Here is a 57671-nt window from a genome sequence, read left to right as displayed (position 1 = left end):
CCCGGTGACCGCCGTTCCGGGGCTCACTCCGATATCACCGTCGAACGACGAGTTCCCGGTGTTGGCGACCGAGTGGGTGGGCCGGCGCGCGAGCGCATCGTTACTGGCGGACTGCAGGTCGAGCTGAGCCTGGGCGCTCTCGGCCGTGCCGAGGTGAGTGCTGCCGGTGACCAGACCAGGCGGAAAACCGGTCAGGCCGGTGCCCGGACTCACCCCGAGAAAGCCGCTCAGGATGGTACCGCCCGAATTCACAACGGATGTCCCGGCCAGCACCGAATAATTGCCGGCGGTTCGCAGGTTGAGCGGCGGCTCGGTCATGAAAATGTTGCTGGCCATGGCGATGGCACCGCTGGAGGTCAGCGCGCGGCCGGTGAAGCTGGCACCGGCCCCGATCGAGATCGCGGCACGGCCGAGAATCGTTCCGGTGAAAGCCGAATTGGCGCCAAGGGAGACCGCACCGACCACCTGCCAGAACACGTTCGAGGCCTGGGCGCCGTTGGCAAGCACTATACTGCTGGCCGCTGCGGTGTCGAACGCCGCGTCGATCTGAAAGATGAACACTGCGGTGGGGTCGTTCTGCGCGTCGAGGGTCAGCGTTGTGCTCACGGCGAGCGCCGCAGTGGATTTGTAGACGCCGGCCGTGAGTGTGCGCCCGGCCAGGTCGCCGGCTACGGTACCGGTCGGCACCCGTCCGGCCGCATCGGTGTAGGCGGCGACGAGGTCGGCCTGAGCGACCGTGGCGTGGCTGTCGCCGCCGTGGATGCTGCCGGTGAGAATTCCAGGGGGGAATCCGGTGATCGCCGTTCCCGGGCTGGTTCCGGCGTTGCCGCTCAGGGCGCTGTTGCCGGTGCTCGCGATGGCGTCCGTGGCCAGCACGGAGTAGCTGCCGGCCGTTTTGAGATCAACCGTGGCGGTGGCTGCCTCGGCCGCCGGCTGCGGCACGAACAAGCCGGCCAGCAGCAGAAGAATCGTCAATGCCGGCAACGCAATGAGGTGTGTTCGGCGGCCCCCCGACCGCCGTGCGCGGCGTCGGGGCAGGTGCGTCGTCGTCATCGCACTGGTCGACGCTGGGAAGCGTCGGTCTCCGAATCGCTCACCGGAAGCTCCGTCTGGGCGACCTGCGCGAAGGCCAGGCGGCGCGCCGCACGAACAGCGTGGCGCGCCAGGCACCGAAGGCGATCACGGCCACCACCAGCAGCAGGATCAGAACGATCCACCACGGCACGTCGTTGAACGTCGTGCTGACCCGCTCAGTTCCGGCAGCGGAGACCAGTTGGGCGTCGGCGTCGCCAAGCTAAATGAATGCAGCCTGCGGCAATGTTGCCTCGAGGTTGAGAGTGGCCCCCGGCAGGATGCTCTCCGGCGTCGCGAATTGCAGCTCGGTGGTGGCCCCGATCACACTGTTCAGGTCCAGGCTGGCGGTCGGATACAGGATTGTGTTTCCCGTGTTCTGAATCGGCAGGGTGAACGTGACCTCGTCACCCACGCGTTCCCAGCTCAGGTCGCCGTGGCCCAGCCGAGTTATCGCCGTGCCGGCAACGTTCAGGTAGATGCGCACGCCCTGCCGCTGGATGACGTCCAGGCGCAGCGCCGCATCACCGTCAGATGTGGTCGTCTCACCCTGTATGGGCGGACTCTGAATGATGATTCCGCCGGCATAGTCGCCCGGTGTCGCCGTGAGGGGAACGCTCAGTCGAAACGGCACGGTGAGGTCGGAGTTGGCCGGAATGGTGATTGATTCTGCACCGAGAGTGACCCAGCTGCCCACACTCGTTTGCACGTCGTTCTGGGCGGCAAGGGCGAAGGCGCCCTGCTGGGTGCTCTGTCCGTCGACCGCGTAACTCAGAAGCGTGACCGGGGCATCCGTGTGGTTACTGACGATGGCGTTGGCTTCGATCGCGGCGCCGGGAGCAAGATTGATGTGAAAAAAGTCAGATTCCAGTTCGGGGCGGATGCTGAGGGTTCCGTCGTCGATCGCGGCTGCCGGTGAGACGACGGCGAGGGTAGCGAACACCGGGCCCAGAACGGCGACAGCCACCAGGAGGGCGAGCCTGCGGATCGGACGTGCCCGAACCGGTTTCCGGGTCGAATCTGGTGTGGCCTGCGGCGTGCAGATTAGGCGACGGATGGTGGAACGGTGTGACATGGGGTGGATCTTTTTTGGTATCCGGTATGACCCCCGAATGAGGCAATAACGCTATTCTCACACGGGGGCCTCAGATCGGGGCCAGTGTTCCAGTCAGTATTGGATCAAGGTTCGCGCGAGATGCGCGTCAGACGATCGTGAACGTGAGTACAGAGACGAACGGGTTCACGGGGGATTCGTCGATCGCGCCCGAGAAATTCGACCGGTAGGCGTTCGGGGGAACGCTGAGACTGAATTTGGGGGTCAGCGTGAAGGTCCCTTTGCCCAGTGTGTTGGTCCAGACCAGCGCCTGCGGTTGGCCGGAGACGGAAACGGGCTTGGTCGTCGGGGCGGCATCGGTACCTGCGCTGGTGCGGGCCGTGACGATTCCGGGCGTGATGGTCAGGTTTTCCACGGCGACGGTGCGTTCCTGGGCGTCGAGAGTTCCGGCAGCGCTCACGAAGTCCGTGGCGCTCACCGACAGACTCCACGCTGCACTGGAACCGCGAGCATTCGTGATGGTCCACTCGGTGGGGCTGCCGACCGACGTGTGGCTGGTACGTCCGTCGAGAACGACGGGGGTCATCTGAGTTGGTGCGGAGACCACGGCGGAGAGCGCTCCGCCGAGAATCGCCAGATTGACCGTGTCGGTGGAGGTGTCGGCGCTCGCCGCCGGCGAGAGCACGGCGACCAACCCAATGGCCAGGGCGAGACTCGTGAATCCAATCAGACCTCGCTCGGTGCCACCTGCCACGAACATCCCCCATGAGTTGGAGGTTTGTTGTACAAGCTCACCCCTCACTTTTAGTACAAATACCCTAATACCCAAACGTGCCGGTCTGGAGTGCAAAAAGCAGGCCGCCTCCCACGGGAAACGGCCTGCTCGTATCGGGTGGTTCTAGTGCGTGCGGAAGCGCTGCACCATCGGGCAGTCGAACGGATCACGCGCAGCCAGGCCCACCTTGTTGAGGTAGGCGATGACGATGCCGTAGCTCTCGAAGACGCCGGTTTCCGTGTACTTCACGTCGTGGGAGAGACAGTATTCCTTGGCGATCTCCTGGGCCTTACGCAGGTGCGGACGGGCCATGTTCGGAAACAGGTGGTGCTCGATCTGGTAGTTGAGACCGCCCATGTAGTGGTCGATAAAGGTGCCGCCGCGAATGTTGCGACTGGTGAGCACCTGGCGACGAAGAAAATCGACCCGGCTTTCGGCCGGAAGCTGCGGCATGCCCTTGTGGTTGGGCGCGAAGGTTGCGCCCATATAGACCCCGAAGACGGCCATTTGCACGCCCACAAATGCAAACGCCATGCCGAGCGGCAGAAAGTAAAAGATCACCGCGAGGTAGAGCGCCAGGCGTGTGACGAGCATCGTGATCTCGACCCAGCGTTCGCTGACCTTGTTCTTGCCGAACACGGTCTTGAAGCCCTGGATGTGCAGGTTGATGCCTTCGAACATGAGCAGGGGGAAGAACAGATAACCCTGCTTGCGGGTGACGAACGAGCTGAGCCAGCTGACCTGCTTGGCATCGTTTTCGGTGAAGACGATGAAGTCGGGCTCGATGTCCGGGTCCTTGCCAATGACGTTCGGCTGGGCGTGGTGACGGCTGTGCTTGGTCATCCACCAGGCGTAGCTGATGCCGACGAAGAGATTGGCGAGGATACGACCGGCCCGGTCATTTGCCTTACCGGAGGTGAACACGGCACGGTGTGAGGCTTCGTGGGCCAGAAAGGCGAACTGGGTGAAGATGAGGCCGAGCGCGCCGGCGATGATCAGCTGGTACCAGGTGTCGCCGAGCAAAACGAACCCGGCAGCAGCGCCGAGCGTAGCGACGACGAGAATGGAGAAGACCATCCAGTAGAAGCCGGTGCGACGGCCGAGAAGGCCGAGATTGCGCACGGTATGCAGGAGCGCCGAATATTCTGTTGTGGGATTCTTTGTATCTCCACCCGGCCGGGTCCTGATAATACGGACCGAGGGTGCGGTTAGTGCTTCCGACATGAGGCCTTAGTGGATCGGGACTTCTCAGCCGGGACGTGAGTAATTACTCGTGGAGCAGATAGCCGTCAGTCTACGTTCGCGAACCCCTCCATCGTGGCTAATTCACACGCGTTTCCCAGTGAGTATATGCCAAAAATGGAATGTATTCGACCGATCTATCGCCAACTTGGCATCCAAATGTGGAGCTGCCAAAACGTGAACGAAGTCTGCATTCCGGTCCATTCAGGGAAGAAGAACGCGGTCAGCAGCAGCGCCACCCCGAGGCCGACGATCACGGCGCTAAGGGCTCCGGCCCGCGGGTGGGGGTCATGTTCGTACACCTGCGAATGTGCTGAATGCCGGTGTTCTGGCCCCGCCAGGTCGGGAATTTGCTTGAGGGACATGCCGATGACGAACACGAGGCCGAGCAGCAGATAGGGTTCGAAGGCGATGGTGTAAAACTGAAAAACCGTGCGGTTCAGGTACATCAGCCAGGGCAGGTAGCCGGCGACCATGCCCATGAGAATGAGGCCGACGCGCCATTCCCGGTAACGGGCCAGTCGATACACCAGGTAGAACAGCGCGGCGGTCGCCGCCCACCAGATCAGCGGGTTGCCGACCGACGTGATGGCCTCGGAGCAGTTCTGAAACTGGCATCCGAATTCGCCCTGACTGGAACCGCGGTAGTACATGCTGGTCGGGCGAATCATGAACAGCCAGGTCAGCGGATTGGCCTGGTACGGATGCGGCGTGGCGAGGCCCACATGGTAGGTGTACGCGGCCGCCTGGTAGTGCCAGAAACTTTGCAGGGTGTGCGGAACCCAGGCCAGCGGTCCGGTCCAGGCCGCTCCCACCCCGTCGGCCCACTCTCGGTAATAGCCGCCGCGGGTAACGAACCATCCCGTCCAGGACACCAGAAAGGTAATGACGGCCACGGGGACCAGGAGCAGGAACGTGACCGGGGCCTGCTTCAGGATGGCGGCACTGGCCCAGAACGTCACGCCGTTACGGCGCCGGGCGAGCGCGTCGACGACGACGAGGTAGACGCCGAAAGCGGCCAGAAAGTACAGCCCCGACCACTTCACCGAACTGGTCAGCCCGAACGCGAGACCGGCGGCGAGCAACCAGGGCCGCCACCACAGGGTCGGGCCCCAGCCGACGTCGATCAGCCCGACCAGCCGGGCGGCCAGGCGCGTCGCGTGCCACTGCCGATCCATCAGGATCGCTCCGAAGCCGAGAAGCGCGAAGAACATCACGAAGTTGTCGAGCAGGGCAACCCGACTCATGACGATGGCGTGACCGTCGATGGCGAGCAGAAAACCGGCGATCAAGGCCAGCAGACGGGACTGAAACAGCTTTCGAGCGATGAGCATGATGAGCACGACCGCGAGCACCCCGACCACAACGGTGGCCAGGCGCCAGCCCCACGGGTTGCCGGGGCCGAGCAGGTTCATGCCGAGGGCGATGAGCCATTTGCCGAGCGGCGGGTGCACCACGAACGACGGATCCGTCGTGAAGATGTCGGTCTGCCCCGCCTCGAACAGGGGATTGGTGTCGGCCGGCCAGGTGGACTCGTACCCGTTGTTGAAGAGAGTCCAGGCATCCTTCACATAGAAGGTCTCGTCGAACACGAGCGCGTGCGGCACGCCGAGGTTCCATAGACGTAAGCCGGCGGCCAACAGGACCACGAGGAGGGGCGCGCCCCAGTGCATCCAGCGAATCCAGTGAACCCATCGACTAGTTGCCAGCACCTGACCATCGTACTGAGCGGCGACTGCGAGACTGGACCCATGATCATCCTTGCTGCCACCCCGATCGGAAACCTCGGCGACGCCTCCCGGCGCCTGATCGAGACCCTGAGTACCATCACCATCGTGGCGGCCGAGGACACCCGCGTCACCGTACACCTGCTCAAAGCCCTCGGAATCGAAAACCGGCCCAAGCTCATCGCCCTGCACGACCACAACGAACGCGGCAAGGCCGCTGAGCTGGTCGAGCTGGCCCGCGAGGTCGACATCCTGGTGTTGAGCGACGCCGGCATGCCCACCGTGTCTGACCCGGGTTTTCACCTGGTGGATGCCGCGGTGGCTGCCGGCGTGCAGGTCACCGCCCTGCCCGGCCCGTCCGCCGTGCTCACCGCTCTCGCCGTCTCGGGGCTTCCGACCGACCGGTTCACCTTCGAAGGGTTCCTGCCGCGGAAGCACGGTGAGCGGGTCAAGCAGCTGCGCGACCTCGCTGCGGAACGCCGCACCATGGTTTTCTTCGAATCGCCCAACCGCCTCGCTGACTCCCTCCTCGACCTCGCCGCCACACTCGGCGACGACCGCCGCGTCGTGGTCTGCCGGGAACTGACCAAATTCTTCGAAGAGGTCAAGCGCGGCACAGCGGCCGAGCTGGCCGAATGGGCGGCAGCCGGCGTGCGCGGCGAGATCTGCATCGTGGTGGCCGGTGCCGAGGTGCGGGTAATTGACCTGGCCATGGGTGTGGCTGAGGTGCTCGACCTGGTGGCTGGCGGCATCCGCTTGAAGGATGCCGCGGCCGACGTGTCGGCGGCGAGCGGCCTCGGCAAGCGTGAGCTGTATGAGCACGCGCTACAGGCCAAGGCAGGCCCCGGTTTGGGCGGTTCTTCCGCGAAAAAACCGGAATATCCGAGTCTTCCTCAGCGTTGACGTCACTAAGCGCGAGTCGTGCAGTCGCGCTAGCGAGGTTCTGTCGGGAGGTACCTATGTGGCATGCGGTGCAATTCTCTCGCTATGGGGGTCCGGAAGTTCTCGATTTCGTCGAGATGACGACCCCCGTTCCGGGTATTGGTGAGGTGGTCGTCGAAGTCATGGCCGCAGGCCTGAACCCGGGCGAGTCCAGCATTCGGGAAGGCCATCTGGATAACGAGTGGCCTGCCCGCTTCCCCGCTGGGCAGGGTAGCGACTTCGCGGGCTTCATCGCACGCATCGGGGTGGACGTCACCGGGTGGAAAATTGGCGACGCGGTGCTCGGCCACACGGTGCGCGGTTCGCAGGCGAATTTCGTCACCGTTCCGGTCGGCAACGTGATCGCCAAGCCCGAGCGTTTGTCCTGGGAGATCGCCGGCAGCCTCTATGTCGCTGCCGCGACCGCCTGGCAGGCAGTCCAAGGCGCAAACCCGGGCCCGGGCCGCACGGTACTTGTCCACGCAGCGCACGGCGGCGTCGGCGTGATCGCAGCGCAGCTGGCCAAACGACGCGGATCTCGAGTAATCGGCACTGCCAGCCCGGACAGTTTCGATTACCTGCGCCAGATCGGCGTGATTCCGGTGGAATACGGCCCAGGATTCGAGGAGAGATTGCGGCGCATTGCACCCGAGGGCATCGATGCCGAGCTGAACCGTCTCGGTGACAACGTTCTGCTGAATGTCGACTCGACCGACACCGTCGTGCTTGAGAAGATCGCGAGCCTGATCGCCGACCGCCAGATCGTAATCCCGGTGGCCGCGATTTACGAATTTGAACGGGTACGCGAAGCGTATCGGGAGCTGGAAGCCGGACACGCCCACGGAAAGATCGTGCTGTGCATGATGCCGGTGGAGTATGCGCACCAAAAAGTGCACGGCATCGACCTGCGCCAGACTGAGGCCACTAAGGATGCCCCGAATCGCCCGCCGGTGCCGCCCAACCACGAGGCGCTCCCGCCGGTGTTCGGTCACCGACACCGCCTTCCGGTCGTCGGCCCAGCGGCAGACCTCTCCCGCACCGAGTAGCGAACCGTGGGGGCGATCGCTGCGCATAAGATGAACGCATGTCCGCTGGCTCTTTTTACATCACCACGCCCATTTTCTACGTGAATGATGTGCCGCACATCGGGCACGCCTATACCGAGGTGGCCGCCGACGTGCTCGCGCGCTGGCACCGACAGTCGGGTGACGACGCCTGGTTGCTCACCGGCACCGACGAACACGGCCAGAAAATTCTGCGCACCGCCATCGCCAACGGCGTGACGCCCAAGGAATGGGCCGACCGTCTGGTCGAGACCGCGTGGAAGCCTCTGCTGGAAACCGTCAACATCGCCAATGACGACTTCATTCGCACCACCGATGAACGCCACGAGGTGAACGCGCAGAAGTTTCTGCAGCACCTGCAGACGCAAGGCCACATCTACACCGGCGAGTACGAGGGCTACTACTGCGTGGGCTGCGAGGAATACAAGCAGACCAGCGACCTCGTCGACGGTACCGGTGACTATGCCGGCCAGCCGGTCTGCGCGATCCACTCCAAGCCGGTCGAGCTGCTGCACGAGAAGAATTACTTCTTCAAGATGAGCGCCTTCGCCGATCGTCTGCTGGCTCTCTACGAGGAGAACCCCAACTTCGTGCAGCCGGAAGCGGCCCGCAACGAGGTCATGTCCTTCGTCAAGCGCGGCCTCTCTGACCTGTCGATCTCCCGGTCGAGCTTCGACTGGGGCATCAAGGTGCCCTGGGATGAATCGCACGTCGTCTACGTCTGGTTCGACGCGCTGCTCAACTACATCACCGCGGCCGGCTACGGCCAGAACGATGAGGAGTTCGCCAGCCGCTGGCCGGCCACCCACATCGTCGGCAAGGACATTCTGCGTTTTCACGCCGTCATCTGGCCGGCCATGCTCATGGCCGCCGGCATCGAGGTGCCCAAGCAGGTCTTCGGCCACGGCTGGCTGCTGGTCGGCGGCGAGAAGATGAGCAAATCCAAGCTCACCGGCATCGCCCCGAGCCAGATCACCGACACGTTCGGGTCCGACGCCTTTCGCTACTACTTCATGCGTGCCATCAGCTTCGGCCAGGACGGTTCGTTCAGCTGGGAGGACCTTTCGGCCCGCTACCAGTCCGAGCTCGCCAACGGCTTCGGCAACCTCGCCTCGCGCGTGATCGCCATGGTCGTGCGGTATTGCGACGGCGTCGTGCCCGCCGCCGGTGAGCTTTCGGCCGACGACCTCGCGATTGCGGCGACCGAAAGGCGGGTGACGGATGCCGCCGGCGCCTTCATTGAGACCCTGGCGATCCACGACGCCCTCGCCAGCGTGTGGGAACTGGTCGACGAGCTCAACGGATATATCACCATTCAGGAGCCGTGGGCTCTGGCCAAGAACCCGGACACCCGGGCGCGACTCGAGACCGTGCTGCACACCGCCGTTCGCGGCCTCGGCACCCTTACGGTGCTGCTCTCGCCGGTGATTCCCATCGCGACCGCGAAGCTCTGGACCTCGCTCGGCGGCGACGGTGCCCTCACCGACCAGCGCGTCGACCGGGCCTGGGAATGGACCGGCGGTGCCCGGGTCAGCGCGCTCGAACCGCTCTTTCCGCGCATTGAATCGATCGTGGAGCCAGCTGATGCCTAGTGATTCCCTCACCGGCCTCGACGGAGGCGTCGACGGTTACGGCAGTGCCATTCGCAAGCGCGACAACACCGCGGGCCGCGATCTGAGCTACCCGCCGCTGCCGGAGCCGCTCACAGTGCCCGTCTACGACAACCACACCCATCTCGAAATCGCCGACGGGGAGCATCCGCTCAGCTATCGGGAACAGCTCGACCGCGCCTCGAGCGTCGGCGTTCGTGGGGTGATCCAGGTCGGCGGCGACGTGGAAACGTCACGCTGGTCGGCCGCCGCCGCGCTGATCGAGCCACGCATGCTCGCCGCCGTCGCGATCCACCCCAACGAGGCGCCAGCGCTCGAAGAGGCCGGCACCCTCGACGACGCCCTCGCGGTGATCAACGAACTCGCCGGGCAGCCGCGCGTGGTCGCGGTCGGCGAGACCGGTCTCGACTTCTTTCGCACCCCCGAAGAAGGCCGCGCCGCTCAGTTTCGCTCCTTCGAAGCACACATCCGTATCGCCAAGGAGCATAACCTGGCGCTACAGATTCACGACCGCAACGCTCACGAAGCCGTTATCGACACGTTGCTCAAGGTCGGTGCCCCCGAACGGACCGTCTTTCACTGCTTCTCCGGCGACGCCGACATGGCCCGGCTCTGTGCCGATCACGGCTGGTATATGTCGTTCGCGGGCAACGTCACGTTCAAAAACGCCTCTATGCTGCGCGACGCCCTGTTCGCCGCTCCGCGCAACCTGCTGCTGGTCGAAACGGATGCCCCCTTTCTCACCCCGCTGCCCTACCGCGGCCGGCCCAACGCGCCCTACCTGCTGCCGAACACGCTGCGCGGCATGGCCGCCCACCTCGAAACGGATGTTTCCCTGCTCTCCGCTCAAATCACCGCGAACACCGAGCTGGTTTACGGCCGCTGGGACGCCGAGCCGGTCACGGCCGCTCACGATGATCCGGGCCCGGACCTGACGCCGCGCGGCGGCATCGCATGACCGACGCTCCTGAGCACCCGAAGCCCGTGAAAACCCTCCTCGGTCCGGCCGAGATCCGCGACCTGGCCGAGATGCTCGGCGTCAACCCCACCAAAAAACTTGGCCAGAACTTCGTGATCGACGGCAATACCGTGCGACGTATCGTCAAGGTCGCCCGGGTCGCGCCCGGCGACACCGTCGTCGAGGTCGGCCCTGGCCTCGGCTCGCTGACCCTCGGCATGCTCGAAATTGGCGCGGCCGTCGTCGCCGTCGAAATCGACGACCGCCTGGCCGAACAGCTGCCGCTCACCGTCGAACTGATGCAGCCCGGTGCCCAGCTCACGGTCATCCGCGCCGACGCCCTGAAGATCACCGAACTGCCCGGCGACCCCACCCGACTGGTCGCCAACCTGCCGTACAACGTCTCTGTGCCGGTGCTGCTCTACCTGCTCGAGCACTTCGCGTCGATTCGCGCGGGGGTCGTCATGGTGCAGGCCGAGGTCGGCGAACGCCTTGCCGCACCCCCTGGCAACAAGATCTACGGCAGCCCGAGTGTCAAAGCGGCCTGGTACGGCGATTTCCGTACCGCGGGCAAGGTGAGCCGTCAGGTGTTCTGGCCGGTTCCGAACGTCGACTCGATTTTGATCGCGTTCGAACGTCGAAGTGCGCCGCTGGAATCCGAGGAGCTGCGACTCAAAACGTTCGCGCTCGTCGACGCTGCCTTCCAGCAGCGCCGCAAGATGTTGCGCCAGTCGCTGTCGGTCGTACTCGGAGACTCGGCCGCGGCATCCGCTGTGATGACCGCGGCGGGCATCGACCCGCAGGCGCGGGGCGAGCAGCTCACCGTGCACGATTTTCTCGCCATCGCGCGCGTCTGGTCGCCCGCGTAGGCTCGGCGGCTGTCGGTGTGGGCACGAAGGCTGGGCTAAGTTAAAAGCATGATGACGACCGCCAGCACCGCCGCTGTGCACGTGCGGGCACCGGGCAAAATCAACGTCTTCCTCAAGGTTGGCGCCGTCATGGAAGACGGCTACCACGACCTCGCGACCGCCTACCAGGCCGTCTCTCTGTTCGAAGAGGTGCGCGCCACGCCGGCCAGCGACTTCTCGGTGGAGTTCAGTGGCACCATCGACACCTCCGGTCTGGCTACCGGCGGCAGCAACCTCGCCATCAAAGCAGCCAGGGCACTCGCCCGCAAAACCGGCTATCGCGCCGGCGTTCACCTCGAGATCGAGAAGAACGTGCCGATCGCCGGTGGAATGGGCGGCGGCTCGGCCGACGCCGCAGCTACCCTGCTCGCCTGCGACGCCCTCTGGGGGACCAGCGCCACCAAAGACGAACTTCTCGCCATCGCCGCCACCCTCGGCGCTGATGTACCGTTCTCCTTCACCGGCGGCACCGCCATCGGCACCGGTCGCGGCGACCAGCTGAGCCCGGCACTGGCCAAGGGTAAATTCCAATGGGTACTCGCCCTGGCCGACTTCGGCATGTCGACGCCCGGGGTGTACCAGGAACTCGACCGGCACCGTGATCGCCACGCGCAGGACATTTTTCCGGCCGAGCATCAGCCCAGTGTCGACGCGAACGTGCTGCAGGCGTTGCGGGCGGGCGACGCGCACATGCTCGCCGACGTGCTGCACAACGACTTGCAGGCTCCAGCGCTGCACCTCGCGCCCGGCCTCGGCAAGGTACTGCAGCTCGGCGAAGAGAATGGTGCTCTGGCCGGCATCCTCTCTGGCTCAGGCCCGACCGTGGCGTTTCTGGTAGCGGATGCCGACAGCGCGCTCGAATTGCAGGTCGCGCTCTCCGCCAGTCGGCTCAAGGTCGTGCGGGCCACCGGCCCGGTGCACGGGGCCCGCCTCATCTAACTCATCGGCGTGCCGTAAACTCGGAGGCTATGGCACATCTTCTCGGGGCTGAGTCCCTGCACCTCGAATTTCCTACCCGCGTTATCTTTGACAGCGTCACTGCCGGCCTCAACGAAGGCGACCGCATCGGCGTCGTCGGCAAGAACGGTGACGGCAAGTCCACCCTCATGCGCCTGTTGGCTGGCCGCATGGAACCCGACGAAGGCCGGGTCACCCGTCGTCGCGGCGTCACCATCGGCATGCTCGACCAGTCCGACGACCTCGCCTCCGGCCAGACCGTCGGTCACACCATCGTCGGCGGCATCGAAGAACACGTCTGGGCTGGCGACGCCAAGGTACGCGACGTCATCGGCGGCCTGGTGCGGGATATCCCCTGGGACGCCCTCGTCGACGACCTCTCCGGTGGCCAGCGCCGCCGGGTGGCCCTCGCCGCCGTGCTTATCGGCGACTACGACTGCATCTTCCTCGACGAGCCCACCAACCACCTCGACGTGGAGGGCATCTCCTGGCTCGCCGGTCACCTGAAGACCCGCTGGGCCGCCCAGAGCGGCGGACTCGTGGTCGTCACCCACGACCGGTGGTTCCTCGACGAGGTCTGCAACATCACCTGGGAGGTGCACGATCGTCTGATCGAACCCTTCGAGGGAGGCTACGCCGCCTACATCCTGCAGCGCGTCGAGCGCGACCGGATGAGCTCCGTGGTCGAATCGAAGCGCCAGAACCTCATGAAAAAGGAGCTCGCCTGGCTGCGCCGCGGCGCCCCGGCCCGCACCGCCAAGCCCAAATTCCGCATCGATGCCGCCAACGTGCTGATCGAAAACGAGCCGCCGCCGCGCGACACCGTCACGATGCAGTCGATGGCCATGCAGCGTCTCGGCAAGGACGTCGTCGACCTCATCGACATTGGCGTGAAGTTCGGCGATAAGACCGTGCTGAACGACATAACCTGGCGCATCGCGCCGGGGGAGCGTACCGGAATTATGGGCGTCAACGGTGCGGGCAAGTCCACCCTGCTGAACCTGGTCGCCGGTACCCTGCAGCCGACGACCGGAACGGTCAAGCGCGGCAAGACCATCAAGGTCGCCGTGCTCACCCAGCAGTTGTTCGAACTCGACGAGATTCGCAACGACCGCGTGAGTGATGTCATCGGCCGCCAGAAGACCAGCTACATGGCCGGCGGTAAGGAGATCACGCCCGGCCAGATGCTCGAACGCATGGGCTTTCTGAGCGCGCAGCTCACCACCCAGGTCAAGGACCTCTCCGGTGGTCAGAAGCGCCGGCTGCAGTTGCTGCTGATCGTGCTCAGCGAGCCTAACGTACTCATCCTCGACGAACCCACCAACGACCTCGACACCGACATGCTCGCCGCCATGGAGGACCTGCTCGACTCCTTCCCCGGCACCCTGCTCGTCGTCTCGCACGACCGGTACCTGATTGAACGTGTCACCGACAATCAGTACGCGGTCATGGACGGTGGTTTTCGCCACCTGCCCGGCGGCGTCGACCAGTACCTCGAGGTGCGCCGCAAGGCCGTCGCCGGACCGGCCGCCGGTTCGCCGACGGATGCCTCGGGCGCCAAGAAGAAGATCCCCACCCTCGGCGGGGCGGAACTGAGAAACGCCCAGAAAGAACTCGGTTCGATCGACCGCAAGGTGGTCAAGCTGCAGGAGCGCATCGCTCTCAAACACGAGAAACTCGCCGCGCACGACCAGTCCGACTTTGCCGGTCTCGGTGCACTCGGGGTGAAACTGACCGAACTCGAAGAGACCATCGCCACGCTCGAAACTCGCTGGGTCGAACTTACTGAGCTAATCGAGGGCTGATTCGAAAGAAGCTGTGACGTAGTGTGTCGTTGCCGGCCACGCGTCGCAGCTTCGGCACGTATCGTTAAGGGGTACCTGCGCAGCTGCGGTACCAAGCCCCGCGCGGGCACAGCCTTCTGGTTTGACCGGTCATGGCCGTGTGCCCGGGAGCCCGACCCCAGATCGTCTGAAGGAATCATTGTGAAGAAAATCGTGAAGAAGAAGAGCCTGCTCGCCGCGCTCGCCGTTGCACCCCTCGTCGCCCTGTTGGCCGGCTGCGCCGGAGCCTCAACCGACGGCCCCGCCACCGGTACTGACGGTGACGTCATCAAGATCGGCGTCGTCGGAGCCAGCGACCCCTACTGGGACGTCTACACCGAGGCCGCCGCGGCCGCAGGTATTGAGATCGAGATCGTCAACTTCGCACAGTACCCGCAGGTCAACCCGGCGCTCGCCGCCGGTGAGGTCGACCTCAATCAGTTCCAGCACATCGTCTACCTGGCCGAGTACAACGAAGCCAGCAACGAGAACCTGGCCCCGATCGGTGCAACGGCCATCTACCCGATCGCCCTGTACTCCACCGAGTACAGCGATGTCGATGACATCGTGGCGGGTGACACCGTTGCAGTGCCCGACGACGACAGCAACCAGGCCCGTGCGCTCGTGCTTCTGCAGTCCGAGGGGCTCATCGAGCTGACCGACGGCGGCACGATCTACTCCGGCCTCGATGACATCGATGAAGAGGCCTCAAAGGTCAAGGTCAAGGCCCTCGAGGCGTCGCTCACGTTGGCCTCGCTGCCCGACGTTGCTGCCGCAGTCATTAACAATGACTTCGCCGAGAAGGGCGGGCTCAAGTTTTCCGATGCCATCGCCACCGACGACGCGGCCGACTCGAAGGCGCTGCCCTACGCGAACATCTTCGCCGCGCGCGACGAAGACAAGAACAACGAGACCTTCCTCAAGCTCGTCGAGATCTACCAGAACACCCAGGACGTGCAGGACGGCGTGTTCGCTGTGTCCGGCGACACCGCTGTCATGCTGACCACCCCGGTAGCCGACCTGATTGAATCTCTGGCCGACATTCAGGCCGAGATCAAGGACGCCGAGTAAGCATCCACTGTAAGTAGTAATAACGCAGTCCGGGGGAGCACGCGCCCCGGACTGCGTTATTGTGTTCAGCGGTTTACAAATGAAATGAGCGAGGCAAACGGATGGCTGTAGTCAGTCTGCGAAATGTGGGCAAGGTATACCCGCCTCAGACCAAAGACGGCGCGAGCGTCACGGCGATTGACGATGTCAGCCTCGACGTTGAGGCCGGCGATATCTACGGCATCATCGGCTATTCCGGCGCCGGAAAGAGCACCCTGGTGCGGCTGGTCAACGCCCTGGAGCGTTCCACCTCCGGCGAGATCTGGGTGAACGGGCAGAATATCGCAGCCCTGCGCGAGCGCGAGCTGCGCCAGGTGCGCCTCGGCATCGGCATGATCTTTCAACAGTTCAACCTGCTCGGCTCCCGCACGGTTGCCCGCAACGTGGCCTATCCGCTCGAAGTGGCCGGGTATCCCAAGGAACAGCGCACCGCCCGGGTGGCCGAGCTGCTCGACTTCGTCGGCCTCGCCGACAAGGCCGGGGCTTTTCCCGACCAGCTCTCCGGCGGGCAGAAACAGCGCGTGGGCATCGCCCGTGCCCTCGCCACTCAGCCGAGCATTCTGCTCGCCGATGAGGCCACGAGCGCCCTCGACCCGGAAACCACCCACGAGGTGCTCGCGCTGCTGAAGCGGGTGAACGCGGAATTCGGGGTCACCATCATCGTCATCACCCACGAAATGGATGTCATCCAGACCCTCGCCACCAAGGTCGCCGTGATGGATCAGGGTCGGGTCATCGAGCGTGGACCTGTTTTTGACGTTTTTTCGAACCCGCAGGCAGCGGCATCCGCTCGATTCGTCTCGACGGTGGTTAAGGGGGTACCATCGCCAGACGAACTCGCCGTGCTGCGCGCGCGGCACGCTGGACGCATCGTGACGCTGGCATTTCGCGACAGCGCGGTCGACCAGAAGGCCGTCTTCGGCGAGCTGTCGGGGGCCGGCGTGGCGTTCGAGGTCGTCTACGGCGGAATCAACGAGATTCAGGGACGCCCATTCGGGCACCTGACCCTCGCCCTCACCGGCGCTGACCCGGTGATCGATACGGTGCTCGCCCACATTCGAACGCTCACGACTGTTACCGAGGTGCGCTGATGGATGCCCTGATCGACCTGCTGCCCGAACTCTGGACGGCCACCTACGAAACGCTCTACATCGTTGCCCTTACCCTGTTTTTCGGCGGCCTCGGCGGTCTGCTGGTGGGTCTCGGGCTCTACCTCACCCGGGCCGGCAGCATTCTCGAGAACAAGCCGCTGTTTTTTGTGCTCAATCTGCTGGTGAACTTCATTCGCCCGATTCCGTTCATCATCTTTCTCGCGGCGGCGCAACCGCTCGCCCGAGCGGTCACCGGCAGCGGCATCGGCAATAACGCCATCATCTTCACGATCGCCCTCGCGGCGTCCTTTGCCATGGCCCGCATCGTGGAGCAGAACCTGCTCACCGTGACTCCCGGCGTGATTGACGCGGCCCGCAGTGTCGGCGCTGGCCCGATTCGCATCATCTTCACGGTGCTGCTGCCCGAAGCGCTCGGACCGCTGATTCTCGGCTACACGTTCATTTTCGTCGCGCTCGTGGACATGTCGGCGGTCGCCGGCTACGTCGGCGGCGGCGGCCTCGGAAACTTCGCCCTGTTGTACGGCTACCGGCAGTACGAACCCGTCGTCACCTGGGCGGCCGTGCTGATCATCATCGTGCTGGTGCAGTTCGTGCAGTTCTTCGGCAACTACCTCGCCCGTAGGGCGCTGCGTCGGTAGACCAGGCCCCGCTAATTCTCAGTCGAAGTCCAGGCTGAGCTTGCGCAGCAAACCGGCCAGCCGCTCCTGATCCGTCACTGACAGGGTGTCGAGCAGCTCGGCCTCGGCGTCGACCAGCCGAGTGATGGCGGCATCCACTCGCGTGAGGCCGGGGGGAGTCATGCCCACCAGGATGCCGCGGCCATCGTTGGGTGCTGAGCGGCGTTTCACCAGGCCACGTTCGACGAGTCCGTCGATGCGGTTCGTCATGGTGCCGCTGGAGACGAGGGTCTGTTGCAGCAAGGCTTTCGGGCTGAGCTCGTAGGGGGTGCCGGCGCGGCGCAGGGCGGAGAGCACGTCGAACTCCCACGATGCGAGCTCCGAACGAGAGAAGGCGGTGCGGCGGGCCCGGTCGAGGTGCTTCGACAATCGGGCCACCCGGCTGAGCACCTGCAGCGGCGCAAAATCCAGATCGGGGCGTTCGCGCAGCCACGAATCGACGATTCGGTCGACTTCATCATGGCTAGGCATTGCTCCATTATCCCGCTTACCCGGGGGTTTCTTCGCCCAGAGGCCGCCTGACCGCCATCAGCGGTGCTGCACGACGCTAAGAATCTGGCAGACTTGACTGGTTGCTGGCCTCGGCCGGCATGGTCCGCCATAGTGTAACGGCAGCACGGCAACCTTTGGAGTTGTTCGGTCCAGGTTCGAATCCTGGTGGCGGAGCCCTCAATTTCTCTATGCGTTAGGAATCCTGTGACAGACGCCCGCCTCGCCATTGTTGTTCTGGCCGCCGGCCAGGGTACCCGCATGAAGTCCAGCCTGCCCAAGCTGCTGCATCCGCTCGCCGGGGTGCCGATCGTCAGTCACGTGCTCGCGACCGCACGCGCCCTCGATGCCGCGCACGTCATTACCGTCGTGCGGCACGAACGCGACCTGCTCGCCGCCGTCGTGGCCGAAGACCTGCCGGAGAGCACCATCGTCGACCAGGACGAGATCCCAGGCACCGGCCGCGCCGTCGAGCAGGCTGTCGCCGCGCTTCCCGCCGATTTTGACGGCGACGTGCTTGTCATCAATGGTGACGTGCCGTTGCTGAACGCCGCCACGCTCGCCTCGTTCATCGCCTCCCATCGACAGGGCAACGCGGCAGGAACCGTACTGTCCGCCTACCCCGACGACGCGACCGGCTACGGCCGCATCATCCGCTCGGCCGAGGGCGTGTTCGACCGCATCGTCGAGCAGAAGGATGCGACGGATGCCGAACTGGCCGTCAACGAGATCAACGCTGGTGTCTACCTGTTCGGTCTGGCCGCGCTGCGCGAGCAGCTGGCCGAACTCACCACCGCCAACGCGCAGGGCGAGAAATACCTCACCGATGTGATTGAGCTGCTGCGCGGAGCCGGCTCCGAAGTGAGCGCCGTTCCCGTCGCCGATGCCTGGATCGTCGCCGGCATCAACGATCGCGCCCAGTTGGGCGACACCGCGCAGAAGCTCAACGCCCTAATCGTGCGCGGCTGGCAGCTTGCCGGTGTGACAGTGCAGGACCCGGCCACGACCTGGATCGACCTGAAAGCCGTACTCGCGCCCGACGTCACACTGCTGCCCGGAACTCAGATCGTCGGTGCCACGGTTGTGGCTACTGGCGCGATCATCGGCCCGGACACTACCCTGCGCGACTGCGAGATCGGCGAGAATGCCCGGGTGAATCGCACCGACGCGACCCTCGCCGTCATCGAGGCGGGGGCATCCGTCGGCCCGTTCTCGTACCTGCGCCCGAATACCGTGCTCGGCGCAGACGGCAAGATCGGCGCCTTCGTCGAGACCAAGAACGCCCAGATCGGCGCCGGCAGCAAAGTGCCGCACCTGAGCTACGTGGGTGACGCCACGGTCGGCGTGGGGTCGAACATCGGCGCCGGAACAATCTTCGCCAACTATGACGGCGTGGCAAAGCACCACTCGGCGATCGGGTCGCACGTGCGCACCGGGTCGCACAACGTCTTCGTCGCGCCGATTACAATTGGTGACGGGGCGTACACGGGGGCTGGCACAGTCGTTCGCAAGAGCGTACCGGCCGGTGCACTGGCCATCAACGTGGCCCCGCAACGCAACATGGACGGCTGGGTTCACGTCAACCGTCCCGGTACAGCCGCGGATACGGCGGCGGCAAGCAGCGAAAAGACTGGAGAATAGATGTCGGAAATCAAGACCAGCGGCGACAAACGATTAGTACTGGTTTCGGGGCGAGCGCACCCGCAGCTCGCACTCGATATCGCCACGGAGCTTGGTTCTGAGCTGCTCCACACCGATGCGCGCACCTTCGCCAACGGCGAGCTGTATGCCCGGTTCGACGAGAGTGTGCGCGGCTCGGATGCCTTCGTCATCCAGTCGCACACCGCGCCGATCAATGAATGGCTGATGGAACAGCTCATCATGGTCGACGCGCTCAAGCGGGCCTCCGCCAAGCGCATCACCGTGGTCGCTCCGTTCTACCCCTACGCCCGGCAGGACAAGAAGGGTCGCGGCCGCGAGCCGATCTCGGCGCGCCTCGTCGCCGACCTGTTCAAGGTGGCCGGCGCCGATCGCATTATGTCGATCGACCTGCACGCCGCTCAGATCCAGGGCTTCTTCGACGGCCCGGTCGACCACCTGTTCGCGATGCCGGTGCTGCTCGAGCACTTCCGCGAGAAGCTCGACCCGGCCACCCTCACCATCGTCTCGCCCGACATGGGCCGAGTGCGCGTCGCCGACATCTGGAGCGACCGCCTCGGCGTACCGCTCGCCATCATCCACAAGCGTCGCGACCCGCTCGTACCCAACCGCGTCTCCGTGCACGAGATCGTCGGCCAGGTTGAGGGTCGCGTCTGCCTCCTCGTCGATGACATGATCGACACCGGACGTACCATTGCCCTGGCCGCCGAGGCCCTGCGTGAGGCCGGCGCCATCGGTGTCGTCGTCGCCGCCACCCACGCCGTGTTCAGCGACCCGGCCGTTGACATGTTGCAGAACCCGGCCATTAGCGCCGTCGTCGTCACCGACACGCTGCCGATCCCGCCGGAGAAGCGCTTTCCGACCCTCACGGTACTGCCGATCGCGCCGCTGCTGGCCCGCGCGATTCACGAGGTCTTCGACGAGGGTTCGGTCACCTCGATGTTCGACGGCGCCGCGTAGGGCTGAGAACCATCCAGCCCCGCGAGTGGCTGGTTTCGGGAGGCGGTGGCTGCGGCAGCCGCCTCCCGTTCATTAACTGCGCCAAAAATGGATGCTTCCCGCCCGTTCCAGGCGATTTTCGGGCCGCAACTCACTGCTCGGCGGGGCGAACTCATCGAAACTCACGGGTCGGCGGGACCGGCAGGGGAGAGTTCCGCTAGGTGCGTGTGGCGGGGACGATCTGGCGGGGCGCGGCGGGAATGATGCCGAGCGGGGTGACGAAAGTTTCCCGCTCGTTCTGGTCGATCGCGTAGCATTGCCAGCCGAACCCACCTGGGCCGGAGAGGTCGAAGCGGGCGTCGTAGTCGACGGCGAACGGGTAGTACTGCGCCACGGCGCTCAGGCAGGCGTTGGCGGCGGTGTCCGAGGCGACCCGCATGGTCGTGAGCACACCCGGCACCACCAGGGCGATGAGCCCGAGCACGACAGCGACCCGCAAGATAGCGGTGAAGTGTTTGCCGCGCAGAGGACGGTAGTTGTCGTTCGGCTCGTAGCCCGAGAGCTCGGGGTGTTTGTCAGTCATGGGGAGTCCCAGTATTCCAGACGTGGGTGTGAAGCGACCCGTGTAAACAAACCGGCCGACAGCATCCGTTCAGCCCGGGGGAGGGACGGATGCTGCCGGCCGGCAACGCTGCTGTTGTCAGTGCGTCGACGCCTCGGTGGCGATCTCGGTGCGGTCGCCGGACCACAGGGTGTGGAAGGTGCCGGGCATGTCCACGCGGTGGTAGGTGTGCGCTCCGAAGAAGTCGCGTTGACCCTGCACCAGGGCGGCCGGCAGGCGTTCACTTGCGAGCGAGTCGAAGTAGCTCAGGCTTGAGCCAAAGCCGGGAACCGGGATGCCCGACAGCGCTGCGGTCGAAACCACGCGGCGCCAGGCTGCCTCACCGGAGGCAACGGCCTCGGCGAAGTACGGGTCGACGAGCAGACTCGGGATGGACGGGTCGTTGTTGTAGGCATCCACGATGCGGTTGAGGAACTGAGCGCGAATGATGCAGCCACCGCGCCAGATAGTGGCGATTGCGCCCTTGTCGATGCTCCAGCCGTACTTCTTCGCGCCGGCGATGATCGCGTCGAAACCCTGCGCGTAGGCGACGATCTTCGAGGCGTAGAGCGCCTGGCGCACATCTTCCTGGAAGGTGTCTCCCACAATGGCAATTTCGGGCCGGGCCAAGAGCGTCGCGCGCACGGGACCGCGCTGCTCCGGGTGGCTGGAAACGGCGCGGGCGAAGACGGCCTCGGCGATACCGCCGACGGGAACGCCGAGGTCGAGCGCGTTCTGAACGGTCCAGACGCCCGTTCCCTTGGAGCCGGCCTCGTCGAGCACCACGTCGATGAACGGCTTGCCGGTCTTCGCGTCAACCTGGCGCAGAATCTCCGCGGTGATCTCGATCAGGTAGCTGTTAAGCTCCCCACTGTTCCAGTCAGTAAAGACGTCGGCGATGGCCTCGGGGGAGTGCCCGCCAACCCTGCGCAGCAGGTCGTAGGCTTCGGCGATGAGCTGCATGTCAGCGTATTCGATGCCATTGTGGATCATCTTGACGAAGTGGCCGGCGCCGTCGGTGCCGATGTGGGTGACGCAGGGCACACCGTCGACGACGGCGGCGATGGACTCAAGGATGGGGCCGAGGGTCTTGTAGGCCTCCACCGAACCGCCGGGCATGATGCTCGGGCCGTTGAGGGCACCCTCTTCGCCACCGGAGATGCCGGCACCGACGAAGTTGAGGCCCTTGGCGCTCTGTTCCTTTTCGCGACGGATGGTGTCGGTGAATTCGGCGTTGCCGCCGTCGACGATAATGTCGCCGGGCTCGAACAGCTCGGAGAGCTGCGAGATGACGGCGTCGGTTCCGCGGCCAGCCTGCACCATAATGATGGCGGTTCGCGGCTTCGTCAGGGAGGCGACGAAGCCGGCGATGTCCTCTGAGGCGACAAAGTTCGCCTCGGGGTGCTCGGTCGTGAGCAGGCGGGTTCGTTCGGGGGAGCGGTTGTAGACCGCCACGGTGTTTCCCTCGCGGCCGGCGAGGTTGCGTGCGAGGTTCGAGCCCATCACCGCCAGACCGACGACACCAATATTTGCCTGTGCTGAAACGGACTCTGACACGTTTTCTCCTTGCATTGATATTTTTCCAACCGCTTACAAGGCTACCCGCCGATCGTGTCTTGATACATCACGGTGTCGGGAGGGTTACCGGCATGCCGCTATCGAGATTCGTTCCAGAGATCCAGATCAATGGGTACTCTGGCGAAGCGGTATTCGGTCGTAGAGAGATAGGTATCGCCGGGACGCAGCACATTTCCGGGAAAATTCGGGCGATGTTTTGGATCAGAGAATCGCTTGGGTTCTAGCGCAAACCCGTCTGCCGACCGGTACGCACGCCCTGAAGTGCCGACAATGCTTCCGTCCAAGAGATTTGCTGTGTAGAAGACGAGGTCCGGCTCCGTAGTCCATAGCTCCAGGGTGCGCCGGGACGTTGGTTCAACGACCCGGGCAGCAAAGTTTATTGCACTCGGCTCGCCATTGACAGCAAAGTTGTGATCGTAGCCGCGGCCCCAGCGCATCTGGTCCGAATCGTCCCTGATTCTCTCACCGATGCGATGGGGTGAGGTGAAGTCGAGTGATGTTCCTGCCACCGGTGCGAGGCCAGCCAGGGGATTGAGATCTTTTCCGATGGGGAGGTAATGGTCTGCGTTCAGACGCAACTCGTGATCGAGGATCGACCCGTTTCCTTCGCCGGCCAAGTTGAAATAGGAATGATTCGTGAGGCTGACGATCGTTGGCTGGTCAGTGGTTGCCTCATACTCCACACGCAGGGTGTCCTCGTGGTCAAGGAGACGGTACGTGACTGCTGTGCGTAGTTCTCCCGGGTACCCCTCCTCACCGTCTGCACTGGTGTATTCGAGCCGGACACAAGAACTGTTGGATGTTCGAAAGCTCTCGGCTGACCACAGCTTCTTGTCGAAGCCCGAGAACCCACCATGTTTGCTATGCGGTGGGCTGTTCAACGGCACCCGGTATTCCTTGTCGTCTAAGTAAAAAATTCCATTCGGGATACGTCCCGCATGTCGGCCTATGACCGCCCCGAAATATCTGGTCTGATTGAGATAGGCTGGCAATGAATGGAATCCGAGGGCAAGATTGTCGAATTTTTCCGCGACGTCGAGGGTTCCGAATGACTGCAGGATTCCGCCATACGCGAGAATCACAGCCCGTGCACCGGTTTGGTTTGTCAATCGAAAGGCCTTAACTGGTCGGCCGTCGGGCAGATGGCCGAAAGTGAAAGTACCAATCGTCGCCAGGTTGATCATGGGAGAGCCCGACCGAGTCCCTTTGCGATCACCACAGGTCTCTTCGATGTCGGATGGAGCTGGGCTGTAATCACGTCGACGACGTCGAGTGGGGCCAGCAATATGTCGGCGCAGATTCCGTACTCGTCGGCTTCAAGCGGCTCAAGGATCTCAAATTGGGATGCGAGCAGAGACGGCGGCATGAAATCGTGAACTCGACGAACAATTCGATCTTGAACGATCTCCTGTTCTCCATCCAGAAAAACAAAGTACGCGTCGGCAACATGCTTACGGAGAATGTCGCGGTACGCCCGTCTCAAGGCGGAGCAGGCGACAACGAGGCCGCCATCGGACTTGCGTGCGTGGGCGAGGTAGCCACCCACAGCGTGCAGCCATGGCTCCCGCTCGGCATCCGTGAGCGCACGACCCGTCGCCATCTTCGCAATGTTGTCGGCTGGATGTAGTCGATCCGCGTCGAAGAACTCGAAGTTCAATGACCTGGCCAAGAGTACGCCAACCGTGCTCTTGCCAGAGCCAGAGACTCCCATTACGACAATCGATTGAATTTCTTCGGTCTGCTTCATGCCCGCCTCTGCAATTCTTGCGGCTCCCGCCCGCCTCAGGTGAGGAAAGACGAATAAAGCATATCTAAACAATTGAGTGCTGGTTCCAATATGATTTGAACGTGGGAGATACTACGAAGAAATTGCACGGCCCCCCCGAGGTGGCCGTGCCGGCGGCGGTCGGCTCAGGCCTCCATGCCCGCGTCCTGGAGCAACTCGGCCTGGCACTGTGCGATCAGGCACTGGCCACCGGATCGGTAATGAAGATTGAAGATATCGAACGGCAATACGGGGTTTCTCGATCGGTTATTCGAGAAACCCTGCGTGTGCTGGAGTCGATGGGTCTGGTTTCATCCAAGCGTCGCGTTGGTGTGTTGGTCCGTCCACCCAGCGAATGGAATCTCTTTGACCCTCAAGTCATTCGGTGGCGTTTGGCTTCACGTGCGCAGATTACCCAATTGCGATCACTCACAGAGCTGCGGACGGCCATTGAGCCGGAAGCGGCCAGACTTGCGGCCCTCCGCTCGCCCCTCTCCAGCGCGAGCGACCTGATGGGACTTGCTGGCCGGTTGTGGGCGGCTGGCGAGTCCGGTGACCAAGAGTTATTTCTCACTCTGGATATCCAATTCCACCGCCTAGTCCTTGCAAGCTCCGGAAACGAAATGTTCGCGAAACTGGAGAGCCTGATCTCCGAAGTGTTGGCTGGTCGTACGCACTATGGCCTCATGCCCACGCATCCCCACGAGGAAGCGCTTCAATTGCACGTGGATGTCGCCTCCGCCATTCAACGGGGTGCGCCTGATATTGCGCAGCGCTCGATGTTGGGCATCATGCAACGGACCATGGACGAAATGAGCACTATCTGGGCTGCTCCGCACGGGAGTGGCGATTTCATCCAAAAGTCACCCGGTCACCAATAAGTATCACTCAATGGCTGGCAATCACTAGATAAGTATGCTTTTTTGCCTTACAGTCGGAGGTAAGCGCATCATCGGACGCGCCACACTTCGCCACAGATATGCAGGGGGAATTTCGTGCACTATGCAGTCAAGCTAAACGCTGACACCGTCCATGGCAGTCGGGCCCTATGCTCGCTTCGGCGCTGAGCGACCGATGGGCCTCGTCGCGACAGAAACGTCTCCTCCCAGACTAAGGCGGCCGCCGCTCGCTGGCCAAGGCGCAGTCAGACGCAAGAAAATCAGGAGTCGACGCACCGGTCGGTCGGTCGGCTTTCTGTTCATCCTGCCGGCACTGCTCTTCATCTTCGTCTTCATGCTCTACCCGCTGGTGTCGTCTGGGTATATGAGCCTGACCGAATACAACTTCGTCTATGACGATGACCCCACGTTCGTCGGCCTGGACAACTACGTCTCGGCGTTCGAGGATCCACAGTTCGTCACGAGCCTGACAAACACGTTTGTCTTTGGCTTCTTCTTCTTCATTATCTTGATCGTGGCATCGCTCAGCATCGCCTTGTTTCTGTTCCAGAAAATTCGCTTCAATTCGTTCTACCGAAGCGCCGTGTTCGTCCCATTGGTTGTTCCTCTCTCGCTTGCTGGGCTGGTGTTTCTATGGATCCTCCAGCCGAACTATGGCCTTCTCAACTACCTGTTGGGCGACGTCTTCAACCTGCCATTCCTGGTCCAACCATGGTTGAGCCAGAGCGACACCGCAATGGGCTCAATCATCGCGCTGTCCCTATGGGCCACGATCGGTTTTGAGACCATACTCTTTCTCGCCGGCTTGCAGTCCATCGATCCGGACACCCTGGAAGCCGCCGAGTTGGACGGGGCGCGAGGCTTCAAGAAGATCTTCTATATCCTCCTGCCGAACTTGAGAGAGACCTACATTTTGACCGCGACTTGGGGCATCCTTCATGCCCTCAAGGTCTTTGTCGAGCCTATGGTAATGACCGATGGCGGCCCAGGAACCAGCACCCTGGTGTTATATCAGCAGGTGTATCTCACGGCCTTCACGTATTTCGATATGGGGTACGCATCGGCTATGGGCTACATTCTGGGGCTGATCATCCTGGTACTGATCGTGCTCAACTTTCTGTTCCTTCGCAAGGCCGGAGATAAGAATGCTTAGAATGCGAGGCTTGTCGTGGTAAGGGGTTCTATTTTTTCCAGGCTGTGGATTCACGGGGTTCTTCTTCTGCTCGCGATCGTATTCCTGGCTCCGCTGGTTTACATTCTGCTCAATTCCTTCAAGTCAGCAGATGAAATCTTCCAGGTGCCACAGAGCTTCTTACCCAAGGAGTGGACGCTGGAAAACTATGCGGCAGTGGCAGAAAGTCGTTTCGCGGAATATTTCGCAAACACCTTTATCATCACTATCGTCTCCGTCACCCTAGTCGTCGTACTCAGTTCCCTCGCCGGTTATGGCTTCGCCAAGCTTCCATTCCGCGGCGCGAACATTCTCCTATTAGCCATTGTCGGCACGCTGACTGTCCCGCTCGTCATTCTCCTGGTTCCAATGTTCCTGCTGGAGAACGAGCTTGGCTTGCTGAATACAAACCTGGGACTGATCCTGCCGAACGTCGCTGTTGCCCTGCCTTTCGCCATTCTCATCATGCGGGCGACCTTCATGGCCATTCCGCACGAGATCGAAGAATCCGCGACCATGGACGGGGCTGGGGTGTTCGCCAGATGGTGGCGGATCATGCTGCCCATGGCTAGGAATGGCATAGTCCTGGTCACGATCATCACCAGCTACAACGTCTGGGGTGAATACACCTTGGCCAAAACGCTTGCCATTGATCCCCCGGCGATGCCGCTCTCGGTCGGTCTCACCCTATTAAAGGGTGAGGTCTGGCAGTACGGAGTACTCGCGGCCGTCATCGTGCTGGCCACGCTTCCGCCCATCATCGTCTTCATCGCCTTCCAGCGCCACATTGTGGCTGGAATCGCACAGGGTGCGGTCAAGGGGTAATGCACCTGTGCCGCTCTGGCCGTCGATGGACCGTTTTATGAGTTTCCCAAACGAAAGGTAAGAATCAATGAAAAGGCAAAGCAAAGTCGCAATGCTGATCGCGTTCGGCTCGGCGGTGGCGCTGGTCGCCACGGGCTGTGCCGCAGGTGGCGGCTCGAAAGGCGAGTCCAAGTCTGGGCCGAAGTCGACCTCGATCAACGTTGCGGCTCAGGCGTGGATGATCGAGAAATTCCACATGAATGACATGGTGGACAATTTCGAAGCCGCCAACGAAGGTGTCACGGTCAACGTTGTTGAATATCCGGACAACCAGTCGCTGTCGAACTTCGCCCTCCAATGGAGTCAAGGCAAATCCAGCCAGGACGTCGTCGTCGTCGATGGCGCTTCCGTAGCCGTGCAGTTTCTGGCCAAGGACCTGATCATCGACTTCAACGAGACAGACTTCTTCGAAGGAGCAACGGCTAAGGAGAAATTTGTCGGTGAATCGCTGTCCTTCGACCAACTGGGCGACGTGCAGTTCGCCATCCCGATTGGCCTCGAAACCTATAACATCAGCGCCAACAAGTCCTACTTCGAAGAAGCGGGCCTCGTCGGCGTCGACGGCGAAATCCCCGCGCCTCAGACCTGGGACGACCTATACGACATGGCCGCAGCAATGACTCTTAGGGACGGCAGTACGGTCACTCGGCCGGGAATGACGATTCAATGGGGTCCAAACGCCGTGAATACCATGATTGCTGTGGAGCAGGCGGTCAGGGGAAGCTTCTATGAGGATGACGTTCTCACTTTCGACACGCCTGAAATGCGCGATGTCTTGGAGATCTGGAAGAAGGGCGTCGAGGAGGGAGTGTTTTCCATCGACACCTTCTCCAACAAAGACGCCGGCCGGAGCAACTTCAACGCCGGCAACATCCCGATGGTACTGGAAACCGCCGCACACGTTCCCGAAGCAATCCCCACGATCGGTGCGGAGAACTCGGTGGTACTGGCAATGCCCGGCTCTGCCGAAAACGGATCCTATGGTTTCACGGCCGGAATCCTCGTTCCGAGCGCCTCCGAAAATCAGGAACTCGCCCTGCAGTTCATCCAGGAAGCCATGATGTCCGACATCCAGGTTGCCGTGGGCGAAGAATGGGGCAAGCTGCCCGTCATAGAGGAGCACTTCGACAAGATCGACGCTCCCTGGAAAACATCGATGTACGACCTCGTGAAAATTTCTGAGCCGGCTCCCATGTATCGCGATCTCCCTGAAATTCAGGTGACCGGCAAGCAGCTGCTCCAGGAATATCTGACCGACGCTATCGACCTCGACACATTTCTGGCCGATCTTGAGAAATTGATCGAGGACGCAAACAAGGACTCCGAGTAGGGGACGGCCGCGTCGGCGGCTGACCGTACAGAAGCGGGACACCGCCTCGGGCATGCTGAACCGGGTGCGACGGGGGCATGTAACCAGGCGGTGTCCTGCCCGAAGTCAGCACTCGGTTCGGCAGCAGAAGAAGGGAACTGCATGGTCCGTGAATGGGCAGGCAAGAATTGGTTGACCGGCGAATGCGTCACGGTCTCGGCCGTCGACGGCTTGATCAGCGCGATCAAGCCGAGGAGGGAAACTTGCGAAGAGTGGATCGCTCCGGGCCTGATTGACATTCAGGTCAACGGAATGGGCGGCTTCAACCTCAACGGTGGTAGTGCCTCTCCTGAAAACGTTCGTGGCACCCTGCAGGCTCTGCACCGAGAAGGCGTAACCCGATTCTGCCCGACCATTGTCACGGGAACCCAGGCAGCGATGGTGACCAGTATTCGGGCGGTGACCGATGCCTGTACTTCCGATTCACTGATCGATTATTCGGTCCTGGGAATCCATATCGAGGGACCGTTCATCTCCTACGAAGATGGCCCGCGCGGTGCACATAACGCCGCCTGGATCAGGGACCCCGACTGGGACGAGTTCTTGGAATGGCAAGCCGCTGCCGAAGGCCGGATCAGGACGGTCACCGTGGCGCCAGAAAAGGTGGGCGCGATTGAATTCATCGAGAGGCTCTGCGAGCACGGAGTCGTGGCGGCGATTGGCCACAGTGCGGCCAGTGTCGAAGACATTCAGGCTGCGGTCCACGCCGGTGCAACGATGTCGACACACCTCGGCAATGGCGCCCACGCCTACATCAAACGCCATCCCAATTACATCTGGGCCCAGCTGGCTGAGGACGAGTTGTGGGCCGGGTTGATCGCCGACGGCTTCCACCTCCCGCCGACCACCCTGAAGGTCATGATCCGAAGCAAGGGCCGAAAGGCGATCCTCACCAGTGACGCCTCGTATCTCGCTCGGATGACCCCCGGCCGGTACACCACGCACCATGCGACCGAGGTCGTCCTAGAGCCGGACGGGCGCTTGCACTTGGCGTCTACCCCGGACATTCTGGCGGGCTCCGCTGGGACGTTGCGCGGCGGCGTTGAGAACATTGCGAACTTCAGGATCGCGCCGCTCCGTCAAGCAATTGACATGGCTTCCTTGCACCCGGCTGAACTATTCGGCCTGGCTGATTCCGGTGTGGGCACGTTGCGTGTCGGGGGACCGGCCGACCTGTTCACCTATCGCTGGGACGAGACCGCTTGCCAGAGCGAGCTGGTCATAACCTCCACTGTCTCCCGCGGTGAATCTGTCTTCACCCGCTAACCCGATCTCAAGGACAAAATCCATGAAAGCGTTTTGGGAAGCCCTCATCGGCCCCGATATCGTCGTTGACGGTTCGGTGCTCGTGGATCATTCCGTCCTGGTGAGGGACGGCCGGATCCAGGGCGTGGTTCCGATCGGTCGGATTCCGACAGAGGTTGCCCGGCGCGAGCTCGGTTCAGGGATACTCACCGCGGGCCTCGTCGATGTCCACACGCACGGCGCGGCCGGACATAGTTTCAATGCGGGCAATGTCGAGGCGAACAAGCAGGCCCTCGGGGCCATGCTCAATGCCGGAATAACGACAGTCCTTCCGACCCTCGCGACGGCACCAATTGAGAGCTTGACACAGGGCCTGGCCGCGTTGACAACGGTGCGAAACGGTTTTGGGCTTCCGCGCATTCCCGGAGCCCACCTTGAAGGCCCCTATTTTTCACAAGCGCAGCGTGGCGCCCAGGATTCGACCGCATTGCGCGCGCCCGCAGACGGTTCCATCGACCAGTTGCTCGACCACGCGGACATCATCCGAATGGTTAGTTTTGCGCCCGAATTGACTGGCGCCGTCGCGCTCACCGAAAAGCTGGTCGACCAGGGCATCGTCGCGGCGGCTGGCCACAGCGACGGGCGCGAGGCAGACCTCCTCGCCTGCCAGAAGGCCGGATTGAGCCACGTCATCCACATTTTCAGCGGGCAGTCCACGACGGTTCGCCGAGGCCCGTGGCGCTACCCGGGGATGCTTGAGGCGACGCTCTCCTCGGAGGGGCTCACCGTGGAGATGATCGCCGACGGCAAACACCTGCCACCAGCGCTGATGAAGATGGCGCACCGCTGCCTCGCCGGCCGCTTGTGCATTGTGTCGGATTCCACCCCGGGAGCGGGGATGCCCGATGGGAGCATTTACCGAATGGGGGCGATGGAGTACATCGTCGAAGACGGTGTCGGAATGACGCTGGACCGCACATCGTTCGGGGGGAGTACAACATTGGTCTCCCAGATGCTGCCCATCGCAATCGAAACCCTGGGACTAGGCCTAGCCGAAGCAATCGCCATGGTCACCTCCATCCCAGCTGCCGCTGCCCGGGTGTCGAACGTAGGCCGCATCGCGCCGGGATTCCACGCCGATTTTGCGCTGTTCGACCCGGACTTGCGCCTCCGATCAGTCGCTCTAGCCGGCCAATGGCAAGAAACGGCGTGACCGGCTCACAAACTTTCCACTTCCACTTTGCACTACGAAAGGAAATACTCTTGCAGAACCTGAAGTACAACCAGTTGAAGGTATCGATTGCTCCGTCCAACGCGGAACTCGGTGCTGCCGCCGCCGAGGAATTTGCGTCTGCCGTGCGCTCAGCACTGGCGGCCAAGGACGAGATCGCCGTAATCTTGGCGACGGGCAACTCACAGTTGAGTTTCGCTCGCGCCGTGCGGGAGCGCGACGATATCGACTGGTCGCGGATCAGCATCCTGCACATGGACGAGTACCTGGGCATGGCTGAGGATCACCCGGCGAGTTTTCGCCGGTGGATGCAGGAGAATTTGGTCCGGCATGTGCATCCCAAAGCCTTTTACGGCGTCGAGGGCGACCGCCTGCCCGTCGCAGATGAGGTCGAGCGCTATTCGGCTCTTGTGCGCGACCTAGAACCGGCGATCTGCGTGATGGGGATTGGCGAGAACGGCCACCTCGCCTTCAATGACCCGCCCGCGGACTTCGACACCCACGAAATGATGCTCGTGCTTGACCTCGACGACGTCTGCCGCAACCAGCAGGTGGGCGAGGGCCATTTCGAATCGCTCGCGGCGACCCCGCGCCAGGCACTCTCCTTGACGGTGCACGCGCTGCTTCGCCCTGCTGTTGTTCTCGTCTTGACGCCGGAGGCCCGGAAGGCGGCCGCGGTCAAGGCAGCGTTAGAAGGACCGGTCACGTCCATGTGCCCTGGTTCCATTCTGCAGACGCAGCCGCAGGCGCACTTGTACCTGGACACAGACTCAGCCGCATTGCTCGACCTCGCTAGCGACATCGCATGAGATCCGAATCCGGAGTCCTCGAACTGACCATCCTCGGACGCGGAGACAATAGAAGGCTGCGGGTGCTGGCTCCCGACGCATCGGGCCTTGGCGATTTCGAAGGAGTGCCGGGATCGGTCGCTGAGGGAATGGTTCTGGAGGGACCACTTTCGGCGGTGAACGCCCGTGCGCTCCGGGCGAACATCCCCTCATTGCAGCCGCAGCCGCTTGGACTGGCTACCTCGGCGGGGTTGGGCGACCGGCTGGGGCTAGCGACACCCGGCCACGTGCGGGCATTCCGCCGATACGGTGCCGGAATTCTTCCCGTTTTCGCGCAGCAGTCGATCCGAGAAATGGACCGTTTGGATCGGACTCCGCAGCAGGTGCTGGATGACGCTACATTCGGATGTCTGCAGGGCGGCTGGGACGGCCCAGTCGGAGCAGATGCCGACCACCTGAAGTCGACCGAGGAGATCGACCGCTGCCTGGCTGCGGGATTCACGTCTTTCACCCTGGACCCAGGCGAACACGTCAGGGCGGTTCCAGCCGTCGTGTCGACGGACCTTCTAGCCGGTCTTCAATGGGCTGCGCTGGAAGACGATGCGGATTCTATGTCCCGACGCTACGCCGGCCTGGTCGTCGAGGCCGAAGGGACGGTCATCCGCGTTGCGGAGGATGACCTGCGGCGGGCGGCCGCGAAGTACGCGGATGCTGTCGTCTATACGGTGTCCATGTACCGTCACCTCATGGCGTGCGCCCGGTATCCGGTCGATGTCGAGGTTTCGGTCGATGAAACGGATGAGCCAACCACCCTGGCCGAGCACGTTTACCTGGCCACGGAGATGAAACGCCTGGGCATGACCTGGGTCAGTTTCGCGCCCCGCTATGTCGGAGGATTCGAAAAGGGCATCGAATACATCGGTGACACAACCGTGTTCTTCGACAGTCTCGTCGCCCACGCGAACATAGCCAGGGCAATGGGACCGTACAAAATTAGTTTGCATTCCGGGTCGGACAAATTCAGCATCTATGATCAGGCCGTGGCCGCCACGGGCCGGCTAGTACACCTGAAAACCTCGGGTACGAGCTATCTGCAAGCCCTGGGCGTGGCAGCGATTCATGATCCTGCTCTGTTCCGTGCAATTTACGACGTGAGCCGCGATGCGTATCGGGGTGCTCGAGCCAGCTACCAGGTCTCGGCGCAACTGGACAGGACGCCCGCCGCCGAAAATCTCACCGATGAGCAACTGCCGGCCCTGGTAACGAATTCCGACAGCCGCCAGGTGCTGCACGTCGGCTACGGTGCCGTACTGACACAGCACGACGAAGGAGGAGCGCGCTGGATGTCCGACGCGCTGCGGTCATTGCTATCCACGCATGCCGAGGAGTATGAGTCGGTGCTCGAATCGCACCTGGGTCGGCACCTACGACCGTTTGCCGAGCTGAGCAGATGATCGCGGTTCCTTCCCCTTGGGAGTTGTTCGATCTGAGCGGTACCCGGGCAGCGGTGGTCGGCGGGACCGGCGTCCTGGGCGGCCGCTTCGCGAGGTGCCTAGCGGCCGCCGGTGCAGAAGTCATTGTCCTGGGGCGCTCGATCGAACGCGGCGGCGCGGTACGGGACAGCATCCAGAGCTCCGGCGGTCACGCTGAGTTTCTCTCCGTCGACGTGTCGGATCGCAGCACGATTGAACGGGCGGCGGAATCGCTGGAGGCCGGGGGCGGACTTGACATTCTGGTGAATGCGCCGGGAGTGAACAACACGACGCCATTTGCTGAGGTCACCGACGAAGCCTGGAATCGGCTCCTCGATGTCAATCTCACTTCGGTATTTCGCACCTGCCAGTTATTCGCTCCGTTGATGCATGACCGCTCCAACAGCGCGTCAATCATCAATATCTCTTCCGCATCGTCTGGTCCTCCGCTTAGCCGAGTCGGGGGCTATGGGGTTGCGAAGGCCGGCGTGAACAACCTGACCCAGTACCTTGCCCGCGAATTAGCCGAGGATGGCATCCGTGTCAACGCAATCTTGCCGGGATTCTTCCCCGCCGAACAGAACCGTGTCCTGCTGACGCCGGAGCGGGTCGGCGCTATTACGGGCCACACACCACTCGCCCGACTTGGGCAACCGGAAGAACTTGACGGTGCCCTGCTCTGGCTCGCATCGTCCCGGGCTTCCGGCTTCGTGACCGGTTCTCTCGTCCATGTCGACGGCGGGTTCTCCGCCATGACAATCTAACCGGCACCCACACTCAATCATTGATCAAAGGTAAGAAAAGCAATCATGAAAATCGATAAGGCTGAAGTCATCGTCACCAGTCCGGACCGCAACTTCGTCACCCTCAAACTCACGACGGATGATGGTCTTACCGGTCTCGGAGATGCCACCCTGAACGGTCGCGAGCTTGCCGTCGTGGCCTACCTAACCGAGCACGTCGTCCCGCTCCTCATTGGCTTGGATGCGCACAGGATCGAAGACACTTGGCAGTTTCTTTACCGCAGCGCGTACTGGCGTCGCGGCCCCGTGACCATGGCGGCGATCGCAGCCGTCGACGTCGCACTCTGGGATATCAAAGCGAAGGCCGCTGGGATGCCGCTGTACCAGCTTCTCGGCGGCGCATCCCGCACGGGTCTGTTGGCCTACGGTCATGCCTCTGGCAAGAGCAACAACGAATTGTTCGACAGCGTTCGTGAGCACCAAGAAAAAGGCTTTCAGGCGATACGGATTCAGGCCGGTGTTCCGGGCCTGAAATCGATCTACGGCATCGCATCGAACGCCACATTTAAAGGTAATGACGGCGTCCGTTACGATCACGAACCGGCGCAGCGGGGTGCCTACCCAGCGGAGGAAGACTGGGATACTCGTAGCTATCTCCGTCACGTTCCGACCGTGTTTGAGGCTGTACGGAACGAGTTTGGCTCCGAACTTCCATTGTTGCATGACGGGCATCATCGAATGACGCCGATCCAGGCTGCGCAGCTCGGCAAGTCGTTGGAACCATTCGATCTATTCTGGCTGGAAGACTGTACCCCGGCCGAGAACCCCGAGGCATTACGCCTCGTGCGCCAGCACACGACAACACCGCTGGCGATCGGAGAAGTCTTTAATTCGATCTGGGACTACCAGCAGATCATTCGTGAGCAACTGATTGACTACGTGCGCAGCGCCGTCACTCACACCGGTGGAATTACGCACCTCAAGAAGGTTCTCGAGTACGCCTCGCAGTACCAGATCAAATCTGGCATGCACGGGCCCACAGACATCTCGCCGGTCGGAATGGCTGCGGCGATGCACCTCGGGTTGGCCATCCACAACTTCGGTATTCAGGAATACATGCAGCACGGTGAGAAGACGAACCGAGTGTTCGAGCAGTCGTACACCTGGGACAACGGCATGCTGCACCCGGGTGACCAACCCGGCCTGGGGGTAGAGCTCAACCAGGATGAGGCGGGAAAGTACCCGTATGAGAAGGCCTACCTGCCCTACAATCGCCTCTCCGATGGCACCGTGCACGACTGGTAATCTGACAGGTTGCCTACACTCATGACAGACCCACGTTCTGCACCGCCCCTCATCGTCGTGATCGGCGCCTCCGGTTCTGGAAAGTCCACCATCGGCGCTGCAATCGCTGACCGGCTCGCTATTCCTTTCATCGATGCTGACTCGTTGCACCCATCGAGGAACATCAAGAAAATGCAGTCGGGCAATCCCCTGACCGACGACGATCGGTGGTCATGGCTTGCCCGGGTTGGGGTCGCGTTGGCAGGTGCTCAAGCGACAGGAATGGTCGTTGCGTGTTCGGCGCTCAAACGGAGCTACCGTGACGCGATTCTGGCAGAGGCACCACTCGTACTGATTGTCCATCTCAACGGCAGTAAGGAGACGCTGGTTTCGCGCTTGGCAGGCCGCAGCGGGCATTTCATGCCAAGCGCTCTTCTCGACTCACAGCTGGCTGCCCTCGAGCCACTAGGAGCCGGCGAACCGGGAGTCGTCGTGAATATCGAAGCGAGCGTGGAAAATGTCATCGCAGAAGTCCTGAACTGGATCCGGCAGGTCACATCGCGACCTGACCGTGGCCTGGCTGCGCCCGCTCGTCTGATAGATTAAGTAACTGAACTTCGGCGAGGGATAGTGCCGGGCCAGAATTTGGGACCGGCGGCATCCGTTATCGACGCGGCGGACGAGGCCTTGGGCTTTTCCTCACGCTGACATGCGTTCGAGTTGAATCAATACCCCTCTTTCTCGGGCTTCGGCCCACACCAGAACTCGGGCATCGGGCCCGGCAAGGAGAAACACCATGGCTAAAAAAGAAGTTACCGCCGTCGAGGCAGAGCTTCGCACGAACTTCGGCAAGGGTGCGGCCCGCAAGCTGCGCGTGCTCGGCAAGATTCCGGCCGTCATCTACGGTCACGGCACCGAGCCAGTGCACGTGTCGCTGCCCGCTCACCGCATCGCCCTGCTGCTGCGCCGCGCCAACATGCTCCTCGAGCTCGACATCGAAGGCGCCAAGCAGCTCGTTCTGGTCAAGGACGTGCAGAAGGACCCGGTGAAGGCCATCATTGAGCACATCGACCTCGTCGTCGTGCGCAAGGGTGAAAAGGTTCAGGTTGAAGTTCAGGTGCACATGTCCGGCGAGTCCTTCGCCGGCACGATCGCCGACTTCGACACCAAGACCCTGCTGCTCGAGGTTGAAGCCACCGACATCCCCGAGAACGTCACCGTGTCGATCGAAGGCCTCGAAGACGGCGCCCAGGTTCACGCCAAGGACGTTCCGCTGCCCACCGGCGCCGTGCTCATCTCCGATGAAGACGCTCTCGTCGTCTACGTCCACACCCCGCGCGGCGAAGACGAAGAAGAGGCCGAGACCGAGGTCATCACGGCCGGCACCCCGGCCGCTACGCCTCCCGCCGCGTAACACCCATCGTCAACTGGTTCCGTCTGGGCTTTCGCCCGCTGACACGGAGGAATCCCCTGGATACGAACCTGTGGCTCGTAGTCGGGCTCGGCAACCCCGGGCCCGACTACGCCGGCAATCGGCACAACGTTGGGCAGATGGTGGCGGCGCAACTCGCCGACCGTCTCACGTCAAACTTCAAGCGTCACAAAACGGCTTCCCTGGTCGCCGAGGGACGCCTCTTACCCAATGGACCCAAACTGGTGCTGGCCAAGCCCACCACGTTCATGAACGTCTCCGGCAGCCCGGTCGCCGCGCTGCTGCGCTTCTACTCGCTGCCCGTCTCCCGGCTCATCGTCGTGCATGACGACCTGGACCTGTCCTTTGACACGCTTAAGATCAAGGTCGGCGGCGGTCACGGCGGTCACAACGGCCTGCGCGACATTATCGCGGCCACCGGAACCAACGAATTCATTCGCATTCGTCTGGGCATCGGGCGCCCGCCCGGTCGCCAAAACCCGGCCGATTTCGTGCTGCACGATTTCACTTCCGCCGAGCGCACTGTGCTGCCCAACCTGCTGGCGGATGCCTCCGACGCGATCGAACTGATCGCCTCCGACGGCGTCGTAGCCGCGCAGCAGAAGTTTCACTCACCGAGCTGACTGTGTCGACCGTTGCGACGAGTGTCGGTACCAGTGCGTAGACTCGTTCAGTGATCCTTCAGGGCTTAATCGCAGCGCTCGCGCGCGCCTCCACGTTCGATAACGCCCTCGCCTATGCCAGCCGGGACGCTGATTTCAGTCTGACCGAGGGCCTGCGGGCCCCGCTGCTGGCCGCGCTGCTCAACCTGCGGCGCGATGATGCGCAGGCCCTGTTGGTCATCACCGCGACCGGCCGCGAGTCGGAGGCGATCCGCGAAAACCTCGGCTGCTTCGCCACCAGCGCCGAAATCATCGACTTTCCCGCCTGGGAAACCCTGCCGCACGAACGCCTGAGCCCGAGCGCCGAGATCGTCGGCAAGCGCCTGCACGCACTCCGCCGCATGCGCGAGTGGCAGGAGCAAGACGCGAACGAGCGGCATCCGCTCATCGTCGTCGCCTCCGTGCGGGCCGCCCTGCAACCGGTAGCCGACAACCTCACCGACTATGAACCGATCGAGCTCACCGTCGGCGCGCGCGGCCACGACCTCGCGGCGATCGTGCTGCAACTGGTCAACGTGGCCTACGCCCGGGTCGACATGGTCACCCGGCGCGGCGAATTCGCCGTGCGCGGCGGCATCCTCGACGTCTTTCCGCCGGTCGCTTCGCACCCTTACCGGGTCGAATTCTTCGGCGACGAGGTCGAGCAGATTCGCCTGTTCAGCGTCGCCGACCAGCGCTCCTTGCCCGAACCGGTCGAATCCGTCAGCCTGCCGCCGAGCCGCGAACTGCTGCTGAGCCCCGCCGTGCGGCAACGCGCCCGGGAGATGCAGCATGAATTTCCGAGCCTGGCCGGGCTGCTGGCCAAGATCGCCGAGGGAATCCCGGTCGAGGGCATGGAGAGCCTCGCTCCCGCCCTGGTCGACCGCTTGGTGCCGGTCACCCACTATCTGCCGAGCAACGCCGCCGTCGCCGTGATCTCGCCGGAGCGGGTCGCGAGCCGGGCCATCAGCCTCGCCGAGACCAACCGCGAATTCCTCGGTGCCGCCTGGAGCGCCGCCACGGCCGGCGCCGATGCGCCGATCGACTTAGAATCCGGCGATTTTCTCACCCTCGGGCGCCTGCGCGACAGCGTCAAATACTCAGCGCCCGGGGCCCCGGCCTCCGGCCACAGCTGGTGGACCCTGAGCACGTTCCAGGCTGCGCCGACCGATGCGCCGGTGCTGCCTGAGCACCTCGAAATGGACGAACTGCTCACCATCCGCATCGAAGCGGATGCCGTTCCCACCTTCGCCGGCAGCGTCGACGGCGCAGTCGGTCACGTCGCCTCCCGGCTGCACGACGGCTGGGTCGTCGGCATCGTCGCCCAGGGGGCCGGGCTCGTGGAACGAGCGGCGCAGGTGCTGGCCGAGCGGGAACTGCCGGCGCGCGTCGTGGACATCTGGCCGCTGGAACCGGAACCGGGTATCGCCTACCTGCTGAAGGCATCCGTCGATCATGGTTTCGAGCTGCCGCAGAGCAAATTGGCGCTGATCAGCGAGAGCGAGTTCTACGGTCGCACGGTCGGTTATGACGCGCGGCAGATTAAAAAGCTCGCCAGCCGACGCAAGAATGTCGTCGACCCGCTGCAGCTCGTGGCCGGCGACCACGTCGTGCATCAGACCCACGGCATCGGCCGTTTTCTCGAACTCACCCAGCGCGAGGTGTCCAGCGGCGGACGCAACCCGGTCAAGACCACCCGCGAATACCTCGTGCTCGAATACGCACCGTCGAAGCGCGGGCACGCCGGCGACCGGCTGTATGTGCCCACCGACCAGCTCGACCTCGTCACCCGGTATGTCGGCGGTGAAGCGCCGACGCTCAGCAAAATGGGCGGCAGTGACTGGTCCAGCGCCAAGACCAAGGCGCGCAAAGCGGTACGCGACATTGCCGTCGAGCTGGTCAAACTGTATTCGGCACGCATGGCCAGCAAGGGGCACGCGTTCGGGCCGGATACCCCCTGGCAGCGCGAACTCGAGGAGGCCTTTCCGTTCGTGGAGACCCCCGACCAGCTCACCACCATTGACGAGGTCAAGGCCGACATGGAACGGCCCATTCCGATGGACCGGCTGCTCAGCGGCGACGTCGGCTTCGGCAAGACCGAGGTGGCCATCCGTGCCGCGTTCAAGGCGGTGCAGGACGGCAAGCAGGTGGCCATGCTGGTGCCGACCACCCTGCTGGTCAGCCAGCACATGGAGACCTTCAAGGAACGTTTCGCCGGGTTCCCCATTCACCTGCGCGCCCTCTCTCGGTTTCAAACCGACAAGGAGTCGCGGGAGACCATCGCCGGAATGCTCGACGGCACGGTCGATGTCGTCATCGGCACGCACCGGCTGCTGTCGCCGTCGATCATCTTCAAGGACCTTGGCCTGGTCATCATCGATGAGGAACAGCGCTTTGGCGTCGAGCACAAAGACGCCCTGAAGAAGCTCAAGACCAACGTCGACATTCTCGCGATGAGCGCGACGCCCATCCCGCGGTCCCTCGAGATGGCGGTCACCGGCATCCGCGAAATGTCGACCTTGGCCACCCCGCCCGAAGACCGACACCCCATTTTGACCTTTGTCGGCCCGTACTCGCAACGGCAGGTGGCCGCGGCCATCCGTCGGGAGCTGCTGAGGGAGGGCCAGATCTTCTTCGTGCACAACCGGGTCACCAGCATCAACCGCATCGCCACGCAGCTCGCCGAACTCGTTCCGGAGGCGCGCATCGCGATCGCGCACGGGCAGCTGCCCGAGGCGCAACTCGAACAGGTGGTGGGCGATTTCTGGGAGCGCAAGTTCGACATCCTGGTGTGCACGACGATCATCGAGACCGGCCTCGACATCAACAACGCGAACACCATCATCATCGACCGCGCCGACAAGTTCGGTCTCAGTCAGCTGCACCAGCTGCGCGGACGCGTCGGTCGCGGGCGCGAACGCGCCTACGCCTATTTCCTCTACGACGAGAACAAGCCGCTGTCGGAGACCGCGCACGACCGGCTCGCCACCATTGCGGCCAACAACGAGCTCGGCGCCGGCATGCAGGTTGCCCTGAAAGACCTCGAGATTCGCGGTGCCGGCAACCTGCTCGGCGGTGAGCAGGCCGGGCACATCGCCGGGGTTGGCTTCGACCTGTACCTGCGTATGATCGGTGAGGCCGTGAGCACCTTCCGCGGCGATGTCGCCGAAGGGCAGACCGAGCTGCGGCTCGAGCTGCCGGTCGACGCCCACATTCCGCACGACTTCGTCGACAGCGAGCGGCTGCGGCTCGAGGCCTACCAAAAGCTCTCCAGTGCGAGCTCGCCGACCGCGACCGACGACCAGATCGACCTTGTGCTCGACGAGCTCACCGACCGGTACGGCGAACCACCGGTGCCGGTGCAGAACCTCGTGGCCGTGTCGCGGCTGCGCTGGCAGGCCCAGCAGGCGAACCTCAGCGAGGTCGTCGCCATGGGCTCGAACCTGCGGGTGGCGCCCGCCGACCTGGCTGATTCGATTCAGGTACGCCTGCAGCGGATGTATCCCGGCTCGCGTTACGTGTCGGCTACCGGTGCGCTGAGTGTTCCGATGCCGCGTCCGAACGGCGAACCACTCGATGACAACGCGCTGATCGAGTGGACCAAGACGCTGCTCGCCGCGATCTTCCCGCCCGCCGTGCCGAGTGTCACGGCAGAGGCGTAACTTCAGAGGCCTCTTCGCGGTGCGCGGGTATTGCGCCGCTGCGCGCGAGGCGCACCTTCCACGCACCGGCGCAGATCCAGCGCCTCGCGTAGCGCTGGAGTTCTGGCCAGACCAGAGCTACCTCGCATCCGGCTCCAGGGGTGCCCGGTTGTGCAGGTCAGGCGTCGGTCGCTACCGTGCCTGTTCCGGCTGGTAGACATCCGGGATGCCGTCGTTGTCGCTGTCGATGGCTTCCCGCTCGGCAATGCGCCCATAATGGCGATTGCGCGCCCGCAGAATCACCGTGGCCAGAAGGGCGGCGAGGAGCGAACCGACCAGGATCGCTACCTTGGCATGGTCGTCGTGAGCGCTGCCCTGGCCGAAGGCGAGTTCGCTGATCAGCAGCGACACGGTGAAACCGACTCCGGCCAGCACGGCGACGCCGAACACGTCGATCCAGGCCAGATCGGGATCGAGAGACGCCTTGGTGGTCTTTGTCACGATGAAGGTCGCCAGCAATACCCCGATCGGCTTACCGACGACGAGCGCGACGACGATGCCGATCGCGACCGGGTCGGTCAGGGCCCGGTACAGGCCGTCAGCGCCGCCGATGGTGACACCGGCCGAGAAGAAGGCGAACACCGGAATTGCGAATCCGCTGGAAAGCGGGCGAATGCGATGTTCCAAGGTTTCGGCCAGACCTGGCCCCGCGTCGGGCCCACCGCCGCGCTTGCTTCTCAGCACGGGCACGGCAAAGCCGAGAAGCACGCCGGCAACGGTCGCGTGCACGCCAGAGGAGTGCACGAGCGCCCAAACGATAAACCCGAGAGGCAGCAGCACGGTCCACGCCGCCCAGGCTCTCGTTCCGAAGAAGTAGGAGAATTTGTGGGTCAACAGCCAGAACAGCGCGAGTACGACCAGAGCCAGCACCAGGGGCAGCACGGCGATGTCTGTCGTGTAGAAGAAGGCGATGATGGTGATGGCGAGCAAATCGTCGACCACGGCCAGGGTTAGCAGAAAGATGCGCAGCGCGGACGGAAGCTTCGACCCAATGACGGCGAGAACGGCAACGGCAAACGCGATGTCAGTCGCGGTGGGAATCGCCCAGCCGCGGAGTGTTTCGGCACCGGAATCGAGGTTGATGAGGACGTAGATGACGGCGGGGACGATGACGCCACCCACCGCGGCCGCGACGGGTACGATGGCACGGTTCAGACTGCGAAGGTCGCCAGCAACGAACTCACGCTTCAACTCGAGGCCGGCCAGGAAGAAGAAGATAGCCAGCAGGCCGTCGGCTGCCCACGCGCCGAGGCTCAGTTCGAGATGCCACGGTTCATAACCGATCTTCAAGTCACGCAGTGCGTAGTAGGAATCGGAAAAGCCAGAGTTGGCCATGATCAGGGCAGCCACGGTCGCGGCCAACAGAATCGCACCGCCGACGGTTTCTTTGCGCAGAATGGCGGAGATGCGCACAAATTCCTGGTGGCTGCCACGGCGCAAGATGGTGGCGGTCGATGGGGGAGTTTGCGGTGTGGGCACGCGGGAAGGGTCGGTCATAAGAAGTCCTCTGGTTTTTCGGGTGCACTCATAATGTGCCGACCAGACTTCCCGGCTCACCGTTGTCCAGAATACACGAGGCACCTGACTGCCTCAGAGGCCGTTTACGATGGAATCGATCTGAGGAGTCCACAACCATGACGAATCCGTTGTTTTCATCGGCCCGTACCGACGCAACGCTGCCGGAGATGAATCCGGCCCCCGCAGTGTCGCGAGCCGCAGACACCGTCGCGGATCCGGCATCCCCTCTTTCACCGGCCGCAACACCCCTCGAGACCCTTATCGCCACCGTCGCGCGGCTCCGCGCGCCGGGCGGATGCCCGTGGGACGCCGACCAAACCCACGCCTCGCTCGTGCGCCACCTGGTCGAGGAGACGCACGAGCTGATCGAAGCGATCGAAGACGGCAGTCGCGACGACCTGCTCGAAGAACTCGGTGATGTGCTTTACCAGGTGCTCTTTCACGCCGACCTGGCTGCCCACACGCCGGAGGAGGACTTCGACATTCAGGATGTCGCTGCTCGCCTGACCGAGAAGATGGTCGGGCGGCACCCGCACGTGTTCGGTGACGTCACGCTGGAGACGGCGGAGGAAGTCTCGGCCGCCTGGGACGGTTTCAAAGCCGAGGAGAAGCCGGGGCGCACGAGCGTGCTCGACGGCATTCCGGCCGGCATGCCGGCGCTGGCCCTCGCCGACAAGGTGCTGGGTCGGGCCGAGAAGATCGGCCTGCTCGAAGCGGATGCGGGTTTCCCGCTTCCGATTGAGTCCGAGGCCGACCTCGGCCCCCTGTTGTTGGCCATCGTGGCGTCGGCTCGTTCCCAAGGTCTCGACGCGGAGCGCGCCCTGCGCGGCGCCGTGCGCGACCTGCAGGCGGAGATCCGCGGAGCGGAAATCCCAGCAGCGCCCAATGACGACGCCTTCGACGCCGGAATCATCGCCTTCCCTTCCTGACCATCACGCGAGAGCGGAAAAATTGCTGCTTCAGCATCCGTGAAGCAGCAATTTTCCCGCTTTCGCGAGCCTGCAGCTAGGCGATACGGCTCCCGGTAGGGAGATGCGTCGCGGGGGTGCGGGTGCGGCGCCAGGCCCAGGTCAGGGCGCCAGCGCCGAGCAGCAGATGTATGGTGAGGCCGATGAACCAGCTCGGCACCGCGCCGTCGTAGGTCTCCTGCGCGGTTGGCCGGGTGGAGATTCCCTGGTCGAAATAGCCGTTGGCGGCTTCCTCGCAGCCGTTGTACTCCGAGTACAGCTCCGGCGGTGTCTGGGCGCCGCGCACACCGACGGCGAGCTGACCGAACAGGTCGGTCGGGGAGCCGTTCTCATCGAAGCTGCCGGGCGCGGCATCCGCAACGACAACGTAGGGGTTGGCTGCGAGGATCCACCAGTAGTAGTCGAACCGCGGAACCGGGTAGGTCGAGGTCTGCGCGGTGGAGCAGATAATGTCGGACTGCTTGCCGGTTTTTTCGTCGTAGGTCGACGATACGACCTGGTAGTTCACGCTGGTCGCCTCCTGCTGGGTGGCGGTACCGAGCAGTGCGAACGCGATGAGGGTGCCGAGGCTGAGTGCCGCAACCATGAGGTAGGTCAGCACGATTGAAAACAGCGGCCGGGTCAGGATGCCGGACAGCCCGACACCGACCGCGGCGATGACGCCCAGTTCGGCAGCGAGCACGAGCACCGAGACGCTGATTGTGCCGAGTGAGACCTCGCCGAGAACGACCGCGAAGATGAGAAACGGCAGCGCCGCCGCGAGAAAGGCGAGCGCCGTGATCCATGCGGCGAGAAATTTGCCGACCACGAGCTGCCCGGTGCTGATCAGCGTGACCTGCGTCGTGGCGAGGGTGCCGGCATCCCGATCGCCGTTGATCGCATTGCCGGACAGCGCCGGCGAGACCAGCGTGCCGAGCAGCAGCACGAAGTAGATAATGGTCGAGAATACGCCGCCGCCCCCCGACAGCCAGGCCGAGGTGGCCAGCCAGAGCAGAAAGGTCACGATTCCTACGAGCAGCATGAAAATGCCCAGCAGCACGTACCACGAGACGCCGCGCACCCGTTGGCGCAGCTCGAGGGTGACGATCAGCCAGAGTCCGGTCAGGAACACGCGCCTATGGTCGTTCATGGCTTTACCTCCGGGTTGACGACGATCGAACTGTGTCGTGCCGGTCGCTCCCGGGTGAGGTCGAGAAAAGTATGTTCGAGGTTGCCGACGGCCGGGCCGAAGTCGCAGACCGGAACCCCGCTCAGCACGAGGTTGTGCAGCAGGCCTGCCGCAGAGGCTTCGTTCTCGACCTGCACCAGGGTGCCGAGCTGGTCGACGCCGAGCACCTGCACGAGCGCGCCGACCACGCCGGGTGCCGCGAGTGCACGTTCCAGCGCTGCGTCATCCAGTGAGCGGATGCGCCAGGCCCTGGCGCTCGCGCCGGCCGCGGCCACCTGCTCCGGGCTCGCCGTGCGGCCATCGGCGAGGTACACCGCGGCATCCGCCATCTCGTCGAGCTCGGCGAGAACGTGACTGGATACGAGGATGGCGGCGCCCTCACCGGCCAGGCGGCGCAGCAACTGGCGCAGCGAAGCGCGGGCTGCGGGGTCGAGGCCGGAGGCCGGCTCGTCGAGCAGCAGCACTTCGGGGGAGTGCACGAGCGCCCTGGCCAGGCTCAGACGTTGCTTCTGGCCCCGCGACAACACCCGCGACGGGCGGTCGGCGAAGTCTGTGAGGTCGGTCAGAAGGATCAGTTCGTCGGCGCGCACGGCGGCCTGCTCGCGGGTCATACGGTACATGCGTCCGGTGGTTTGCAGGGCCGCGCGGGCGCTCAGGCTCGGCCAGGAGCCGAGGGTGTCCGGCATCCAGCCCATCAGGGCGCGCACGCGTTCCGGTTCGGTGACCGGGTCGTGACCGTTGATGCGAATTGTGCCCGCATCGGGTGTGAGCAGTGTGGCGAGCATGAGCAGCAGCGTGGTCTTACCCGAGCCGTTCGGCCCGATCAGGGCCGTGACCGACCCGGAAGGAACGGTGAGGGTCGCGTCGAGCAGCGCGAACACGCTGCCGAATGCCCGGCTGACCCCGGTCACCGCGATGCCGCTCGGCACGATCCCGCCCGACCCGAAAACTGTCGTCACCGACATCGACACACCCCCACTTGTTTCCCCCGAGTCTAGGGTGCACTCCCTTTCGGGGGCGGGCGGTGAAACGTACCGACGGCAACTGAGAGAATTACTTCATGGCTATTGCAGTGACCCCGCCGCGCGGCATGCGCGATTTTCTCCCCGCCGACAAAGCCGTGCGTGAGCGTTCCCTCGGCATCATCCGGGACAGTTTTCGGGCGCACGGTTTCGACGAGATCGAAACCCCGGTCATGGAAGACTCCATTCGCCTGCACTCAGGGCTCGGCGGCGACAACGAGAAGCTTGCCTTCGCGGTACTCAAGCGCGGCCTCAGCCCAGCGGATGTCGCGGCCGCAGCCGAGCAGGACGACCTCGCGTCCCTGGCCGACCTCGGACTACGGTTCGACCTCACGGTGCCGCTCGCCCGGTTCTATGCCACCCACCGCGCCGCACTGCCCGCTGTGTTCCGGTCGATTCAGATCGCCCCGGTCTGGCGAGCCGAACGCCCGCAGAAGGGCCGCTACCGCCAGTTCATGCAGTGCGACATCGACATCATCGGCGAGGCCGGCCCGCTCGCCGAGATCGAACTGATCACCGCAACGGCCGCGACGCTGGAAAAGCTCGGCCTCACGGGCTGCTCCATTCGCATTAACGACCGCCGCATCCTCAGCGCCCTGCTCGCGCACTGGGGCGTCCGGTCAGACCTGACCGAGCGGGCGTTGATCGTAATCGACAAGCTCGACAAGATCGGTGTTGACGGTGTTGCCACCGAACTCGGCGCCCTCGGCATTGACGCCCCCGACCTGGCCGCCCTGCTCACCGAGCTCGGTACCGGGGGTTGGTCCCTCGGCGACAGCGCGCCTGAGTGGCTCAACCCGGAGGCGTTCGCCGATCTGACCGCCCTGCGCGCAGCCCTGCCCGGCGTCGACCTCGCGTTCGACCCCACCCTGGTGCGCGGCATGGGCTACTACACGGGAACCATCTTCGAGATTTCCCATCCTGACCTGGCTTATTCCCTCGGTGGCGGCGGCCGGTACGACGGCATGATCGGCCGATTCCTCGGCACCGACGTACCCGCCTGCGGATTCTCGATCGGCTTTGAACGCATCGTCGACCTGCTGCAAGCGGATGCCGCATCCGCTGAGCACGCCGTCGTCCTCGTCTACGAGAAAGACGCCGATCCGGCCCGTCTGGTCGCCCTCAAGCGTGACCTCGTCGCCGGTGGCCTGCGCGTGCGGCTCGAGCGCCGCACTAAGAACCTCAAGGCCCTGCTCGACCGGGCCGGAGAGGCCGGTTACGGACGCTTCGCGTTCGTGACACCCGACACCCAGACCGCCGGCGACCTCGATTTCAAACCGCTCGGCGCCTGAAGCCGGTTCAACGGATCGGCCGACACGTTTGGTTAGACTGAAACCGCCTGGATCACCCGGCACACCCCTACTTTCATTCCGACAAGTACCCCGGCGTCCACCCAGACGTTCACCCCGACAAATCAGGAGACAGTTGTGGCCCTTATTGAGGCAGTAGACGCACGCGAAATTCTCGACTCCCGTGGCAACCCGACCATCGAGGTCGAAGTTCTGCTCGGCGACGGGACGGTCAGCCGTGCTGCTGTGCCGTCCGGAGCGTCCACCGGCGTGTTCGAGGCGTATGAGCTGCGCGACGGCGACAAGGCCCGTTACCAGGGCAAGGGCGTGCTCAAGGCCGTCGAAGCCGTCATCGACGACCTCGGGCCTGCGGTCGAAGACATCGACGCGACCGACCAGCGCATCGTCGACCTCGTGCTCATCGAAGCCGATGGTACCGACAACAAGGAGCGTCTCGGCGCCAACGCCATCCTCGGCGTGAGCCTGGCCGTGGCCAAGGCCGCAGCCAGCTCAGCTGGTCTGCCGCTGTTCCGCTACCTCGGCGGCCCGAACGCGCACACCCTGCCGGTGCCGCTCATGAACATCATCAACGGCGGCTCGCACGCCGACAACGATGTCGACATTCAGGAATTCATGATCGTTCCGCTCGGCGCCGAGTCGTTCAGTGAGGCCCTGCGCTGGGGCGTTGAGATCTACCACTCGCTCAAGGCGCTGCTGCAGTCCAAGGGACTATCCACCGGCCTCGGCGACGAGGGCGGCTTCGCTCCCAACCTGCCGAGCAACCGGGCCGCGCTCGACCTCATCGTCGAAGCCATCACAATCGCCGGCTACGTTCCCGGCAAGGACATTGCGCTGGCCCTCGACGTCGCCGCGAGCGAATTCTTCAAGGACGGCAGCTACAACTTCGAGGGCAAGAAGTTCTCGGCCGAAGACATGAGTGCCTACTACGCCGAGCTCGTCACCGACTACCCGCTGGTCTCCCTCGAAGACCCGCTCGAAGAAGACGACTGGGACGGCTACGTTCACCTCACCGCGTCACTCGGCGACAAGGTGCAGATCGTCGGAGACGACCTGTTCGTGACCAACCCGGTTCGCCTGGCCAAGGGCCTTTCGCTCAAGGCCGCGAACTCCATTCTGGTCAAGGTCAACCAGATCGGCACCTTGACCGAGACGATGGATGCCGTCTCTCTCGCCCAGCGTGCCGGCTACACCGCCATCATCTCGCACCGCTCCGGCGAGACCGAGGACACCTTCATCGCTGACCTCGCCGTCGCAACGGATGCCGGCCAGATCAAGACCGGCGCCCCCGCACGTAGCGAGCGCGTCGCAAAGTACAACCAGCTGCTGCGTATCGAAGAAGAACTCGGCGAGGCTGCCGTTTACGCCGGTCGCACCGCGTTCCCCCGCTTCACCGCGTAAGCGCGCCTCACCGTACGGCGCGGGAGCGGGCTCCCGACCACCGATTTCGGCTGGTCGGGAGCCCACAGTTACACTCGCTACCGTTTTCACCAGCACGTTCATCGCCAGCGAAAGGAGTTGCCATGGATCAGAAGCGACCGGCCTTACGGCAACCCGCCGTTCCAGAGGTCGAGACGCCCGCCGGCGGCTGGCTGCGAAGCATCCGCTTCTCCGGATTTTCACTCGTGATGATGGTGGTGCTGATTCTCGCCGTCGTGGTGCTCGCGCCGAGCCTGCGCACCTACGCGGAGCAACGGCAGCAGATCAGCGAGCTCAGTGCTGCTGTCGCCGACCAGAAGGCCGAGGTCGACCAGCTGACCAGCCAGCGGGAACGTTGGAACGACCGTACCTATGTCACTACGCAGGCCCGCGAGCGGCTGTCGTACGTGCTGCCGGGTGATATCAGCTTTCTCGTCATCAATGACCTGCCCGTTGTCGCTCCGCTTGAAACGGAGACGAGCCCGGTCAGCACCAATATTCAAAGCACCACAATTGATTGGCTGGGTTCCTTGTTCGCCTCCACCATGACGGCCGGCCTCGCTCCGCAAGCACCGGCACCGGTGGTGCCGTGACCCGGCCTCCGTTCGATCCATTTACTGCCGCCGATATCGATCTCGTTTCGGCGCAGCTCGGTCGCCCGGCCCGCAACGTCGTCGGCATCGCCGCTCGCTGTGTCTGCGGTGCGCCGACCGTGGTCGCCACGGCTCCCCGGCTGGCCGACGGTACCCCGTTTCCCACTTTGTACTACCTCTGCCACCCGGCCGCGACCGCAGCGATCTCCTCACTCGAGGCCACCCAGGTCATGAACGAATACAACGACCTGCTCGCCGACGATGACGAAGTGCGCGCTGCCTACGAGCGCGCCCACGAAAGCTTTCTGTTCGACCGCGACCAGCTCGGTACCGTGCCGGAAATCGCCGGAATCTCCTCCGGCGGCATGCCGAACCGAGTCAAGTGCCTGCACGCACTGGCCGCGCACTCCCTGGCCGCCGGGCCCGGCGTGAACCCGATCGGCGACCTCGCGCTGGCGCGAGCGGCCTGGTCGCCCACGGTCTGCGTCTGCCTGGACTACTCCGCGGAGGCCACCGCCGGGACGGTTCCGGCGTGACCGTGGTTACCCGTAGGGTTAGTGCGGGCGTCGCGCTCACCATTGCCACGGCTCTGTTCGGCGGCACCATCGCCGGCTCCGTCGTGCTCGATGCGCCCGCAGCTCACGCCGACCAGATTCGTGACCTGCAGTACTGGCTGAACGACTACGGGTTCACCGAAGCCTGGAACACCACGCGGGGCGCCGGCGTTACCGTCGCCGTCATCGACTCCGGGGTCGATGGCAGCGTCCCCGAGCTGAACGGCGTCGTGACCGGGGGAACGGATGTTTCCGGCCTCGGTTCCGCAAATGGTCAAACGCCGGTCGCCGGCGACGACGATGACGGCGAGCACGGCACCCTCGTGGCCTCTCTGCTGGCCGGTCGCGGAACCGGTGATGGTGCGGGCCTCATCGGGGTGGCACCGGAAGCATCCATTTTAGCGGTGTCGGTCGGGTTCGGAAGCACCCGTTCCGCCGTGAGCAATGATGACCAGATCGCGCAGGGCATCCGCTGGGCGGTGGACAACGGCGCTGACGTGATCAACATGTCGCTCACCCGCAACACGCTGTACTGGCCGGAAAGCTGGGACGACGCTTTTCTCTACGCGTTTGACAACGATGTCGTTGTCGTGGCCGCGGCCGGAAACCGGGGGAGCGGCACCACCGAGGTCGGTGCTCCCGCGACGATCCCCGGTGTGCTCACGGTCGCCGGCGTCGACCGTAACAAGACGGCGAGCTTCGACGCGTCCTCGCAGGGAATCACCATCGCGATCGCCGCCCCGAGCGAGAAGTTGGTCGGTGTCATGCCCGACTCGTCGTACGTGCAGTGGGACGGGACCAGTGCTGCGGCGCCGATCGTGTCCGGACTCGTCGCCCTCGTTCGAGCCGCGTACCCCGACCTCGATGCGGCGGGTGTTATGAATCGGGTGATCGCCACCGCGAACGCGAACGGGCAGTCAGTGCCTAGCCCGATCTACGGCAACGGTCTGATCGATGCCGCGGCCGCAGTGACTCGCTATGTCGCTCCGGCGACGGGGGCGACTCCGAGCGAGTTGCTCACGGAGTGGATCACCCTGCACCGTCGTGCCGAGATCGAGGTCGTTCCCACCGAGGAACCCACCGCCGAGGCGCCCGTCGCCGCGGATGACGACCCGGCGTTACCGGCCCAAAACCTGCTCACGGCCTGGCTTCCCAACCAACTGACATTGACCTATATCAGTCTGCCGCTCGCTGTACTCGTGGTGTTTGGTATCCTAGTAACGCTGTTGGGCATTGGGGCCACTCGGCATATCAGGCGAATTCGGCGCAACCCCAAAGATTTCGCACAATCATAATCATGTAGGAGGCCTTCTCATCGTGCCCAAAATTCTCATTGTTGGTGGCGGCTACGCCGGTTTTTACACGGCGTGGAAGCTCGAGAAGTGGCTGCGATCCGGCGAAGCCGAGGTCACAATTGTTGACCCGCTGCCGTACATGACGTACCAGCCCTTCCTGCCGGAGGTTGCTGCCGGATCCATCGAGCCGCGTCACGCGGTTGTGTCGCACCGTCGTCACCTCAAGAAGACCAACGTTGTCTCCGCCAAGGTCACGCACGTAAACCACGCCGACAAGACGGCCACGATCACTCCGCCGATCGGTGAGCCGTACGAGTTCAAGTACGACATCGTCGTTGTCACTGCCGGTGCCGTGTCGCGCACCTTTCCGATCCCGGGTGTTGCCGACCAGGCCATTGGCCTGAAGACCATCGAAGAGGCCGTCGCCATTCGCGACCGCGTGCTCACCAACTTCGACCGTGCCGCCGCTCTGCCAGCCGGCCCCGAGCGCGAACGCCTGCTCACCTTCGTCGTGGTCGGTGGCGGTTTCGCCGGCATCGAGGTGTTTGCCGAGCTGCGCTCCTTCGCCACCTCGCTGCTCACCCTCTACCCGGAGATCAGCTTCGAGGAGACCAACTTTCACCTCATTGAAGCCATGGGTCGTATCATGCCCGAGGTTTCGCTCAAGACGAGCCTGTGGGTCATCGACAACCTGGCCGGTCGCGGTGCCGAGATTCACCTCGACACCCAGCTGACCAGCGCGGTCGACGGCAAGATTGAGCTCTCCACCGGAGAGACCTTTGAGACCGACCTCATCGTCTGGACTGCCGGCGTCATGGCCAACCCCACGATCGTGCGTCACACCGACCTGCCGATCGAAGAGCGCGGTCGTCTCCAGGTTCGAGCTGACCTGCGTGTTGGTACCGAAGACGACATCATCGCTGACGCCTGGGGTGCTGGGGACGTGAGTTGCGTCCCCGACCTGAGTGGCGGCGGCGTCGGTGGCAACTGCGTGCCTAACGCCCAGCACGCTGTGCGCCAGGGCAAGCTGCTCGCCAAGAACCTGGTCGCTGTGCTGCGCGGCGAAGAGCCTGTGCAGTACCTGCACAAGAACCTCGGTGCCGTCGCCGGTCTCGGCATCGGTATCGGCGTGTTCCAGAGCGGCAACCTCGCCATCACCGGCATGCCGGCCTGGTTCGCTCACCGCGGCTACCACGGCCTGGCTATGCCGAGCTGGGAGCGCAAGCTGCGCGTCGTCTGGGGCTGGGTCAACAACGTGTTCCTCGGTCGCGACGTCGTGTCGCTCACCGCCACCGAGAACCCGCGCGCTGTCTTTGAAGAGTTCGCTTCGCGTCCGAAGCCGCCGGCCGAAGCTCCCGCCGCCAAGGCGCCGACGGCTCCGCGCGCGCCCCGTGCGCCGCGCAAGCCCGCGGTCAAGGGTGCTGCAGCGGATGCCGCTGCTGGCGCCACCCAGGCACCCACAGCTCAGGCGCCGGTTGCGCAGAAAGCGGCCGCTGAGGCATCCGCTTCGAAGTAGCTTTTCGGTAGGTGCTGCTGGGCGCGATATTTTCGCCCGGCAGCACCTACGCTGTAACTGCCCGTCATTGGGCATGCCCCCATAGCCCAATTGGCAGAGGCAGACGACTTAAAATCGTCACAGTCTGGGTTCAAGTCCCAGTGGGGGCACCACAAATATTTCTGGTCTGATCTGGGTTTTACCTTCGTGATAGGTACCTCAGGTGGCCCGTTTCCCCAGATTTTGCCCACACTAGAAATCATTCGGCCCTGATTGAGGGCCAGCCGCGGTGTGCCTGAGGTCGTGGGTTTCGGCAAACCACTCGGCACGAGGTCGATGTCGCGACGATGTCAGCGGGATCGACAACCGGCGGGACACCGTGAGCATCAAGCCGATGGTGTCGCCACTCGGGACGGCATCATCGAACTCGTCGAGGTGGAGCTGACGCCCAAGACGTGGCAGCGGTACCAGAAGATCGTGACCAACCACGCCTACCGTCTCGTGCACGAGCACGTCGACCGGGTCGCGTACTTCTGCACGACAGATCCCCATCGCGCCATCATCCGTGAGGCCGACAAACGGCTTGTGCACCCGAACGCCCACGGTTGGTTTCTTCCCCTTGTCTTGACGCCCGCGCAACACCTATTTTTAAGTGGTGTGAAATGCTTCATCGTTCTTCGTCAGCAGCAACCCTTTAGGGAAGGTTCGACGCCAGCCGCAGCCCTCGTATTGACGAGCAAACGCAGAAAAATGTTATCTATCAGAACATTTCTGACAATTCTGGATCAATAGATCTCTGACACTGTTGCGGTGTTGGGTCCTGGCAGTTCGCCGTCGACGTTGGGGGCTCCGATTTGCGCTCTGAGGCCCTTCTCTTCAGTACCGGAAGATTGCACTGCGACCCGGCCGACCGCTATTCGATCTGGCGTAAGTCATGCCTGCAGGAATGGCCTGCTGTGGCCGATCGTAAACCTCGAACTCCGAGGGAATCAATCTGAGTGACCGTGCATTGGTACTCCGTATCGGATCGACGTGAGCACTATCCGCTAGATTCGGCCCATGACCAAACCACAAAGCGTTGGCCCGTACGTAAAAGTAACGAAGCGCGGATGGCCGGAATGGGTTGCGGTGATCGACGCGATGGGCGGCAGAGAACTCTCTCATCCCGACATCGTGCCGCTGGTGCAGCATGAGCTCGCGCATCTGGAATTGAAAAATCACGGGTGGTGGGCGCAGGGCATCACGATCGCTTACGAACAGCACATCGGCCGCCGCATCCCTGGACAGCAAGGAGATGGCACTTTTGCCGCCAGCGCCAGCAAGACAATACCCGGCTCTATGGATGCGGCAATCGCCGCCTGGACCGCTCTAGTCGACGGCCGTACGTCGTTCAACGGGCTCGAGGTGACGGTTGCGCCGACGACTTCAGCGACCGCAAAGTGGCGCTATTGGCGTTGTGGATTAGAGGATGACTCCCGGGTCAATGTCACGGTCAACGAGTCGGGGTCCGGAAAGTGTCGGGTGGCCGTGCAGCATAGCCAGCTTGGCTCGCCCGAGGCTGCGGCAGTGTGCAAGGCATACTGGAAGGCTCAACTCGCATCACTGTGATCGACGGAGCGGCTGGTTGTGTCGGCCGTCCGACGCCAGTCGACCCCGATGCTCCAGCTTGCGAACCCGACAATCGCGAGACCGGTGATCAGCGCCAGGATTCGCGGCAGGTCCGCGCTCGCACCGTACTCGGTGGCGGCTGAAATCAGTTCCGGATTCATCAGCGAGCCTCTCCCGAGGAGGGTGGCCGCCAGGCTCATAAAGAGGATGGCCAGCGTTGTGTTGACGATCGCCGTGGCGGTGATCCAGCGCCCGACAATAAAGATCCTGACGGATGGAGCCGCCCGCCCTGCCATCAAGATGAACAGTCCACTGATCGACAACGGCCAGAGGTTCGGGTTGAGGATCATGAATGGCTCGCCGTCGAGGCGCACAAAACCCTGAAGTCGATCCCAGAGCAGCGCTACCGCCAGGGCGGCGAGGATAGTGAGCGAGGAAATGACGTTTCCGACGTTGACCTGATTGACTTTCTGTTCCGGAAGTCGGTCCACATTCCAGCGCGTTCTGATGCTGGTACCGGTGCGCTCCAGGAGGGCGAAGATGAGCGTCACCCAAAACGCTACATAAACCGCGGCGGAAAGGCCTGCGGTGATTCCGGAGGCGATGATCTCGCCGATGGAATCGTTTGAGAAAGAGTGAGTGAGGGCGACACCGCCGAAGGTGATGAGCGGAATTGTCGCCAGAAGGATCCTGAGGACGCGCACCCAGGTGAGGTAGTGCCGTGCGCCGATCAGATGACTGTGCCAGTCTCAATGAATGGAATGGCCAAGATCTGCGCCCATTACTTCTGCGCGCCTTGTGCTGGAACCGCTGTCGGTGCTTCATGCCCCTCCGATGTTCGCCGTTCTGGCCGACCCCTCTCTCTATGACTTCACCGGCGGGGAAGCACCGTCGCTCGAGCGGTTGAACGGGCGCTATGCGGCTCAAGCCGTCGGGCGCTCGGCGGATGGTTCGCAGTGGTGGTTGAACTGGGTGGTCACTCAGCGTGACGGAGCGCAGCCGATCGGGTTCGTGCAGGCAACCGTCGAGAACGATGGGCCCGGACTCGTAGCCGACATAGCCTGGGTGATCTCACCGATCTGGCAAGGACTGGGTTTCGCCTCGGAAGCTGCTCGGGCAATGCTTGAATGGCTGCGTTCGCAGGGAGTGAACCATTTCACGGCACACATCCATCCGGCCAATCATGCTTCGATGCGCGTGGCGCGAAATCAAGGAATGCACGTGACGTCGTCGAAGAAGGATGGCGAAAATCGTTGGGAATAGGGCTGAATCGGCAGCTTCTACCACCCCTCATGTCAAAGTTGCATTGCGGCCACGCTCGCCTGGCGCACGCCGAACCATCCGAATCTCCCTGGTTCCATATTCTTCCTTGGACGACCCGTCCGGAACGAAACCATGTTTACGGTAGAACGCCTGGGCTCGCGGATTGGGGTCGGCTACCCAGAGTCCCGCCGCGGTGTCGCGACAGATGACTGCGTCGAGGAGAGCCTTTCCGGCGCCCGTGCCGTGCGCGGAGGCAAGCACGTAGAGGACGTTGAGCTGCTGGCTCCAGGTCGCATCGGTTTCCGTGGGGGCCGCGCTCTGGGCGATCCCGATCAGGTCGCCGCAGTGTTCCACGACCGCGATTCGATCGTGAGCGAATCGCTCATCCGTGAGCCCGATCGTCCAGAAGCGCTCTCTCGTCGACACGAACGCTGGGTCGTCCAACATCTCGCCGCTCATGATGCCCCGATAGGCTTCCTGCCACGTCGCTACGTGCAGGCGTGCCATAGCCGCCGTATCCGCTGGTACCGCCGATCGGATAACAGGTTGCGTCTTCATGCATTCGATACTAATAACGGATGTTTAGTCAGGCTCCTGATCAGACGGCGACGGGACACGCCGTTCGCTGCACCTAGAACGGTTGGGGGTTGGTGCCGGTGTCATCCCAGTTGGTATTCGTGCTGGTGTTCCAGGGGTCGGGCAGGGGTGGCGGTGGTGCGGCCGGTGGTGCTGCTGCTGGTGGTGGTGCTTGTTGTAGGTGGGGGCTGATTCGGGTGGCGGGGTCGGTGGCGTAGTGCTTGCCGGCGGGGCTGGTCCAGTGCAGGGTGCCGTCGGGGTCAGCGACGGCCGTCCAGTCGCTGAAGTGCTTCAGGTTGTGGTGCGCCGGGGAGAGGAAGTGCAGGTTGGTGGCGGTGGTGGGACCGCCGAATTGTTTGTCGATGGTGTGGTCGAGGTCGCTGTGGCCGGCGGAGCGGTTACAGCCGGGGAAGCGGCAGGTGCCATCCCGCAGCCGCAGGTACTTCTTCAGACTCGCCGGCACCNTGTTGAGGTCTGTTTTCACACACTGGGTTTAACACCCTCCGCCTTCGATTAACAGCGCCCACGCGGGAAAAGTCCGATCGGACTGAGCGGTTGGCGTGCTACCAACCGATTAGGACTCACTCATCTAGTCGGTGATCTGGAACTCGCTCTCGCCCGTTGCGGCGATATCGCTCACCTCGAGGGCGGTCACGACGGCATACCGTGGGCCGGTTTCCAGCCAATGCAGCATGCGCGAAACGGATGCCTCCCGCCCCTCGATCTCGAGTTCCACCGTGCCGTCCGGCCGGTTGCGGGCATATCCGACCAGCCCGAGGTGCAGAGCCTGAGCCCGGGCGTGGTAGCGAAACCCGACGCCCTGCACCTCGCCGCGGGCGAGAACTCGTTTGCGAATCACCTGACTATTCTGCCTCGAGCACGCTGGCACGTGCCGCAAGACCCGGGTCGAGATTGCGGCGAAGGTCTCCAACTCGACCGGAACGACCCCCGGTGCCACGACGGCGCTCGACGCGATCAGGTCAAGGGCGCTGCCGAGCACGTGCGCCTCGACCGAGCGCACCGACCGTGCGCACAACCGCAATCGCCTCGCCGTGGAGCCAGCCGCCCCGGCCGAGCGCATCGACGACGACCTCATACCTGCGCAGCGTCGACGGGTGAGTGACCGGAGTTGTCGCCAACAAACGGATGCAGTTGGGCCGCGTCGCGAAGGCTGTCAGATAGGAGTGCGCCCAGCTGATCAGTGCTCGCGATTACCGCAGCTTTCGCCGGGCCACTCCGATGCTCGACGTCAAGGAGTAAGCGGCTAGAACGACTGCTGGTCGGGGTCGGTGGTGTTCCAGTCGATGTTTCGGGTCGAGGTCCACGGGTCGTGCGCTGGCGGCGGTGGCGGTGGCGGTGGCGGGGGTTCTGGTGGTGCGGTTTGTTGTAGGTGGGGGCTGATTCGGGTGGCGGGGTCGGTGGCGTAGTGTTTGCCGGCGGGGCTGGTCCAGTGGAGGGTGCCGTCGGGGTCGGCGGCGGCCTTCCAGTCGCTGAAGTGCTTGAGGTTGTGGTGCGCCGGGGAGAGAAAGTGCAGGTTGGTGGCGGTGGTGGGGCCGCCGAATTGTTTGTCGATGGTGTGGTCGAGGTCGCTGTGGCCGGCGGAGCGGTTGCAGCCGGGGAAGCGGCAGGTTCCGTCCCGCAGCCGCAGGTACTTCTTCAGACTCGCCGGCACCCGGAACGGGGTGGCGCTGACGTCGAGGACGATGCCGGTGTGCGGGTGGGTGAGGATGCGCAGGAAACTCGTCGCGGTGCCGGCGAGGCGCCGGGCGGTTTCCGGGTCGATCGGCCCGTAGCCTTCGAGCTCGCCGGATTCGTCGCTTTTGCCCAGGAGGGTGAGCACCGGGACGGTGATGTTGACGTTGGCGGTGAGTCCGGCGCCGAGGCCGCTGCCGGTGACGCCCTGCTGGAGTAGGTCGACGGCGACATCGGCGCGCAGCTGTGTCAGCGTGCGCTCTTCAGTGGGGCCTTGCAGGCTGAGGGCGGCGTCGGTAACCCGGGTATAGAT

General features: G+C 63.5%; 54 protein-coding genes and 2 tRNA genes (1 of these 56 running past the window's edge). 39 read left to right on the top strand and 17 right to left on the bottom strand.

Going from position 1 to position 57671, the window contains the following annotated elements; all coding sequences use genetic code 11:
* Positions 1 to 975: the 5' portion of an ice-binding family protein gene (locus tag CJ028_RS13495; RefSeq protein WP_161498986.1), read on the bottom strand. It extends 963 nt beyond the left edge of the window; 975 of the gene's 1938 nt are visible here — the first part of the coding sequence; the start codon lies at positions 973 to 975; its stop codon lies off the left edge, out of view.
* A gap of 20 nt (positions 976 to 995) precedes the next feature.
* On the opposite strand from CJ028_RS13495, the gene CJ028_RS21470 reads away from it, so the two are divergent.
* Entirely contained in the window at positions 996 to 1298 is a 303-nt protein-coding gene (locus tag CJ028_RS21470; RefSeq protein WP_240607272.1) for a hypothetical protein, read from the top strand.
* Here the strand turns inward: CJ028_RS21470 and CJ028_RS13490 are convergent.
* The 4 genes from CJ028_RS13490 to CJ028_RS13475 all read right to left on the bottom strand — a co-directional run bounded on the left by CJ028_RS13490 (position 1295) and on the right by CJ028_RS13475 (position 5815).
* Positions 1295 to 2146, bottom strand: a complete 852-nt coding sequence (locus CJ028_RS13490) for a WxL protein peptidoglycan domain-containing protein (RefSeq protein WP_240607271.1) — start codon at positions 2144 to 2146, stop codon at positions 1295 to 1297. The two genes, CJ028_RS21470 and CJ028_RS13490, sit on opposite strands and share 4 nt — an antisense overlap.
* 127 nt (positions 2147 to 2273) lie before the next feature.
* Positions 2274 to 2879, bottom strand: a complete 606-nt coding sequence (locus CJ028_RS13485) for a hypothetical protein (RefSeq protein WP_129590495.1) — start codon at positions 2877 to 2879, stop codon at positions 2274 to 2276.
* Between the two features lie 144 nt (positions 2880 to 3023).
* The gene (locus tag CJ028_RS13480; RefSeq protein ID WP_105035743.1) at positions 3024 to 4124 is read right to left on the bottom strand and encodes a fatty acid desaturase family protein; all 1101 of its coding nucleotides are present in this window, start codon (positions 4122 to 4124) and stop codon (positions 3024 to 3026) included.
* A gap of 155 nt (positions 4125 to 4279) precedes the next feature.
* Positions 4280 to 5815, bottom strand: coding sequence for a dolichyl-phosphate-mannose--protein mannosyltransferase (locus CJ028_RS13475; protein ID WP_105035742.1), 1536 nt, complete (start codon positions 5813 to 5815; stop codon positions 4280 to 4282).
* A 78-nt stretch (positions 5816 to 5893) separates the two neighbouring features.
* On the opposite strand from CJ028_RS13475, the gene rsmI reads away from it, so the two are divergent.
* The 10 genes from rsmI (at position 5894) to CJ028_RS13425 (ending at position 16970) form a co-directional block, all read left to right on the top strand.
* Positions 5894 to 6772, top strand: coding sequence for a 16S rRNA (cytidine(1402)-2'-O)-methyltransferase (gene rsmI / locus CJ028_RS13470; RefSeq protein ID WP_105035741.1), 879 nt, complete (start codon positions 5894 to 5896; stop codon positions 6770 to 6772).
* Between the two features lie 116 nt (positions 6773 to 6888).
* Positions 6889 to 7836 carry an NADP-dependent oxidoreductase gene (locus CJ028_RS13465; RefSeq protein WP_205684048.1) on the top strand — a complete coding sequence of 316 codons (948 nt, stop codon included), beginning with the start codon at positions 6889 to 6891 and terminating at the stop codon, positions 7834 to 7836.
* A gap of 38 nt (positions 7837 to 7874) precedes the next feature.
* The gene (gene metG / locus CJ028_RS13460) at positions 7875 to 9446 is read left to right on the top strand and encodes a methionine--tRNA ligase (protein WP_105035739.1); all 1572 of its coding nucleotides are present in this window, start codon (positions 7875 to 7877) and stop codon (positions 9444 to 9446) included.
* On the top strand, positions 9439 to 10422 hold the full coding sequence (locus CJ028_RS13455) for a TatD family hydrolase (RefSeq protein WP_105035738.1): 984 nt from the start codon (positions 9439 to 9441) through the stop codon (positions 10420 to 10422). The genes metG and CJ028_RS13455 overlap by 8 nt, the downstream gene beginning before the upstream one ends.
* On the top strand, positions 10419 to 11291 hold the full coding sequence (gene rsmA, locus CJ028_RS13450) for a 16S rRNA (adenine(1518)-N(6)/adenine(1519)-N(6))-dimethyltransferase RsmA (protein ID WP_167395144.1): 873 nt from the start codon (positions 10419 to 10421) through the stop codon (positions 11289 to 11291). The genes CJ028_RS13455 and rsmA overlap by 4 nt, the downstream gene beginning before the upstream one ends.
* A gap of 51 nt (positions 11292 to 11342) precedes the next feature.
* Positions 11343 to 12269, top strand: coding sequence for a 4-(cytidine 5'-diphospho)-2-C-methyl-D-erythritol kinase (locus CJ028_RS13445; RefSeq protein WP_105035854.1), 927 nt, complete (start codon positions 11343 to 11345; stop codon positions 12267 to 12269).
* 29 nt (positions 12270 to 12298) lie between these two features.
* Positions 12299 to 14092, top strand: coding sequence for an ABC-F family ATP-binding cassette domain-containing protein (locus tag CJ028_RS13440; RefSeq protein WP_105035737.1), 1794 nt, complete (start codon positions 12299 to 12301; stop codon positions 14090 to 14092).
* A gap of 180 nt (positions 14093 to 14272) precedes the next feature.
* Positions 14273 to 15181, top strand: coding sequence for a MetQ/NlpA family ABC transporter substrate-binding protein (locus tag CJ028_RS13435; protein ID WP_338064142.1), 909 nt, complete (start codon positions 14273 to 14275; stop codon positions 15179 to 15181).
* A 101-nt stretch (positions 15182 to 15282) separates the two neighbouring features.
* The gene (locus tag CJ028_RS13430) at positions 15283 to 16311 is read left to right on the top strand and encodes a methionine ABC transporter ATP-binding protein (protein WP_105035736.1); all 1029 of its coding nucleotides are present in this window, start codon (positions 15283 to 15285) and stop codon (positions 16309 to 16311) included.
* Positions 16311 to 16970, top strand: a complete 660-nt coding sequence (locus CJ028_RS13425) for a methionine ABC transporter permease (RefSeq protein ID WP_105035735.1) — start codon at positions 16311 to 16313, stop codon at positions 16968 to 16970. Before CJ028_RS13430 ends, CJ028_RS13425 begins: the two co-directional genes overlap by 1 nt.
* A gap of 18 nt (positions 16971 to 16988) precedes the next feature.
* Here CJ028_RS13425 and CJ028_RS13420 read toward each other — a convergent pair whose 3' ends face one another.
* Positions 16989 to 17480: a MarR family winged helix-turn-helix transcriptional regulator gene (locus CJ028_RS13420; RefSeq protein ID WP_105035734.1), complete on the bottom strand. Its 492-nt coding sequence runs from the start codon at positions 17478 to 17480 to the stop codon at positions 16989 to 16991.
* Between the two features lie 123 nt (positions 17481 to 17603).
* Between CJ028_RS13420 and CJ028_RS13415 the strand changes: the two genes are divergently transcribed.
* The 3 genes from CJ028_RS13415 (at position 17604) to CJ028_RS13405 (ending at position 20117) form a co-directional block, all read left to right on the top strand.
* Positions 17604 to 17675 (top strand) — tRNA-Gln (locus tag CJ028_RS13415).
* Positions 17676 to 17705: 30 nt separating this feature from the next.
* Positions 17706 to 19139 (top strand): bifunctional UDP-N-acetylglucosamine diphosphorylase/glucosamine-1-phosphate N-acetyltransferase GlmU, encoded by a 1434-nt coding sequence (glmU, locus tag CJ028_RS13410; protein WP_105035733.1) that lies wholly within the window; start codon positions 17706 to 17708, stop codon positions 19137 to 19139.
* Complete coding sequence (locus CJ028_RS13405) at positions 19140 to 20117, top strand: ribose-phosphate diphosphokinase (protein ID WP_104178544.1); 978 nt, start codon at positions 19140 to 19142, stop codon at positions 20115 to 20117.
* 196 nt (positions 20118 to 20313) lie between these two features.
* On the opposite strand, the gene CJ028_RS13400 is transcribed toward CJ028_RS13405, so the two are convergent.
* The 4 genes from CJ028_RS13400 to CJ028_RS13385 all read right to left on the bottom strand — a co-directional run bounded on the left by CJ028_RS13400 (position 20314) and on the right by CJ028_RS13385 (position 24022).
* Complete coding sequence (locus tag CJ028_RS13400) at positions 20314 to 20679, bottom strand: hypothetical protein (protein WP_105035732.1); 366 nt, start codon at positions 20677 to 20679, stop codon at positions 20314 to 20316.
* 117 nt (positions 20680 to 20796) lie between these two features.
* On the bottom strand, positions 20797 to 22254 hold the full coding sequence (gnd, locus tag CJ028_RS13395; RefSeq protein WP_105035852.1) for an NADP-dependent phosphogluconate dehydrogenase: 1458 nt from the start codon (positions 22252 to 22254) through the stop codon (positions 20797 to 20799).
* A gap of 98 nt (positions 22255 to 22352) precedes the next feature.
* Positions 22353 to 23459 (bottom strand): aldose epimerase family protein, encoded by a 1107-nt coding sequence (locus CJ028_RS13390; protein WP_105035731.1) that lies wholly within the window; start codon positions 23457 to 23459, stop codon positions 22353 to 22355.
* A complete protein-coding gene (locus CJ028_RS13385) occupies positions 23456 to 24022 on the bottom strand; it encodes a gluconokinase (RefSeq protein WP_105035730.1) in 567 nt (188 codons plus the stop codon). Before CJ028_RS13385 ends, CJ028_RS13390 begins: the two co-directional genes overlap by 4 nt.
* A gap of 101 nt (positions 24023 to 24123) precedes the next feature.
* Between CJ028_RS13385 and CJ028_RS13380 the strand changes: the two genes are divergently transcribed.
* The 14 genes from CJ028_RS13380 (at position 24124) to mfd (ending at position 40841) form a co-directional block, all read left to right on the top strand.
* Entirely contained in the window at positions 24124 to 24921 is a 798-nt protein-coding gene (locus CJ028_RS13380) for a FadR/GntR family transcriptional regulator (RefSeq protein WP_240607269.1), read from the top strand.
* A gap of 151 nt (positions 24922 to 25072) precedes the next feature.
* A complete protein-coding gene (locus CJ028_RS13375; RefSeq protein WP_205684046.1) occupies positions 25073 to 26092 on the top strand; it encodes a carbohydrate ABC transporter permease in 1020 nt (339 codons plus the stop codon).
* Between the two features lie 15 nt (positions 26093 to 26107).
* The gene (locus tag CJ028_RS13370) at positions 26108 to 26935 is read left to right on the top strand and encodes a carbohydrate ABC transporter permease (protein WP_205684045.1); all 828 of its coding nucleotides are present in this window, start codon (positions 26108 to 26110) and stop codon (positions 26933 to 26935) included.
* A 67-nt stretch (positions 26936 to 27002) separates the two neighbouring features.
* On the top strand, positions 27003 to 28304 hold the full coding sequence (locus CJ028_RS13365) for an ABC transporter substrate-binding protein (protein ID WP_105035728.1): 1302 nt from the start codon (positions 27003 to 27005) through the stop codon (positions 28302 to 28304).
* A 90-nt stretch (positions 28305 to 28394) separates the two neighbouring features.
* Positions 28395 to 29609, top strand: coding sequence for an N-acetylglucosamine-6-phosphate deacetylase (locus CJ028_RS13360; RefSeq protein WP_129590494.1), 1215 nt, complete (start codon positions 28395 to 28397; stop codon positions 29607 to 29609).
* 22 nt (positions 29610 to 29631) lie between these two features.
* Entirely contained in the window at positions 29632 to 30801 is a 1170-nt protein-coding gene (locus CJ028_RS13355) for an N-acetylglucosamine-6-phosphate deacetylase (protein WP_105035726.1), read from the top strand.
* Positions 30802 to 30851: 50 nt separating this feature from the next.
* Positions 30852 to 31628 (top strand): 6-phosphogluconolactonase, encoded by a 777-nt coding sequence (locus CJ028_RS13350; RefSeq protein WP_161498985.1) that lies wholly within the window; start codon positions 30852 to 30854, stop codon positions 31626 to 31628.
* Entirely contained in the window at positions 31625 to 33061 is a 1437-nt protein-coding gene (locus CJ028_RS13345; RefSeq protein ID WP_105035724.1) for a tagaturonate epimerase family protein, read from the top strand. Before CJ028_RS13350 ends, CJ028_RS13345 begins: the two co-directional genes overlap by 4 nt.
* Positions 33058 to 33843, top strand: coding sequence for an SDR family oxidoreductase (locus CJ028_RS13340; protein ID WP_105035723.1), 786 nt, complete (start codon positions 33058 to 33060; stop codon positions 33841 to 33843). The genes CJ028_RS13345 and CJ028_RS13340 overlap by 4 nt, the downstream gene beginning before the upstream one ends.
* A 45-nt stretch (positions 33844 to 33888) precedes the next feature.
* On the top strand, positions 33889 to 35127 hold the full coding sequence (gene manD / locus CJ028_RS13335; RefSeq protein WP_105035722.1) for a D-mannonate dehydratase ManD: 1239 nt from the start codon (positions 33889 to 33891) through the stop codon (positions 35125 to 35127).
* A 21-nt stretch (positions 35128 to 35148) separates the two neighbouring features.
* Positions 35149 to 35712, top strand: a complete 564-nt coding sequence (locus tag CJ028_RS13330; RefSeq protein WP_105035721.1) for a gluconokinase — start codon at positions 35149 to 35151, stop codon at positions 35710 to 35712.
* Between the two features lie 190 nt (positions 35713 to 35902).
* Complete coding sequence (locus CJ028_RS13325; protein ID WP_105035720.1) at positions 35903 to 36520, top strand: 50S ribosomal protein L25/general stress protein Ctc; 618 nt, start codon at positions 35903 to 35905, stop codon at positions 36518 to 36520.
* A gap of 56 nt (positions 36521 to 36576) precedes the next feature.
* On the top strand, positions 36577 to 37161 hold the full coding sequence (gene pth, locus CJ028_RS13320; protein WP_105035719.1) for an aminoacyl-tRNA hydrolase: 585 nt from the start codon (positions 36577 to 36579) through the stop codon (positions 37159 to 37161).
* A 50-nt stretch (positions 37162 to 37211) separates the two neighbouring features.
* Positions 37212 to 40841 carry a transcription-repair coupling factor gene (gene mfd, locus CJ028_RS13315; RefSeq protein ID WP_105035718.1) on the top strand — a complete coding sequence of 1210 codons (3630 nt, stop codon included), beginning with the start codon at positions 37212 to 37214 and terminating at the stop codon, positions 40839 to 40841.
* Positions 40842 to 41012: 171 nt separating this feature from the next.
* Here mfd and nhaA read toward each other — a convergent pair whose 3' ends face one another.
* Positions 41013 to 42377 carry a Na+/H+ antiporter NhaA gene (nhaA, locus tag CJ028_RS13310; protein WP_105035717.1) on the bottom strand — a complete coding sequence of 455 codons (1365 nt, stop codon included), beginning with the start codon at positions 42375 to 42377 and terminating at the stop codon, positions 41013 to 41015.
* Between the two features lie 188 nt (positions 42378 to 42565).
* On the opposite strand from nhaA, the gene CJ028_RS13305 reads away from it, so the two are divergent.
* Positions 42566 to 43327 (top strand): nucleoside triphosphate pyrophosphohydrolase, encoded by a 762-nt coding sequence (locus CJ028_RS13305; RefSeq protein WP_105035849.1) that lies wholly within the window; start codon positions 42566 to 42568, stop codon positions 43325 to 43327.
* Positions 43328 to 43403: 76 nt separating this feature from the next.
* Here the strand turns inward: CJ028_RS13305 and CJ028_RS13300 are convergent, their stop codons facing one another.
* A complete protein-coding gene (locus tag CJ028_RS13300) occupies positions 43404 to 44495 on the bottom strand; it encodes an ABC transporter permease (protein WP_105035716.1) in 1092 nt (363 codons plus the stop codon).
* Entirely contained in the window at positions 44492 to 45499 is a 1008-nt protein-coding gene (locus CJ028_RS13295) for an ABC transporter ATP-binding protein (RefSeq protein ID WP_205684044.1), read from the bottom strand. Before CJ028_RS13295 ends, CJ028_RS13300 begins: the two co-directional genes overlap by 4 nt.
* 95 nt (positions 45500 to 45594) lie before the next feature.
* Here CJ028_RS13295 and hisS point away from each other — a divergent pair, with 95 nt between their 5' ends.
* The 9 genes from hisS (at position 45595) to CJ028_RS13250 (ending at position 53827) form a co-directional block, all read left to right on the top strand.
* Positions 45595 to 46848 carry a histidine--tRNA ligase gene (gene hisS / locus CJ028_RS13290; RefSeq protein ID WP_105035715.1) on the top strand — a complete coding sequence of 418 codons (1254 nt, stop codon included), beginning with the start codon at positions 45595 to 45597 and terminating at the stop codon, positions 46846 to 46848.
* Between the two features lie 135 nt (positions 46849 to 46983).
* The gene (eno, locus tag CJ028_RS13285) at positions 46984 to 48264 is read left to right on the top strand and encodes a phosphopyruvate hydratase (RefSeq protein WP_105035714.1); all 1281 of its coding nucleotides are present in this window, start codon (positions 46984 to 46986) and stop codon (positions 48262 to 48264) included.
* A 122-nt stretch (positions 48265 to 48386) separates the two neighbouring features.
* Positions 48387 to 48875, top strand: a complete 489-nt coding sequence (locus CJ028_RS13280; RefSeq protein ID WP_105035713.1) for an FtsB family cell division protein — start codon at positions 48387 to 48389, stop codon at positions 48873 to 48875.
* Positions 48872 to 49411, top strand: a complete 540-nt coding sequence (locus tag CJ028_RS13275; protein WP_105035712.1) for a DUF501 domain-containing protein — start codon at positions 48872 to 48874, stop codon at positions 49409 to 49411. Before CJ028_RS13280 ends, CJ028_RS13275 begins: the two co-directional genes overlap by 4 nt.
* Positions 49408 to 50724: a S8 family serine peptidase gene (locus CJ028_RS13270; protein ID WP_105035711.1), complete on the top strand. Its 1317-nt coding sequence runs from the start codon at positions 49408 to 49410 to the stop codon at positions 50722 to 50724. The genes CJ028_RS13275 and CJ028_RS13270 overlap by 4 nt, the downstream gene beginning before the upstream one ends.
* A gap of 22 nt (positions 50725 to 50746) precedes the next feature.
* Positions 50747 to 52240, top strand: a complete 1494-nt coding sequence (locus CJ028_RS13265) for an NAD(P)/FAD-dependent oxidoreductase (protein ID WP_105035710.1) — start codon at positions 50747 to 50749, stop codon at positions 52238 to 52240.
* A gap of 75 nt (positions 52241 to 52315) precedes the next feature.
* Positions 52316 to 52392 (top strand) — tRNA-Leu (locus CJ028_RS13260).
* A 130-nt stretch (positions 52393 to 52522) separates the two neighbouring features.
* On the top strand, positions 52523 to 53011 hold the full coding sequence (locus tag CJ028_RS20700; RefSeq protein WP_129590493.1) for a hypothetical protein: 489 nt from the start codon (positions 52523 to 52525) through the stop codon (positions 53009 to 53011).
* Between the two features lie 267 nt (positions 53012 to 53278).
* Positions 53279 to 53827 carry a hypothetical protein gene (locus tag CJ028_RS13250; RefSeq protein ID WP_129590492.1) on the top strand — a complete coding sequence of 183 codons (549 nt, stop codon included), beginning with the start codon at positions 53279 to 53281 and terminating at the stop codon, positions 53825 to 53827.
* Here the strand turns inward: CJ028_RS13250 and CJ028_RS13245 are convergent.
* Complete coding sequence (locus CJ028_RS13245) at positions 53809 to 54531, bottom strand: hypothetical protein (protein ID WP_105035707.1); 723 nt, start codon at positions 54529 to 54531, stop codon at positions 53809 to 53811. The two genes, CJ028_RS13250 and CJ028_RS13245, sit on opposite strands and share 19 nt — an antisense overlap.
* A 52-nt stretch (positions 54532 to 54583) precedes the next feature.
* On the opposite strand from CJ028_RS13245, the gene CJ028_RS13240 reads away from it, so the two are divergent.
* On the top strand, positions 54584 to 55090 hold the full coding sequence (locus CJ028_RS13240; protein ID WP_105035706.1) for a GNAT family N-acetyltransferase: 507 nt from the start codon (positions 54584 to 54586) through the stop codon (positions 55088 to 55090).
* Between the two features lie 27 nt (positions 55091 to 55117).
* Here CJ028_RS13240 and CJ028_RS13235 read toward each other — a convergent pair whose 3' ends face one another.
* The 3 genes from CJ028_RS13235 to CJ028_RS21210 all read right to left on the bottom strand — a co-directional run.
* Complete coding sequence (locus tag CJ028_RS13235) at positions 55118 to 55648, bottom strand: GNAT family N-acetyltransferase (protein ID WP_205684043.1); 531 nt, start codon at positions 55646 to 55648, stop codon at positions 55118 to 55120.
* A 607-nt stretch (positions 55649 to 56255) separates the two neighbouring features.
* Entirely contained in the window at positions 56256 to 56702 is a 447-nt protein-coding gene (locus CJ028_RS13225) for an acylphosphatase (RefSeq protein ID WP_240607265.1), read from the bottom strand.
* 228 nt (positions 56703 to 56930) lie between these two features.
* Positions 56931 to 57671: HNH endonuclease signature motif containing protein (locus CJ028_RS21210; RefSeq protein WP_205684042.1), on the bottom strand; the 741-nt coding region annotated here is incomplete at its 5' end.

The organism is Cryobacterium aureum (assembly GCF_002954245.1).
Taxonomy (GTDB): domain Bacteria; phylum Actinomycetota; class Actinomycetes; order Actinomycetales; family Microbacteriaceae; genus Cryobacterium; species Cryobacterium aureum.
Note: the sequence above shows the minus strand (reverse complement) of the source record. Positions and strands in the feature narration are given on the sequence as shown.

Bases quoted from the DNA above. Each gene is read 5' to 3' on its own strand.
- CJ028_RS13490 (WP_240607271.1), bottom strand. From the start codon at position 2,146: ATGTCACACCGTTCCACCATCCGTCGCCTAATCTGCACGCCGCAGGCC.
- CJ028_RS13480 (WP_105035743.1), bottom strand. From the start codon at position 4,124: ATGTCGGAAGCACTAACCGCACCCTCGGTCCGTATTATCAGGACCCGG.
- CJ028_RS13475 (WP_105035742.1), bottom strand. From the start codon at position 5,815: ATGCACTGGGGCGCGCCCCTCCTCGTGGTCCTGTTGGCCGCCGGCTTA.
- rsmI (WP_105035741.1), top strand. From the start codon at position 5,894: ATGATCATCCTTGCTGCCACCCCGATCGGAAACCTCGGCGACGCCTCC.
- CJ028_RS13465 (WP_205684048.1), top strand. From the start codon at position 6,889: ATGACGACCCCCGTTCCGGGTATTGGTGAGGTGGTCGTCGAAGTCATG.
- metG (WP_105035739.1), top strand. From the start codon at position 7,875: ATGTCCGCTGGCTCTTTTTACATCACCACGCCCATTTTCTACGTGAAT.
- CJ028_RS13455 (WP_105035738.1), top strand. From the start codon at position 9,439: ATGCCTAGTGATTCCCTCACCGGCCTCGACGGAGGCGTCGACGGTTAC.
- rsmA (WP_167395144.1), top strand. From the start codon at position 10,419: ATGACCGACGCTCCTGAGCACCCGAAGCCCGTGAAAACCCTCCTCGGT.
- CJ028_RS13445 (WP_105035854.1), top strand. From the start codon at position 11,343: ATGACGACCGCCAGCACCGCCGCTGTGCACGTGCGGGCACCGGGCAAA.
- CJ028_RS13440 (WP_105035737.1), top strand. From the start codon at position 12,299: ATGGCACATCTTCTCGGGGCTGAGTCCCTGCACCTCGAATTTCCTACC.
- CJ028_RS13430 (WP_105035736.1), top strand. From the start codon at position 15,283: ATGGCTGTAGTCAGTCTGCGAAATGTGGGCAAGGTATACCCGCCTCAG.
- CJ028_RS13425 (WP_105035735.1), top strand. From the start codon at position 16,311: ATGGATGCCCTGATCGACCTGCTGCCCGAACTCTGGACGGCCACCTAC.
- CJ028_RS13420 (WP_105035734.1), bottom strand. From the start codon at position 17,480: ATGCCTAGCCATGATGAAGTCGACCGAATCGTCGATTCGTGGCTGCGC.
- CJ028_RS13405 (WP_104178544.1), top strand. From the start codon at position 19,140: ATGTCGGAAATCAAGACCAGCGGCGACAAACGATTAGTACTGGTTTCG.
- CJ028_RS13400 (WP_105035732.1), bottom strand. From the start codon at position 20,679: ATGACTGACAAACACCCCGAGCTCTCGGGCTACGAGCCGAACGACAAC.
- CJ028_RS13390 (WP_105035731.1), bottom strand. From the start codon at position 23,459: ATGATCAACCTGGCGACGATTGGTACTTTCACTTTCGGCCATCTGCCC.
- CJ028_RS13385 (WP_105035730.1), bottom strand. From the start codon at position 24,022: ATGAAGCAGACCGAAGAAATTCAATCGATTGTCGTAATGGGAGTCTCT.
- CJ028_RS13375 (WP_205684046.1), top strand. From the start codon at position 25,073: ATGGCAGTCGGGCCCTATGCTCGCTTCGGCGCTGAGCGACCGATGGGC.
- CJ028_RS13365 (WP_105035728.1), top strand. From the start codon at position 27,003: ATGAAAAGGCAAAGCAAAGTCGCAATGCTGATCGCGTTCGGCTCGGCG.
- CJ028_RS13355 (WP_105035726.1), top strand. From the start codon at position 29,632: ATGAAAGCGTTTTGGGAAGCCCTCATCGGCCCCGATATCGTCGTTGAC.
- CJ028_RS13345 (WP_105035724.1), top strand. From the start codon at position 31,625: ATGAGATCCGAATCCGGAGTCCTCGAACTGACCATCCTCGGACGCGGA.
- CJ028_RS13340 (WP_105035723.1), top strand. From the start codon at position 33,058: ATGATCGCGGTTCCTTCCCCTTGGGAGTTGTTCGATCTGAGCGGTACC.
- manD (WP_105035722.1), top strand. From the start codon at position 33,889: ATGAAAATCGATAAGGCTGAAGTCATCGTCACCAGTCCGGACCGCAAC.
- CJ028_RS13330 (WP_105035721.1), top strand. From the start codon at position 35,149: ATGACAGACCCACGTTCTGCACCGCCCCTCATCGTCGTGATCGGCGCC.
- CJ028_RS13325 (WP_105035720.1), top strand. From the start codon at position 35,903: ATGGCTAAAAAAGAAGTTACCGCCGTCGAGGCAGAGCTTCGCACGAAC.
- nhaA (WP_105035717.1), bottom strand. From the start codon at position 42,377: ATGACCGACCCTTCCCGCGTGCCCACACCGCAAACTCCCCCATCGACC.
- CJ028_RS13305 (WP_105035849.1), top strand. From the start codon at position 42,566: ATGAATCCGGCCCCCGCAGTGTCGCGAGCCGCAGACACCGTCGCGGAT.
- CJ028_RS13300 (WP_105035716.1), bottom strand. From the start codon at position 44,495: ATGAACGACCATAGGCGCGTGTTCCTGACCGGACTCTGGCTGATCGTC.
- CJ028_RS13295 (WP_205684044.1), bottom strand. From the start codon at position 45,499: ATGTCGGTGACGACAGTTTTCGGGTCGGGCGGGATCGTGCCGAGCGGC.
- hisS (WP_105035715.1), top strand. From the start codon at position 45,595: ATGGCTATTGCAGTGACCCCGCCGCGCGGCATGCGCGATTTTCTCCCC.
- CJ028_RS13280 (WP_105035713.1), top strand. From the start codon at position 48,387: ATGGATCAGAAGCGACCGGCCTTACGGCAACCCGCCGTTCCAGAGGTC.
- CJ028_RS13250 (WP_129590492.1), top strand. From the start codon at position 53,279: ATGACCAAACCACAAAGCGTTGGCCCGTACGTAAAAGTAACGAAGCGC.
- CJ028_RS13240 (WP_105035706.1), top strand. From the start codon at position 54,584: ATGGAATGGCCAAGATCTGCGCCCATTACTTCTGCGCGCCTTGTGCTG.
- CJ028_RS13235 (WP_205684043.1), bottom strand. From the start codon at position 55,648: ATGAAGACGCAACCTGTTATCCGATCGGCGGTACCAGCGGATACGGCG.